The sequence below is a fragment of the Niastella sp. OAS944 genome (assembly GCA_024809215.1).
GTDB lineage: Bacteria > Bacteroidota > Bacteroidia > Chitinophagales > Chitinophagaceae > Niastella.
In genome coordinates, this window is sequence record JANUBW010000010.1 from 1 (window position 1) to 57,671 (window position 57,671).

Consider the following 57,671-nt stretch of genomic DNA (forward strand, 5'->3'; position numbering starts at 1 on the left):
TTCACCTCTTCCCATCCCGAACAGAGAAGTTAAGCCCCTCATGGCCGATGGTACTGCACAACAATGCGGGAGAGTAGGTAGCTGCCATATTTATTGCAAAAAAGCCTTTTAACTTATGTTAAGAGGCTTTTTGCTTTTTAGACCGTCTTCCACGGCAATCGTGAATCGGCAATCGGCAATGACTCGCGATATTTAAGGCCTCGCGTTCGTGAAACGGCAAACGTGAAACGTGAAATCCTGTGCTGCATCATAAGCAATAGCTGACCTCCCTAAATGCGACATCGCCCTCCAATTTTAATACTGCTGGCAATTAATCGCAAGTCGTGAACTGTGAACTGAACAACTGAATAACTAAGTTTGCTATCAGGTTTAAGCACTACTATGCATGCTGGAGAAAACAACTCACTAATGAACCTGATTCAAACAACACTACTAACAATAGCACTCTGCACCAGTCTACAATTATCTGCCCAAAAAAGAAACTGGTCAAGTTCCGCCGATAGCGCACAACAGGCCCTCACCACACAGTACTGGTCAACAGAGGAGAAATATTACAAACACAATAATGATAATAACACCGGTTTCGATTACTGGTGGAATGCTCATGCGCTCGATGTGCTGGTTGATGGCTACATCCGCACAAAAGACCCCGCTTATACTGCCCGCATGAAACAACTGCTTACAGGCATGCATAAAAAGAATGGCAACAAATGGGAGAACAATTACTACGATGATATGGAATGGCTGGCCATAGCCTGTATACGGGCTTATGAAGCCACTAAAGATGCATCATTCAAAGAACTGGCCCAGGAACTATGGACGTTGATAAAAACCGGCTGGAGCGATGTACACGGCGGCGGTATTATGTGGGCAAAAGATCATCCCAATGCAAAGAACTCCTGCGCCAACGGACCTGCCATTATCATTGCAGCACGGTTATATAAACTAAATAAGAATAGCGATGATCTTACCTGGGCAAAGAAGATCTACAACTGGCAACAGGCCACTTTAATTGATACTACCCGCGGTCTTGCATATGATCATGTTGGCAATACCAAAGAAAGCGCCATCTATACATACAACCAGGGCACCTGGCTGGGCGGTGCATTGGAACTATATACCATCACTAAAGACAAACAATATTTGCAGGCTGCCATCCGCAACGCCAATTACGTCATCAACGACACACAACGGTTCTCACCCAATGGTATTTTAAAAGGCGAAAATTCGGGCGACGGCGGTTTGTTCAAAGGTATATTCATTCGCTACTTTGTACAGCTGATTTTACATGGCAAACTCGACAGTTATACCAAAGCGTTATATCTGAAATATTTAAAAGCCAATGGCGAAAGCCTGCTCGATAAAGCCACCCTTAGGCCTGTGTATTTATTTGGAACAAACTGGGTTTCTATGCCCGCCTCGCCAAAACAAGATTGTTCAATACAATTAAGTGGCATTATGTTATTAGAGGCCCTTGCTTTATTGAATGCGAAGTAGGAGGTAGGAGGCAAGAGGTAAGAAGTGCCGGAAAATTATTAGGTTTAACATTAAAGCTCTTCATACTTCATAATTCCTACTTCTTAATTCGCAAAACTATGTTCTCAATGTTTAATATTAGCTAAACACTTAGTTTTACAGCATCAAATATGTCACATATGAAAAGGCGCTCCTTCATACAGCAGTCCACCCTGGCAGGCGCAGGCTTGTTATTAGGCAATAAATATGGATTTGCAGGTACTAACGAACCACTGCAATTCCCCGTAGTACGTACCCCGGCAGATAAAAGGAATTTTACAAGTGAAGCAGTAGAAAAAGCAATTAAAGAATTTCAGGCAAATGTTAAACAACCCGAATTAGCCTGGTTGTTTGAGAACTGTTTCCCCAATACGCTTGATACCACAGTACATCATAGCACCCAGAACGGCCGGCCCGAAACTTATGTGATCACCGGCGATATAGATGCCATGTGGCTGCGCGACAGCAGTGCCCAGGTTTGGCCTTATCTGGCGTTTATGTCGCAAGATAAACCCCTGCAGCAATTGATTGCCGGTGTTATCAATAAACAAACAGCCTGCATTCTGAAAGATCCCTATGCCAATGCTTTTTATAACGACCCGCAAAAGAAAAGCGAATGGGAGCACGATCATACCGACATGAAAGCCGGCGTACATGAGCGCAAATGGGAGATCGATTCATTGTGTTACCCAATCAGGCTGGCTTATCATTACTGGAAGCAAACAGGCGATAAGGCGCCCTTCGATGCACAATGGCAACAGGCCATCAAAACCATCTATACAGTATTTCGCGATCAGCAACGCAAGAACGGACATGGCTCTTACAAGTTCCAGCGCACCACACCACATGCAACTGATACCTTGCCTATGAGTGGTTACGGTTATCCGGTAAAACCGGTTGGACTGATCTGTTCTGCCTTCCGCCCCAGTGACGATGCAACGGTGTATTCTTTCCTGATTCCCTCTAACTTCTTTGCAGTAGTAAGCCTGCGTCAGGCAGCTGAAATGCTTACTGCCATAGCAAAGGATACAACAACCGCAGCGCAATTAACTGCACTGGCCAATGAAGTAGAGAAAGCATTACAACAATATGCCATTGTAGACCATAAAACATTTGGCAAAATATATGCGTACGAAGTGAATGGCTTTGGTAGTTATAATTTAATGGATGACGCCAACGTGCCCAGTCTGCTCGCGATGCCTTACCTCGGTTCGGCAAAAGCAACTGACCCTATTTATCGTAATACCCGGCGCTTCGTATTATCATCCGACAATCCATTCTTCTTTAAAGGAACTGCCGGCGAAGGCATTGGCGGACCGCACGTAGGTTATGATATGATTTGGCCCATGTCTATCATTATGCGTGGCCTTACCAGCACCAGCGATGAAGAAATAAAAAGCTGTATCCAACTGCTACAAAAAACACATGCCGGTACCGGTTTTATGCATGAGTCTTTTCATAAAGACGACCCGAAGAAATTTAGCCGTAGTTGGTTTGCCTGGGCAAATACCTTGTTTGGAGAGCTCCTCTGGAAGACTTATAAAGAGAAGAAACTAATGTGATAATTCGATAATGTGATAATGAATACAAATACAACTGTATTTCATTATCACATTATCATATTAGCTAATTATCACATTAACTAATGGGTGCATTCATGAAACGAATCACCATCAGGATAGCTAAACAAATTCACCAACTTCCATCTTGCTTTATACATCCCAAAGCTGGTGTTTTTGAAAACGGTAGCTCCGTTTAGATCGGTGATCACATCGGTACGCCATGTTTCACCGCCATTGCCATTGGCTTTATCAATAATGGTAGTATAACCACTGGGGCCACTGCTGATTGATTTTACCGCAGTGATATTAGCACCAGCTGAATTTTTTATAAGGGTGAATACACCTGTGTTTACATTGAACTTATACACGTGATTGCTGTTCGATAACCAAAGATCGGTAGTGCTGCCATGTACGGGGAACAGCTCATGCGCATTACCCTCGGGCATGGTGTATGTCTTTTGCAACGTAAGCACCGGACTGCCACAGCTGTTATTATAACTAAACGCTTTCAATTTATCTTTACCGGCTGCCCATAACCATTTATGCGCTTTGTCCCACACCACATTGTGCACATCTTCAAACAGTACCTTACCCCCTTGTTTGCTTTCATCATTAATATACGAGTCGGTGGTGAATATCAGTAAGTAACCGCCCGTACTGGAAGCCGTTACCACATTACCATTGGGCAGCACTTCTGCCGAATGGGTATTGCCGCCGGCATAATCGTACCAAATGGCTTTTTTGGTACTCACATTGATGATAGCCACACCGCCACCCGATGCGGTGGCCAGAATGTATTTACCGCTATAAATAGGTTTGGCTTCGCTGAGGTTCGTGAACCAGCCTTGTGCACCCGAGCGTATCATGGCATAGGAGGCCGTTGGCTTCCATTCCCAGGTAATGGCATTGCCATTGGCCACATCAACCATTACAATACGCGAATTCTTTTGGTCGCAAATGATCATTTCTTTGGCGGTAGCTTCTGTAACTGCTTCTGTAGTGATTAATTCACTGGCATCATCGTTAGAACGCTGTTCCACTTTCCGGCTGCAACCCAATGCAAATACCAGGGAAACGACCAGCGAAAAGGAAAAGATTTTTCTCATAGTTAATCGTTTATTAAATAAAATGGTTACGACTTAAAATAGTGCCAACCGGAAACAATCGCGAACTAAAGATTTACACAATCAGCATGTTGTTGTACATACAGGCTGTATATATAGTGAATTATCTAATAATAGTAAAACCACCATAACGCACAAAATCGCATCAATTTCATGCTAAATCTTTATTTTCATCACAAACTAAGCTGCTAAATGGCTACTCTTTCTTTTCGGCTAACATTATTATTGCTGTTCTCTGTACTATTTTCGGTTGCACAACCCGTTTGTTTACCCGTAGACCTTCAATGCGAATACCTGAAGAACCCATTGGGTATAGATGCTGTACACCCGCGCTTTATATGGAAGTTAAAAGACGCCCGTAAAGGCGCGGCGCAAACGGCATATCAACTTATTGTAGGCACCGATTCGCAGGCGGTTAGCAAAGGCGCCGGCGACTACTGGCAAACCAGCCAGGTAAACAGTGATGCGCAATTGGTGAATTATGAGGGCAAACAATTACAGCCTTTTACAAAATATTATTATGCGGTAAAAGTGTGGGACCATAATAAACAAGCCTCGCCATTATCTGCAGTTAATAGTTTTGAAACAGGTATGATGCACATGGGCAACTGGCAGGGAGCCTGGATCAGCGACAGTCGCGACATAACCGTAAAACCCGCCTCGTATTTTAGAAAGATATTTACAATTAATAAAAAGATCAAACGGGCCCGGGCTTATATTGCCGTGGCCGGTTTGTATGAATTATACTTCAACGGTACAAAGATCGGTAACCATCGCCTTGACCCAATGTACACGCGGTTCGACAGACGCACACTCTACCTCACCCATGATATAACCACTCAATTACGAAATGGGAAGAATGCCATTGGTGTTTTGCTGGGTAATGGCTGGTACAATCACCAGTCAACCGCCGTATGGGATTTTCATAAAGCGCCCTGGCGCAACCGCCCTGCATTTTGTATGGATGTGCGAATTACTTATGAAGATGGAAGTGTAGAAACGGTAAGCACCGGAAAAGATTGGAAAACCGCGTTAAGCCCCATTATCTTCAACAGCATTTACACAGGCGAACATTATAATGCACAACTGGAGCAACCCGGTTGGTGCACACCAGGTTTCGATGATTCAAAATGGAATACCGCCGTTTATCGTGCAGCGCCTTCTTCGAATATTGTAGCGCAGGTAATGCAACCCATTCGCGCAGTGGAAACGGTTCTCACCAAATCTGTACGGGTTTTTAACGATACCAATTATGTGTTTAACCTGGGCAGAAATATTTCAGGTGTTAGCCGCATTACGGTAAAAGCGCCTGCAGGAACGGTTATCAGGTTAAAACATGGGGAGCGGTTATTACCGAATGGGCATGTTGATCAATCGAACATTGATGTACATTACCGGCCCGTTGGTACCGATGATCCTTTTGCTACAGATATTTTTATTACCAATGGAAAAGGGGAGGAAAGTTTTTCGCCCCGGTTTAACTACAAGGGATTTCAGTATGTTGAAGTTACCAGCAGTGCGCGAATTACACTGAATAAAAACAGCCTCACCGGTTATTTCATGCACAGCGATGTACCACCGGTTGGTACATTTACCACATCGAATGCCACCATCAATAAAATATGGCAGGCAACCAATAATTCATACCTCAGTAATTTATTTGGTTATCCTACAGACTGTCCGCAACGCGAAAAGAATGGCTGGACGGGCGACGCCCATATTGCCAGCGAGACGGGTTTGTACGGTTTTGACGGGATCACCATTTATGAAAAATGGCTGGCCGATCACCAGGATGAACAAAAAAGCAATGGCGTACTGCCTTCCATCATCCCTACCGGCGGCTGGGGATACGAATGGGGCAATGGCCCCGACTGGACGAGCACCATCGCCATTATTCCCTGGAATATTTATTTGTTCTATGGCGACACTACTTTGTTATCGCGTTGTTACAATAACATAAAGCTGTATGTTGATAATATCGATCAGCAATATGCAACTGGTTTAACCATCTGGGGACTGGGCGATTGGGTGCCGGTAAGATCAAAAACACCGGTTGAGCTTACGTCATCTATCTATTATTATGTTGATGCCAGCATTCTGGCCAAAGCGGCCCATTTGCTCGGCCGCCAAAAAGATGCAGAGAAATATACCGCCCTTGCTACTAAGATCAGGAATGCCATCAATAGCAAATATCTTAATACTACAACCGGTATTTATGGCAATGGGGTTCAAACCGAATTAAGTGCACCGCTTTGCTGGGGTATAGTACCCGACTCCTTACGGTATAAAGTAGCCGCTAACCTGGCCAGCCGGGTACGGGCCGATAGCAATCATCTCGATGTAGGATTGTTAGGTACAAAGGCCATCTTAAATGCCCTGAGTGAAAATGGTTATGCCGATGTAGCGTATACTGTTGCTGCACAAAAAACTTTTCCCAGCTGGGGTTGGTGGATCGTAAATGGCGCCACTACTTTATATGAGAACTGGCCCATCGACGCCAAAAGCGACATCTCGCTTAATCATATTATGTTTGGTGAAATTGGCGCCTGGTTGTACAAAGCATTAGGTGGTATAAAACCCGACCCCGCCAAACCTGGATTTAAAAATATTCTGTTACAACCGCATTTTGTTTCGGCACTTAACCACTGCGAAACTACCCATCAATCGCCCTACGGTACTATTGTATCGTCGTGGAAAAGAATTGGGAAGAAGATTTTGTATACGGTGGTTGTGCCGGCTAATAGTACTGCCACACTTACCCTGGATGGTAAAAAAGAAAGTTTGGTGGCTGGGAAGTATACCTTTGAAATTAAAAATGAGAAATGAAAAATGAGAAATGAAAAATGTGAAATGAAAAATGTGAAATGAAAAAGGAATACAAAAAATGTATTTACTTTTTAATTCTTCATTTCTCTGTTTTTAATTTTTCATTTATGTTTTTGCATGGCATAATCCGTAGGCGTAACCCCAAACTGTTTATGAAAATTACGGGCGAAATTGCTTTGTGAGCTATAACCGGTCATAGCGGCAATTTCATACATTTTATAATCACCCGAGGCCAGCAGTTCCGCAGCTTTCTTTAAGCGCGTGATGTTGATAAGCTCAATGGGGGTAAGGTCAGAGATGGCTTTTATTTTCCGGTACAAAGTAACCCGGCTCATATTCATATGGCGCGCCAGTTGCTCCACATCCAGTTCTACCTCCTCAATATGTTCAATAATGGTTTCATGCAATGTGGTGAGGAAGCTTTCATCGGCCCTTGTATGTGCAATACTATTAATGTGAACCAACGGCGTGCGGGCGAAATATTCCCTTGTCATATTTCGGTTCGCCAGTAAACTGGCTATTTGCGCCAACAGATGTTCCTTCGAAAAAGGTTTTTCAATATAAGCGTCGGCGCCCAGCTCAAGCCCCTGTACTTTCGATTGAAGGGTATTTTTAGCTGTAAGCAGTATTACCGGTATATGTGAAAATTCTACATTTGATTTTATCAGCGAGCACAGTTCAAACCCATCCATTTCGGGCATCATTACATCGCTGATGATCAATTGTACGGCGTTTGAGCCAAGCGCATGCAGTGCTTCTTCACCATTCGATTTTTTCAGCACAGCATATTTATGTTGCAAAATCCTTTCCAGGAAGTCAAGAATTTCTTCTTCATCGTCAACTAACAGAATCAGTGGTTGGGTGCTCATTCAGTTTTTTTCTTTTTGGCAGGCGGTTGTAATGGTAATTTAAGTACAAATATGTTTAGCTCAAAGGAATTCTCTTTTACATACAACTGCCCCTGGTGCAACAGGGTAAGCGAACGCGCCAGGGTAAGGCCAATGCCCGTACCTTTTTGTTTTATATTCTCCTTTATCCGGTAAAATGGTTCAAAAATAAGCTCGCGCATGGCTATCGGGATGGATACGCCGTCGTTGGCAATCTCAAAAGTAAAATAGGGATCGTCTTTTTGCACCGGGTGCAATTGTGCCGTTATCTGTTTATCGGCATATTTCACGGCATTGCTAAACAGGTTGTACAATATTTTGTTCAGCGCATCCTCATCAACAAAGGCCACCACCGGCGAGTCGGGTAATACCAACGTGTATTGCAGGTTTCGTTTTTTAGCCTGCAGTTGAAAACTGCTATACACTTCCTGCATCAGTTCGGTAATGTTCACCTTTGTAAAATCAAGACTGAAACCCTTTGCTTCGGTTTGGCGAAAGTCAAGTATTTGCGTTACCAGCGTCATCAACCGGTTGGTGTTGCGCTCCATCATATTCACATCTTCTTTTATATCGGGCAGTTCATGTATTTTCTCCATCAGGTTTTCTACCGGCCCTTTTATAAGGGTAAGCGGTGTTCTTATTTCATGCGCCACATTGGTAAAGAATTCGAACTTGGCCTCGTAGATCTCTTTTTCTTTTTTCTCCTGCGATCGTTTGTGATAGTGTTGAATTACCAGGTACACCAGGCTTACAACTACTGCGGAATAAATTAACCACGCCCACCAGGTGTTATAAAAAGGCGGCGTAATAATAATGTGCAACAATTTTTCCTGGCTCCAGCGGCCATTGGTAGCTGCGGTCAGGCGAAAGGTGTATTGTCCCGGCGCCAGGTTGGTGAAATACACTTTGCGGTTGGTTGAAAGGTATGTCCAGTTTTTATCGAGCCCTTCCATCGTGTATTTGTATTCGGTGATCTCCGGACTGGTATAACTCAACGCGGCAAAATCAATACTGAATGATGATGCGTCGTAGGGGAGGGTAATGCTATGGGTATAAAGAATAGATTGTTTTAAAGGCGAATGGTCTTTTTCAATCAGCAGTTCTTTATTATGCACCTGAAAGCCGGTAATGTATACGGGGGGAATGATCTTGCTGCTATCAAAATCCTCAGGGCGAAATGAGATCATTCCCTTTATGCAACCAAAATACAATTTGCCGCTGGCATCTTTATATCCACTGTTGTAATTGAACTGGTCGTACAAAAGGCCATTGGCCTTTGTGTAAAGTGTCATGTGTTGCGAAACAGGATCGAGGTGTACCAGTCCTTTAGAAGTTGTGATCCACAGCTGACGGTTGTTATCTTCCACCACCTTAAATACAAAATTACTGGGCATACCGTTCTGGGTGGTATAGCGTTTTATATGTTTTCGGCTCACATCCAGCTTGCACAGTCCGCCCCCTTCGGTAGCTATCCAAATATTTTGTTTACTGTCTTCGCAAACGGCGTTAATGTCGTCTATCGATAAACTATTGGTATCGGCCGGGTTGTTCACTAACTGACCCCATCGCCTTGTTGGCGGGTCGTAATATAAAAGTCCGCGGGCGTGGGTTCCCGCCCAAATAATACCGGCATGGTCTTCTGCAATACAACTTATAAACTGACCATCGGGTGTTTCCTTCAGCCACTCAAAATTATCTGTCGATTTTTTATACAGATAAATGCCCTGGCCGCTGCCCACATATATATCACCCCGGCGGCTTTGCAGCAACGAAACAATAAAGTTATTGCGAAAGGCACAATTGGTTAATTCACTCCCATAGTGTTTTATCACTTTGCCTGTATGGCGGTCCATAATATCGAGGCCATGATCGAGTGTGCCTATCCATACTTCATTGCCAAGCACCATAAGGCCATGAATATTATGATATGCAATACCTGTTGGCGTACCCGTTGGTTTAAAATGTGTAAATGCGCCGGTACGCAGGTTCAGTTTATTTAAACCGGCATCTTCGGTGCCTATCCATAAGTTACCATCGCTGTCTTCACACATTTCGCGTACGGCATTACCACTAATGGTTTGGGTAGTACGATCGGGAAAGTATTTGGTAAAGGGCGTGAATTGTTTGGGATAATAGTTCACGCCGCCAAAAAAAGTGCCGGCCCATATGCCGCCCTCCCGGTCTTTACAAATGGTATATACCGCATTATCCGATAAAGAATACGGATCAGCAAACTGTTTCTTTAAATTGGTGAACTGCCGCGTAATGGTATTATAAATAAAAATGCCCGATTCGGAAGCAAACCAGTATTCATCATCGGTGACCTTTAAAATATCGCGCACATAAATAGTGGTTTTATCGGCGCTGTATATCAGCAGGTCCGAATAAGTGTTGGTATTGGTATTATACAATTTAATGCCCTGGCAGGTGGTGCCTACAAAGATGGCATTGTTGCCGGCCGGGTACATTTTTTTTATAAAACAGGTGGGCATTTGCGGCGAATGCTCAAACACATTAGGCCCGGTAAAAGTTTGTGTATTGGGGTCGAACCGTTTCAGGTGGCCATCTGCCGTGCCAAACCACATGTCGCCATTGGCGCTCATACAAAGCGCCGTGGAATGAATATTGGTTTCTGTCGGAAATGTAGTGAGTTTACCGGTGCTTACATTATAGCGGCATACGGTTGTTATTGAGCGGAACCAAAGCGCACCCTTGCGGTCAATTTGAAGATCGTTGATCTCGGGTAACGAAAGAACGCGCACCAGTCTTTCCTTTGCGTAATCGAAGCGGTATACGCCGTCCTGTGTGCCTACCCATAAGTTTTCTTTTTCATCGGGAAGAATACAATACACAAAATCTTTTCGCAGCCGGTTGTTGTCGTCGGTCTCAGAATTGAACAATTTGAACCGGTAACCATCAAAACGGTTCAGTCCTTCTTTGGTGCCGAACCATAAAAAGCCTTTATTGTCCTGGATGCTGCAATACACGGTGTTGTTCGACAAACCATTCTCTACCTGGTAATGCCTGAAATAATAAGGCTGGCCATTAACAGTACTAACGGAAAGCCATAGCATCAGCAATGGCAGGCAGCGCAATGATCGTAATAAGCAGTTCATTCGAAAGTAATTTACGCATGAACACAACACCAAAAAACAAAATGTAACAAATTGAACAAATTCTGAAACGCATGGAATAAAGGGAGTGCGCAGGATGAACTTATTTCATGTTTTAATAATTGCTGAAGTCATTTTTTACTAACAATTGATTGCTAAATGAAAAAGTTAACCAAACACGAACTGCGTGGCAGGTCCTGTGTAGTTATGGATTCCTGTCTGCTTACAAAACTTCTTTTATTCCTTCTGTTTAATGTCACTACTATCATGCCGGTAATGGCACAATCGGGAAATAGTATTACTGTTTCTGGTGTAGTAAAGGACAGTGTTGGTGCTGCGATAGCCAATGCTACTGTTTTAGAAAAGAGCACCAAGAATGCTGTAACCACCGATTTACAAGGCGCTTTCACAATAAAAGTATCCAGCCAGTCGGCTGTGCTTATTATTTCGTCTGTCGGCTATGTAAGCCAGGAATTACCGGTGGGTGCTCAAACAGAATTTACCGTTCAGTTAAAAAAATCACCCCTCGATCTCAGCGAAGTGGTTGTAGTAGGTTATGGTACAACGAAGAAAACGTCTGTAATTGGTTCCATTGCTTCCGTTACCGATAAAGATATCGGTATGGTGCACGGTGGTTCAACAGTAAGCTCCAGTTTGGCTGGTAAAATAACCGGGGTATCATTCCGTATGGCAGATGGCCGCCCGGGCGCCAGCGCCAACGTTCAGGTACGCAATATGGGTGAAGCCTTGTTTGTAATAGACGGTATACAACAGGATGCCGGTCAGTTCAATAATCTGGCACCGAATGATATAGAAAGTATTACCGTACTGAAAGATGCATCGGCTGCCGTTTATGGGGTACGCGCCGCCAATGGCGTAATTGTCGTTACCACCAAACGCGGTAAACTGGGCACAAAGAATACGGTGAATGTAGATGCGTATACAGGGTATCAAAACTGGTCGCGCTTTCCCGATGTGCTTACCAATAGTTACGATTATATGAAGTATCGCGCCGAAGCGGAGATCAACCGTTACGGCAGCACCACCATTACCCAGCAGGAGCTCGATAAATACAAGGCCGGCACCGAACCTGGTTACCAGAGTTTCGACTGGAAGAGTTTTATCGTAAAGAAGAATGCGCCCCTGCATTCAGCCAATGTAAATGTTACCGGCGGCAGCGATAAGATCCAATACTATTTATCGGGCACGCATTTATTTCAGAACTCCGTACTGGGGCGCGAGTATACTTTCAAACGCACCAACATACAATCGAACGTAAGCGCCAAGATCGCCAACCGGTTAAAAGTGGGGGTTAATATCAATGGCCGTATTGAAACGCGCGACAATCCCGGCGTTCCTTATGGCGATGATTACTGGCTGGCGCGTTTTGCTATTATGCGCAATACCCCGCTCGAGCGGCCGTATGCAAACGACAATCCCGCCTACCTCAACGATATCAAACACAATGAAACCAACTGGGCTTATCTGAACAAAAAGAATGCGGGTAATTATCACAACGACTGGCGTGTGCTGCAAACCAACTTTACGGCCGATTACCAGGTGCCGTTTGTAGAAGGGCTTACGCTGAGTGGTGTATATTCATATTACCTGGCCGATTATCTGCTCAATAACCACGAGTATACTTATAACACCTATACTTATAATCCAATCGATGATTCATATACTGCCACCGGCGGTAGTACCAACCCCTGGCGCGAACGTGAACAAACCAAGCAAATTAATATTACCCAGCAGTTAAAGGTGAATTACAACCGTACGTTTGGCTTGCATTCTATTGGCGCTACCTTTGTAAATGAGCGTATCAAAAATCAGCGCCTGAGTAACTGGATCCACTCAGTGCCCAGCACCAATGCGCTATCGCTTATTTATTTCAATACGGCCGATACGTATAACGACAATATCACCAATGAGGCCCGTATTGGTTACATTGGCCGGGTTACTTATAATTATGATAACAAGTATTTCTTCGAAGCATCGGCACGCCGTGATGCCTCTTACCTGTTTGCACCCGATAAACGCACAGGATATTTTCCTTCGGTGGCAGCAGGCTGGCGCATAACGGAAGAGCCATTTATACAAAAGCTCCTCGGCAACAGCAATATCTTAACTGAGTTCAAATTACGCGGTTCATACGGGGTATTGGGTGATGATGGCAAACAACTCGATCTGCCGGCATTCGCTTACGTTGAAGGGTACACCTACAACCAGGGTATAGCCATTTTGGGTGGCGTTCCCGTTGTTGGCTCAAGAGACCGCGGTGTGCCTATTACCAATATCTCCTGGTTAAAAAGCCGCATGACCGATGTAGGGTTCGACTTTAGTTTAATGAACGGAAAACTCACCGGTACCTTCGATTACTTCTATAGAAAACGCACCGGTTTGCGTGGCCGTAAATCAGATGTGCTGGTGCCTTCCGAAATAGGTTATACGCTGCCCGATGAAAATATAAACAGCGATGCACAGTTTGGTCAGGAGGGTTCACTTTCTTATAGTGGCGCTTATCGAAAATTGCGTTTCGTTGTAAGCGGTAATTTGTCTTATTCACGTCAGAAATTTCTCAACTCCTATAAACCGGTGTTCTTTAACTCCTGGGACCAATATCGTAATTCCCGCGAGCATCGCTTTACCCGTATTGATTGGGGTTATGATGTAGTAGGGCAATTCACTTCACAGGAACAGATCAACAGCTACCCGGTAAATATCGACGGACAAGGTAACCGCACCTTGCTGCCCGGTGATCTTATTTATAAAGATGTTAATGGCGATGGCAAAATTGATGAGTACGACGAACGCCCGATAGGTTATGGCAGCGGTCAGCAGCCAAATGTCAACTATGGTATCAGTATTGCGCTTATGTATGAGAATTTCGATTTCAGGGCCGACTTCTCCGGCGCCGCTGGTTATACCTGGTTTCAAAACTGGGAAACCCGCTGGGCTTTCCAAAACGATGGTAACCTGAACACCATGTTCCTCGATCGCTGGCACCGTGAAAATCCAAACGATCCAAAAAGTCAATGGATCCCCGGTAAATACCCGGCTTTACGTTTTAACGACAAAGATCACAGCAATAACACGCGCTCCTCTACCTTTTGGGCGCACAATGTAAAATACTTACGCGCACGTACGCTCGAACTGGGGTATTCGCTGCCGGCAAAACTCATCAGCCGAATTAAAATGGAAAAAGCACGGTTTTATGTAAATGCTTATAACCTGTTTTCATTCGATAATATGAAAGAGTTTTCGCTCGATCCTGAAGTGAATGATGACAACGGCTTACAGTTCCCCCAAAACAAATTCCTGAACGTAGGTGTAAACCTTACTTTTTAACCGCGCCTGAAAAACAATTACAATGAAGAAGACATTAATCAGCATATGTGCAGCAGGGTTGTTATTGACAGCCGGTTGCAAAAAAGACAGTGAATTTTTAGATGTACAATCTCCTCAGGTTCTTACCAATGAACAAGCATTCAGCGAGCCGGCGCAGGTATTGTCCATCATGGCCGACCTGTATAACCGCCAGGTTGATTTCAGTGGCCTCGATAATGGCTGGGAATCATTTGCCGACTTTAGTGAAAGTTTTCCCTCGGCCAATGGCAATACCAATATTGTACAACGCAATGAGTGGAACTTTACCGACTGGTCTATATGGGATTATAATTACATCCGGGATCTGAACTTATTTATAGAACGCGCTACGGTGGCAAAGGCATTGTCAAATGCAGACAAAACACGCTTTTTGGCGGAAGCCCGCTTTCTGCGCGCCAACTTTTATTTCGAAACGGCCAAACGCATGGGCGGCGTTCCGCTGATACTGGAGTCGCTTTTGTACAATTCCAGCGGCGATCCCTCTTACCTGCAATATCCACGGGCAAAAGAATCGGAGATCTATGATTTTGTGATCAACGAAGCAGAAGCCATAAAAGGCAGCCTGCCCATCAATGCAAATGAAAAAAGCCGCGCTACCAAAGGGGCTGTATTAGCTATGGAAGCAAGGGCGGCGTTGTATGCCGGTTCTATTGCAAAATATGGCGGTAATACACCTCAGGTGTCGTTGCCAGGGCAGGAGGTAGGCATTCCCGCTTCTATGGCCAACGGCTATTATACAAAAGCATTGAATGCTGCCAAAGAGATCATCAACGGCAGCGCCGGCACGTATTCTTTATATAATAAGAAACCCGACCTGGGTGAGAATTTCGCTTCTATCTTCCTCGATAAAAGCGGAAATACAGAAAGCATTTGGGTAGAAGATTTCAAACTAAAGAGCGGAAAAGTACATGGCTTTACTGTAGCTACTCAACCACGGTATGGCGCCGAAGAAGAAGAGGGCGGACGCATTAACCCATCGCTGAACCTGGTTGAATCGTTTGAAAAACTCGATAATACGTTTGCTCCCATTGCTGTCACCGATGCGGGAGGAAATCCTATTTATTATAACAACCTTTCAGATGTATTTGCCGGCCGCGATGCCCGGCTGTACGGAACAGTTATACTGCCCGGTTCTACTTTCAAGGACAGACGTGTCGATATTTGGGCCGGTTATAAGTTAGCCGATGGAACCATTGTTACCGGCGACGATCGTGGAGCACAAAAAAAATTACCCGGTCAAACGAACTCAACGCAGGTAGTTGGTTTCGATGGGCCGGTTAATTCAAAAGAATTTACTGCTCAGTCAGGCTTTTACCTGCGCAAATATGTTGATCCTACTCCCGGCGCCGGATCGCGCGGTACCAATAGTGAAGTGCCTTTTATTCGTTATCGCTATGCCGAGGTGTTGTTGAATGCTGCTGAAGCTGCTTTTGAATTGGGTCAGAAGGGCGATGCTGCTACTTATATGAATCAGGTACGTGCCCGCGCCGGATTAACAACGCCCCTTACAGCTGCCGACATCACTTTCGATCGTATTGTGCATGAGCGCCGTGTTGAGCTGGCATTTGAAGGACATATCTTTTATGACCTCAAACGCTGGCGCCTGGCGCATGTGGTTTGGGATGGCAATAAAATGACGCCGGCCGACCTGGTAAGTAACATTGGGGCTGCTACCAAACGCAATACACAACCTTATGGTTTATGGTCATACAAATTGTATGATCCTGCCAGTGCCAACAATGGTAAATGGTCGTTCCAGATCGTATTGCCATCGCTCGTAACCGGCAGCAACCGGTTCAGGCTGGGTAATTATTATTCGGCCATCAATAATGATATTATTGCTAATAATCCCAGGATCGTTCGTCAGCCAAATCAATAATGAATATCGAATATTGAATGTAGAATGTCGAAGTGAAGGGCAGAAATGCCGAAGAACTAAAAACTTAGAACTTAAAACTAAGAAATATGAAAATTTTCATAAGCTATATATTATTAGTAACGATAATAATCATGACTGGCTGTCGGAAAGATAACTATGACGGGCCAACAGTAAAGCTAAGCGGTCATATCGTATACAAGGGCACGCCTGTTGAAGTGGAGTATAACCAGGTGAAATTTGAATTGTACCAGGATGGTTTTGGAAAAACGGGGCCAATGGCTTCTACCTTTCAACCCGATGGATCGTATGAATTGTTACTGTTCAATGGTGACTACAAATTCATCATTCCTAACGGGCAGGGACCATTTAAATGGAAGCAAACAACAGCCGGTGCACCCGATACAACAATCATTCAGGTAAAGGGCAGCCAGGAGTTTGATATTGAAGTAACGCCGTATTATATGGTGCGCAATGTACAATTGACTGCCTCGGGTGGCAAGGTAATGGGCAAATTCAGTTTAGAAAAGATCATTACCGATGCTTCGGCCCGTGATATTGAGAATGTTAGTTTGTATATCAATAAAACACAATTTGTTTCAGGCGCCGATAATGTGGCCTCAGAATCTATCAAGGGCAGCGACATAACCGACCTGAATAATGTAAATTTAAGTGTAACAGTACCCACCGCTAACACCACGCAAGGATATGTTTTTGCCAGAATTGGAGTTAAAATAGCAGGAGTTGAGGATAGAATATTCTCTGCGGTAACCAAGATCAGCCTGTAAAGAAATTAAAAATGAAAAATTAAGAACAGGAGAAATGAAAAAGTAAATACAAATGTCGATTTGGTTTCACTTTTTCATTTCTCATTTTTCATTCTTCATTTCTCATTTACATAAATAACTATAATATATGAAGAGAGCGTCCCTTTTACTTTTTGCTGGTATAATAGGAGTGAGCACGTTTGGCCAAACCTGGAAACCTGCTGGCGACAAAATACTGACCACATTTGCGGCAAAGGTAGATCCGCAGTTACCATTACCCGAATATCCACGCCCGCAAATGGTGCGTAATACCTGGCTCAGCCTGAACGGACAGTGGCAGTATACTATTTCGCAGGCATCGGTGCAGGCTATTCCAACTACTTTTGAAGGTAAGATACTGGTGCCGTATGCCATTGAAAGCGCACTCAGCGGAGTTGGTAAAATGGTGGGTAAAGACAATGCACTTTGGTATCAGCGAAGTATAACGGTTCCGGCTATATTCAAAAACAAACGCACGCTGTTGCATTTTGGTGCGGTTGACTGGCAGTGCGATGTATTTGTAAATGGTAAAAAAGTAGGTGACCACAAAGGCGGCTACGATCCGTTCTCTATAGATATTACTACCGCATTAACTAAATCGGGCAACCAGCAAATTGCAGTACGGGTATGGGACCCCAGTGATGAAGGCCCGCAGCCACGTGGCAAACAGGTAAAAAATCCCAATGGCATTTGGTATACACCGGTAACCGGTATTTGGCAAACGGTTTGGTTAGAAGCGGTTCCGCAGAGTTATATCAGCACCATTAAACAAACGCCGGATATCGACAAAAGCGTCGTAAACGTAGCGGCCCAGGTGGAGAATGCGCAACCCGGCGATCAGGTAGTGATCGCTGCTTATAAGGGCACCGAAAAGATTGCTGAGCAAACGGTAGCGCCCGGTACCAATGTAGCATTAAGCATTCCCGGTGCAGAATTATGGTCGCCCAAAAATCCTTTTCTCTACGATCTGAAGGTATCGCTGTTGCAAAAGAATAAAAAGACCGATGATGTAAGCAGTTATTTCGCCATGCGCAAGATCTCGGTAGGGAACGACAATAACGGCATCCAACGCATGTTGCTGAACAATGAGTTTGTGTTTCAGTACGGCCCGCTCGACCAGGGATGGTGGCCCGACGGTTTATACACGGCTCCCACCGATGAAGCCCTGAAGTATGATATAGAGCAAACAAAGGCTATGGGCTTTAACATGATCCGCAAACACGTGAAGGTAGAACCAGCCCGCTGGTACAACTACTGCGATCGCTTAGGCATGTTGGTATGGCAGGATATGCCCAGCGGCGACCTCGGCAACCATTGGGAACCACGCCCCGGTGTTTACGGACGTGCTACCGATAAGAACCGTACTACCGAATCGGAAACCATTTACCGCAATGAATGGCGCGCTATTATGGAGAAGCTGCATCCTTTCCCCAGCATTGTAGTATGGGTACCATTCAATGAAGGGTGGGGACAATTCAAAACAAAAGACATTGTACAGGTAACGCAACAGCAGGACCCTTCACGCCTGGTGAACAGCGCCAGCGGCGGAAACTTTGAACCCGTTGGTCATATTGTAGATCTGCATAATTATCCCGAGCCCCTGATGCCCGATCCGGTTTTATTCGGTTCAAAACAGGTGCTTGTACTAGGTGAGTTTGGCGGTCTTGGTTTGCCCATTGAAGGACACACCTGGCAGCAAAAGAACAACTGGGGTTATCAAAGCTTTAAGAACAACGATGATCTGTTGAAGCGGTACGAAGAATTTATAAGCCATATTCCAGCATTAATTAAAAGCGGATTATCCGCTGCCGTATATACGCAAACTACCGATGTGGAAGTAGAAACGAATGGTCTTATGACCTACGATCGCAAGGTGATGAAAATGCCGGTAGAGCGGTTGCATGGTATTCATAGTAAGTTATATGATCCTAATGCGGTTGTTATTAGAAAATAGTAGCGCAATTGCCGGTTACCGGTTACCCGTTGCCGGGGCCCTGAATTTTTAAAAATCTAACTAATTACCTGTTACTTAAATACACTGTAACTGGCAACCTGTATTCCCTGGTAACTGGAAACCGGTACCCGGTAACCTGTAACTTGAAACCTGTAACATGAAACTATTTAGTTTAATACTCTTAATAACGTGCAGTTACTTTTCATTAACTGCCCAACAATTGAAACCCGGTGTTACAATAAACCAGGTTAATAAGTATTACGTAAGCAACAAACAACCACTTCGCCCGTCGGCCTTCATCAAACTTCCCGTTACCTGTTTCAAACCAAAAGGATATTTGTTGAAGTTCCTGCAACTGCAACGCGATGGGCTAATGGGTAACCTGGATAAGATCAGCGCCTGGCTGGCAAAAAATGATAATGCCTGGTTAACAAAAGATGGCAAAGGCAAATGGGGTTGGGAAGAAGTACCATACTGGTTAAAAGGCTATGCGCATATAGGTTACCTGTTGCAGGACCAGGGTATGATCAGTGAAGCAAAATTCTGGATCGAAGCCGTACTCAATAACCAGCGGACCGATGGCGATTTCGGCCCCATTGTTTTACGCAACGGCAAACGCGATCTGTGGACCAACATGCCAATGTTGTGGTGTATACAATCGTATTATGAATATTCAAACGATCCGCGCGTACTCACTTTCATGGGCAACTATTTTAAATGGCAACATGCATTGCCCGATAGTATGTTCCTTGAAGATTATTGGGAAAACAGCCGTGGCGGCGATAATATGTACAGTGTATACTGGTTGTATAACCGCACCGGTGAACCCTGGTTGCTCGACTTTGCCACGAAAATTGACCGCAATACCGCTAACTGGCGACAAAAAGACAATTTACCCAACTGGCATAATGTGAACATTGTACAGAGTTACCGCGAGCCGGCTACATATTATCAGCAAACCAACAATGCCGCTGACCTCGAAGCTACCTATAATGATTTTAAACTGGTGCGTGCTATCTATGGCCAGGTGCCCGGCGGTTTATTCGGTTCAGATGAAAATGCGCGTAAGGGATACGATGATCCGCGCCAGGCAGTGGAAACCTGTGGTATGGTTGAACAAATGACCAGCGATCAGTTCCTGTTGCAGATCACCGGCGATCCTATGTGGGCCGACAATTGCGAAGACATTGCCTTTAATACTTTTCCGGCGGCGTTCATGCCCGATTATAGAAGTCTGCGTTATCTCACCGCGCCCAATATGGTGGTGAGCGATAGTAAGAACCATGCGCCCGGTATTGCCAACGAAGGACCGTTCCTGATGATGAACCCATTCAGCAGTCGTTGTTGTCAGCACAACCATGGAGCCGGCTGGCCTTATTTTGTTGATAACAGTTGGATGGCCACGCCCGATAATGGATTGGTAGCGCAGCTATATACTGCAGGCGATGTAACAGCCAAAGCAGGCGATGGAACAGAAGTTACTTTACAAACCGAAACGCATTATCCATTTGAGGATGTAATAGATATTACCGTAAAAACGCCGCACGCAGTAAGCTTCCCGCTATATTTACGAATTCCTGCCTGGTGTACAAAAGCGTCGATAACCGTAAATGGTAAACCAATTGCGACTAAAACGACAGCAGGGACCTATGTACAGCTGCCGGGCAATTGGAAGAACGGCGATAAAATAAAACTTACCTTGCCCATGCAATTGAAATTGCGTCAATGGGAAAAGAACAAAAACAGTGTAAGTGTTAATTATGGGCCGCTCACGTTTTCGTTACTAATAAAAGAAGATTACAAACGGCGCGATAGTAAAGAAACGGCTATCTGGGATTCACGCTGGCAGGAGAATGCCGATGTAACGGCCTGGCCATCGTATGAGATCTTTCCCGCATCGACATGGAATTATGGATTGCAGGTTGATGCCAACAATTTAACCAAATCATTTACCATAAAAAAGAAACCCTGGCCAAAGGGCGATGATCCGTTCACCAATGCCAACGCTCCCATTGAACTTATTGCCACCGGCAAACAGATTCCCAACTGGACCATCGATCAGTTTGGTTTGTGTGGTGTGTTACCGCAAAGCCCGGTTGCGGTGGAAGGTGGGCCGGTTAAACTTACTTTAGTTCCTATGGGTGGAGCACGATTACGAATAAGTGCTTTTCCAGTCGTTAAATGAGAAATGAAAAATGAAGAATGAGAAATGAAGAAGTTAATACAAATACAAATGTCGAATATCGAATGCTGAACATAGAATGTCGAAGCGATAAACAGAAATAAACGTTAAGTCCGGATAAGTATCATCTTTCCGGACTTTTTTTATTAAGCTATTAATAGCGAGTCACAACAATAAAGAACTAAGAACTGAGAACTAAGAACTGATTTTGAAGCAAACAGCGATCATCTTTTGTCCATCATTCGGATAAACTACACGTAATCCTTCAGGAAGTTGTTCCCATTCCAACTTCTTCTCACTTCCCAACAACGTAACAGCACTTATCTTGTTTTCAAGCGACTTTGCATTCAACCCCAACGACGAAATGTTTAACACTTCACCCGGTTTGGGCACGGTGAGGCAGAAGGCGTACACTTCACCATTCTTACCACGGGTAAAACGAAAGTCTTTTGTACTAAAGGTAAAGTCTGCATGACGTTTACCGAGTTTGCCACCAGGGAAGATCTTCATCTTTTCATCACCTTCACCAAACTTTTTCCAGGCATGACTGCCATAAATGCCTTCGCCGTTTATTTTCATCCAGGCGCCAAGGTCTTTTAACATGGCGGCGCTGCCACTATCCATAGCACCTTCGGGCGTAAGCGAAACGCACAGGGTGAGGTTGCCATCGCGACTTACATGTTCAAGCAGGGCATGTATAATGGCGCCGGCATCGTAATAAAAACCGGGTTCGTAGAACCAGTCGCCCACAGCCATATCGGCCATCCATAACTGATCGGTTTTAATATCTTTAGGATAACTGCCTTCAAAGGTTCTACCCGCACCACGATTGGTAGGCAGAAATTTAATGATGCTTACTTTATCGAATGGTTTATTCTTACGGGTGAGCGCCTGGTTGTAGAAATGTGCTACTACGCGGGCGCCTGCATCGCATTTGAAACCACTGCCGCTTTTAGCGCCGCTGAACGGTTGTGTGCTGTTGCCATCGGTATAAATAAAATCGGGGTCGTAATTGTCAATCACATCTTCCATACGCATAGCCCATTGCGTGGCATACCATTTGGCATAGTTGAGGTTGTTGCCGAAGATACCTTTATAACCATGCGCAATGTGATAGATCTTAAAGGGTTTTCCGTTGCTGTCAATGGTATTATAATGAAGAGGGGTGGTATACAGTCGTTTGGGATCGAGGCCCTGCCACCATTTGCCTTTGCCATCGGCAAGGGTAAGATTGCCATCGTAAGGAACGCCGGGTTTGGGGCCGCCGGCGCTGTCGCTGCCAAAAGCGGTTTGATACCACCACCAGGTATATTCATGATGAAAGGCAACGCCAAAACCCATGTTGTGTTTTTTGAGTTCTGTTTTCCAGCGGGCTAAAAAATCAATCTTAGGCCCAACGTTAACAGAGTTCCAGGGCTGATACTTTGAGTTCCATAAGTCGTAATTGTCGTGGTGAACGCCTACCACCAGCGCATAGCGAAAGCCTGCATCATAGTATGCCTGCACCAGTTTGGCCGGGTCCCATTGAGAAGGGTTCCATTGGTGCAGCACATCTTTATAACCCACTTCACTCGGATGGCCAAACGCTGCCAGATGATTTTTATAAGCTTCCTGCCCCGGTTCATATAAACGGCGTGCATACCAGTCGCCACTTTTACCGGCAGCTTGCGGTCCCCAGTGAATAAAGATGCCGAATTTTGCATCGCGCCACCAGGCCGGTTCGCCGGGATAGTTTTTATCAATAGATTGCCAGGTAGGTTCAAACGGACCTTTAGCCATGGGAAAATCCATTTTTACTTCGGGAAAACTATCTATGTTGGTAATAAAACCCAGGTGTTTGGTTTCTTTCACTGGCATGGGCGGTAACTGGTAGCCGGTGGTCTTTTTCTGAGCAGTACTGGCATTGCTTATTAACAATGCAAGAAGGGACGGCAACAATAATCCTTTTTTCACACTCATCTCCATGGCGCTTTAATCGTTATTTGATGGTTGGAAATTACGGCCTATGTAGAGTGGGGTTGTCCTGTACTGTCCTGTAATTTTTCTGCTTATGAAATTCTGATAGTGGTTGTTTCTGTTGTAGAACTTTCGTATTCTACTGGGAAGGTAACAAATTGAAGATTTAAATTGATTATATTGTTATAAGGGATCACCATGGCCTCTCCTTCTATAGGAAATGCGTTGCCTGCTTCCTCACTCAGGTAATTACCCTTATCATTAGTGGCCATTTTTTTAAATTCCCGTTTAGAGGTTTTCGATAGATAAATGCGATCCAGTTTTTCTCCTTCACATACGAAATCAATTAGAAAGCCTGAATAGATCATCGTGCCAGAGTTGGTGTTGACCAGTGCATCTACAAATACTACATCGAATGGAGCAGGAGTTTCACCGTTCGCAAATTCATCTACTTTATAACCATTAAATAAATACCACCAATAATTATATAAACGCAAAAGCTCAGCATATGCATGCCAGCCCAAATTCTTTACCAGCAATCGTATTGTTCTTCCTAAAAAAATAGCAATGAGGACCATTACCGCATTGTATAAAACAAATTGCTGAAATAAATGCCTGAAGATTGTGTTATTAGTAAGTGTTCCAAATGATTTAAGATCTCCGCCAATGAGCAGGGCAATCAGGTCGAACCTTATCTCTTTTTCTACAAATAAAAAGGCGAAAGCGTGAAGCAGGGTTGAAATAACTGCAGATAGCATTAAACCTTCAAGTAACCCAATCTTAGGACCGGATTTAGGGAATTTACCTAACGTAAAAGCAAGGTAAAAAGCAATTGGCGGTAATAAAAGTAGAAAGATAATTACCGCACTTAAAGCGATATTCATCTTTTACTCATTGCGGCTATTTCCTTTTCGGTAAGTGCAGATGCCGTTTTGATCAAATATTTCTTACCCTCAACTTCTACCCAGACACCAACTGTCGCAGCTTCATGTGCTCTTTCTGACAATGCTCTTGCAATAGCAGAGGAGACCGCCTTGTTTCGAAGAATTTCTCTTCCCCTTTTTGAAATGTTCACATTAGTCATGTAATAAAAGTACAATATATTATTCAATTTTCATCTCCATTTCACTTGATTATCATCAATTTAAATCAGTTGCGCTAGTTTGCTGTCCGCATATGAGGAGTATAGGCTACCTCTTTCATTATCAGTGTTTTTTACTGCCAAAAAAACTCAATAAAAAGCAAATGCCGGCTACCAGGCATAGCGATACAATATTATATTTGTGCAAATGCAATATTCACTATGAGAGACATACGCCCCTGGCAAACATTTCTTTTTGTATTCTTCCTTACTTTACTGGCCACACCCACCTTCGCCAAAACCATCGTCGTAAAATTTATTGGCGGTTTTCAAAAAGCGGTAAATGAAGCTGAAGCCGGCGACACCGTGCTGGTAACAAACGGACAGTATACCACCGGCACCGATATTTTGGTAACTAAAGCCGGAACGGCCGATAAGCCTATTGTTATTATGGCGCAAACGGCCGGGCAGGTTGAGTTGACCGGACTGGGTGGTATCAGTCTCGCCACTGGCGCCAAATACGTCATCGTAACCGGATTTAAGTTTACATGTTCTTCCTCACGCAATCGCTCAACTGCCGGAACCAGCTTTTGCCGCTGGACGCGCAATATTTTCGAAAACGAAGGCGCAGGGGAGGACCTTACCATTGCCGGCAGCGATCATGAAATAGATCATAATACGTTCCAGAATAAAAAAGCCATGGGCCGTTACCTCGCCATTAGGGGCGAAGGCAAACAGATTGCCGAGCGCCTGCATATACACCACAACTATTTTTATAATTTCGAATTTCAGGGTGGCGCAAACGGCGCTGAAGCATTCCAGTTTGGACTGAGCGGTTTCAGCATGTCGAAAAGCAACAGCATTGTTGAATACAATTTGTTTGAAGAATGCCATGGTGAGAACGAACTGATCTCTGTAAAGGCATCGGGCATTACGTTGCGGTATAATACCATTCGCAATTGCAAGGCGCAGTTCACACTGCGGCATGGTAACTTCTGCGAAGTGTATGGCAACTATTTTCACAATACACCAGGGCTGCGCATCTTTGGAGACGATCACCTGGTATACAGCAATTATTTTGAAGTATGTGCCATGGGCATCAATATTGGTAATGGCGATGGCGAAGTAGCAGATGGTGCAGATCTGAAATGTCACGACCGGCCCGACCGCGTGCTCATCGCATTCAATACACTCAGCAATTGTAAAAGTAATATCGCAATGACACCACGCGATAAAGGAATGGGTGCAACGAATATTACCATTGCCCACAATATTGTTAAGGGTGGTGGTCCTGCAGCTGTTATTAGCGGACCGTACCCCGGCGCTGTATGGGCTGGCAATTTCATCTTCAATACCGAAAGCAAAGGCGATATGCCCGATGCGACATTTGCGACAACCGATCCCAAGCTAGGCCGCGATGCCAGTCAGGCCATCCATTTATTGAAGGGCAGTCCGGCCATCGATGCGGTACCTGCGCCAAAAGGAAAGAAGGCGGTTGATCCGTTTGCAATAATAAAAGTAGACATGGATGGACAGCCGAGAACGGCGCCCTACGATGCAGGAGCCGATGAGGTAAGCGCTGCACCTGCTACAGCCAGGTTGCTGAATCCTGTAGATGTTGGGGTAGAAAGCAAGTAGTAATTGAAAAATTAGATAGTAGACCCAAGCCCCGCAAGGGCTTTTTTATTTTATATAGAAAATAGCATTAGTCGTCGAAAGCATTTTCAAGGGCCTGTTTTTTCTGCCGATCGATCTTTTTCTGCATGCGGTAGGCGGCTCTAAAGAACAGCAATGCAATTACCAGCCATAATTGTTGTGTAATTAAATTGTTATTGGCATTCTGAATATCTGATGGTGTAACCCTTTTTACTACAGTAAATATCATATAGATGCCGCCTATATAGAAAAACATGGCCAGTGCTCCCAGTATGATATAGAGATGCTTACGGGTTTTCATTTGTATGAGGCTTTTGAAAAAGATGGCTGTATTTTATTGTAAGTAACGAAAAAAACAGGAATATAGCTGTTAATCGTTAAAAGCATTCACCAGGGCCTCACGGTTTTTGCGGTTGATCTTCTTTTGAACGCGGTAAACGCCAATAAAGAAAAGCAGGCCTATTAATAACAACACCTGGAAGCCGATAAACCAGGCTATTTTATCATTGATGGTTAACTTTTTGCTTGAAGCTACCCTGGTTACGTCGTCAAGGTCTGAAAGGGTTACAATAATATCAAGTGAGATGCATAATAAAGCTAATACGAGATATATGTTCTTGCGAATTTTCATTAAAGGCGTTTAGGGTTTCGGATGTAAGAAACGAAAAATTAATGATGCCTGCCTTTATAATCTTCGCGGGTGCGCACATCTTCATATACCTGGTCGCTGATAAAGTATTGATGTACCTGCCATACTTTCAGTTTGGCATAGCGGGCAAATTCCTTTATAGTTACGAAGGGAAAATCTGTTTTGTAAGATTGCTGTTTTATTGTTTGTATAACTTCACGCGCCTCTGGTGTGCTGAGGTGGAGAATGTCTTTTATTTCTTCAAGCGTGATATCGAGGCGGGGACGGAATGGTTTTCTTCTATAGAAATGTTTTGTGGCATCAGGGACCTGCCATGGACGCGCCTTGCGCGGCGGAGGTTTTATTCCCCATGCCTTTTTGTATTCGGCGAGGTTCTCAGGTGTCCGTTGTCTTCTTTCTGTTCTGCGACTCATGGCCATTAGGTTTAAAATGGTTACTAATGCACCAGTCAATTTACGATTTAATTTGGGGATGAGAATATTTTTTGATTAAAGTCATATCATTGGTCTTTTAATAAAGAAACGAGGCTGCCCTGGTGCAGCCTCGTTGTATATAACTTTCGGCAGCAATTTACCATTCACCAATCAACTATTTCAAAGATCTTTTTGTTTAGCGGTTGAGCGTAATCGATACTTGCCGATTATCAGCTTTCCCGTATAAATGCTATCTGCCACCTGTTTACCATCGGCAGTTATAAAGCTCAGCCAAGTGTGTACGGCTCGTCCGCGGAACTCAGCAACGGGAAGCTGTGCTTTGCGGGCGGTACGTGGCGGCCCCATAGTGGTAAAGATGCATTTGTTCAGGGCTTCGCAATATGCCACCAGAACGGCTTTGTCTGTGGCATAGTCTTTTGGTATAAGGTCGTTTTCCCATTTAAACAAAATCGTATCACCTACCGGCTTTGCCGCAGCCCTGTCCGTATTGAACCGGTTGCCACTTGCCACCAGTATTTTGCTGTAATTGATCACCATGTTTGGTGGATTTCCTGAGATCCAATTCAGCACATGCCGCATGGCGCATTTGTGGAATGACATTTTTTCGCACGTAAACCTGTAGGTGATATAAAGCAAAGGGTTGAGCGCTTTTACAAACGCAACTGCTTTCAACAGCTTTTCCTTTTGCATCAGCGGCTTTTCTTTCGGCATTGTTGTTTTACCGGTAATAGTCACCAGGGTATAAGAAGCATTGCCTATCATGCGTTTTTTTACAGAACGGGCTGAACGGATCCTTTGATTCTTTTGGCCGGCTGTGCGGCCGTTGTTTTTGATTGTCATGATTGAACGATTTTAAAGAATGAATAATTGGGTTAAAGAATGTCCTGCAGGAAAGCATTGAACCATATCGGTGGTGCCGTTGCTTTTGTTGCCGGCAGGCAGTAAGCATTAAGTATTATGCAGTTGCTGCAGGACATTCGAAAGCGGGTATGGATGCGTGTGTTATTACGTGATGGTTACAACACCCGTGTATTTACTGGGCGATGTTTGTTTGCCATCGGCAGAAATAAACGCCAGCCATGTGTGCACTTCCTGGCCTTTGAAACGTGCTACGGCAAGGGAAGCGGTACCTGTGCTGCGGTCAGCACCTTTTAGCGTGAACAAGCATTGATCCATTGCTTCGCAGTACACAACCAATAAGGCTTTGTCGTTGGCGGCAATTTCAGGGTCAGCTTCATATGACCAGGTAAAAACTACCTGGCCGGCTTCTACTTTAACGGCTTCATTGCTTTCGCCATGCAATCTGCCCCGGCTTACCAGCACCTTCGGATAGTCGATGCGGTAATTGGGTGAATCGCCAGTGATCGCATAATTCAGCACGTCCCGTACACCTGCATTGTAGCCCGACATTCTAACAGCATAACTTTTGTAACCGGCGGTTAGCACTTTTTTTACCGCTACTGCAAATTTTACTGCCAGTGCCATTTTTGCCTGCTGCTCCTGCTGGGCAGTGGTGGCAGGTTTGCTACTTGGTTTTGGAAGACTGCGTACTACAGCAATGTCATTCCATTCGCTAATAACTACATCGTTTACGGTTCCGGATATTGATCCTATTGAACCTCTTTTTTTAATACGTCCCATGATAATTGGGTTTTAATTGTTAAGAAATAAAAAAACTAACGGAACCGGAGCTGTGTGTAACCGGTTTAACACTTGTTCCGATTTCCACAACAAACATACAGCGGCTTAAAATGACCAATCCTGCAATTGCCTGGAATACCTTGTTTTAACCTGTTTAAACCTGTTTATACCTTGTTTCACCTTGAATTATCCCTTTTTGACGTTTTTGTCGTGATATTATCAAGGGCTTAAAGATGACAGCACTGGTTGATCTTCGTTTTTGGTTCGTTCTTTGGCTACCTTTTGGCTACCTGTTTACTACCCAAATACTACCCATGTACCAGGGAAAAACAATTATTTTACTACCCTTTTACTACCCCCTGTCATTGGGAAAGGGGTAGCAAATAGCTAGCAAAAGGGTAGTGTTTAAGCAGTATATAGGTAGGGAATGGGTTAACCAGGAACGAAGCCAGAACGAAGCAAGATTAACGGTATACAAAAAAAATCACCACAAGGTTGTGGTGATCGTTACAGGAGAGATTGTAAGTCGTAAATTCAAAACCTTGGTTCATCTGTTGTCTCATCATACATGTGCGCAAGCGCTTTTCTTACATCATCTTCATCAACATGATGGGCCTGGCAAAAAAGCCTTATCGACATAAATCGTTGTTTGGGAAGGTTATGCTCTTCCCGGGCTTCCTTGAACATTTCTCGTGCAGTGTCGATGTGAAGGCCTAAAATTTGTGCCGCTTCGAAAGGCCGTATAACGGTGCGCCAATTTTTAAATGCAGGGCTGCACATGGGTTCGCCAAGCGGATTATTTATATGCCAAATTCTTAACCGATTTTTAAGGATCTCAAAATTTTCCATGATCCCGTTTTGCAGATTTTCTTTAATATCATTCAGCTTGCGTGGCGGCCCCTCGTGTATGTCAACAGTTGTGTTGATCGCAGTTTTTCCATTTTTTACAGGAGGTAATGGGCCATGTGTTTTCTGTGAAGCAAGGAATACCTGGATAAACATTTCGTCGATATTCATGTGGTCGCAAAAGTCAAACGATCTAACTTCCCAGCTTTCATCTTTACCGAGTTTTTTTCGCACGTTGTTTAAATGTATTTCGGCCTCAAGGTCGTCGCAGTTCATAATAGCAACTACATCTTCCTTTGTAAGGGTTAACGTAAGTTGTTGCGTAGGGTAGAAGTGGGTAATAACGTTGTATTGATTACACTTTTCAAACTCCATTAAACGTTTTATACGCTTAATTTCAATACGTTCATTTTCTGATAACATAGTTTACAACATTTATAAATTTAGCAGGTGGTTATGTTGGGCTACGCTTATGCAAATTAAACAACAGGCGCCTTAGCCTTAAAAAGCTCCGATACTACCTGGTCTACATTACAAATAAAAACATTGTCGTAGTTTTTAAATTGTTTGAACCCGCATCGTTGCCAGAATGCGTTTAATTTCCATTGAGCTTTTTCGGGGTCTTTTTCCAGGTTGTCGAGCTCTATGCCCATTCGGGGGTATAAGGAATTGGGATCGAGCTGTGCAGGCTCGTTATGTGCAATAACAATATACCCGCACATACCTTTCATTTGCTCAATAAAACCTTTCAAAACCTCTTCGCCTAACCCCTTATTTCTAAAGTAGGCAGAAATACCAAAATGAATAAGCAACACAATGTTGAAGTTGGAAGCGGCTCCTATTTCATCAATAGTTTCCTGGCTAATTTTTGTATAGTCAAGGTCGAATAATGCCTGGCTATGGGCTTGCATGGAGAGAAACGGTACGTCGGTCATGTCAATACCGTGCACCATAGCCAAGCTTTGATTATAGGTAGCCCAGGTAATGGCCCCAATTTTGGAACCTTCATCTTCTTCATCGTTTATATCGTCATCAGTCTCAGCTGTCCAATACATTATAGAAGCAAAGGTGTGTGGACACAGATCACCCCAATACCCCTTTACACCAATGGGCATTGTTACGTCGTACTTGAGATACAGTTCGTACATACAATAAGAAATTAAAAGATGATTGAAAGCTGTTTGTTGCCAGCTAATCAGGGAAACCATTTACCAAACTCAGGAGTATCAATTGCAGGAGTATTAAAGATAAGAAAAATGATGTATGATGGGAAAAATGCAATTGTCTTTGTTTTGTATTTATTAATAGTAATGTGCTTGATATACACTTTCTCTAACTATATCTTTGACGGCAACCACTTTCATCTGATTCATGAAAAAAATAATTCAAACCCTGGCCCTGCTGCTGTGTTTGCAGATAGTAAAAGCTGAAACTCCCGTCTGGCGGATAAAGCTAACTATAGAGCAAAAAGATGGTACAAAAACAGTGGATTATATTTCGTTTATAGAAGGGGGTATTTCCAAAGATTCGTTGAAGAATACCCGCTATTTGATCAGCCGGTTCGACAGGCTGGATGCACAACAGCAGGATAATAATATCTCGCTTTTTACTACCCGAATTGCCTACAAATACAGATCAATTTGCGACCAACGCACCACTTCCGATGTGCCGTACATTAATGAGGTAAGTGTACCAACAAAACTGATAAAGAAGATAACGGTACAAAGTATTTCAGAGGAAATGAACTATACCGAAATCATCAATAACCTAACAAGCACCGATACTGCATGGATGGTTACAAAACCCGTTAAAACAGTAAGTGCCAAAGGCGATATGTGTTCGTATGAATTGTATTTTCACGGGAATAACGATGAGCTGGCGAAACTTCTGGTGCAATTAAAAGTGCAATCCAAAAAAGTAGAGGAAAGCGGCGATTCCAGCAAGGTAGAAGCCATAATAAAAAAGATCACCCGCTTTAAAGTTGTGGTGATCCGGAACTGGACTTGTTAGTGCATTGCTACGAAACAGAAGTGCGCACAGCCTTACTGTAATCCGGCACTGCCTGCTCAACGTTGCAAATGAAAACATTGTCGTAATCTTTAAATAATTTGAATCCACATCGTTGCCAGAAGGCGTTTAATTTATACTGTGCTTTTTCTGGATCTTTTTCCAGACTATCAAGCTCAGTGACTGGCTTTGCATATTCATAATCAGGATCACTAAGTCTTCCGAATTGCATAGGCTCGTTGCGTAGAATAATAATATAGCCGCATTTGCCTTTCATTTGCTCGATGAAATTTATCAAAACCTCTTTGCCTATACCCTTATTTCTCCAGGCGGATGAAATAAAAAAATCAATAAGTATTACAATATTGGAATTGCTGGCGGCGCCTATTTGTTTGATGGTTTCCCGGGTGATATGGGCGTAATCAAGCTCAAGTAATATCGGGAAATCGAATTGTAAATAAATGTCGGGTACATGGGTCATGTTGATACCGTTCGCGATTGCTAACTCCTGTTTATAGATGATCCAGGCAAGGTTGCCAATCTTTGTACCTTCATTTTGATCGGCTTCTTCTTTTTCGGGGCAATACATTATATCGGTAAAGTTATGTTCGTGCAGTTCGCCCCAATATCGAGGACCACTAATACCAATGATGAATGTTTGCGTGTGTTTGAGATAGACTTCGTGCGCCATACAATAAATAATGTATCACGTGATTGAAAGGTGTTAGTTGCCAGCAAATCAGGGAGGCCGTTACCAAACTCAGGAGTATCAATTGCAGGAGGATTAAAGGTAGGTAAAAACGAGAATTGGAAAAATATTAGTTGGAGTCATTTTCAGAAAAGATAGAGTCAATGGCTTCAGCCCGGTCTTTGGATATGGCAAAATATTCGCTTGCTTTTTCAGTGTTTCCAGATCGCTGATGAGCAAGGCCCAGGTAGTAATTGATCGTCCACGTACCCGGATCTATCTTCTCTGCCTGTTCAAGATACTTCAGTGCTTCTGACAGATCGTTTTTAAGCATATAATAAATGCCCAGATGGCGCCAGGTATACGAATTGTTATCGTTTAATTCCATGGCCCTTTGCAGATCGGGATATGCAATATCTACCTCGCCCAACAGTAAAAGACAAATAGCCCCTGTTGTTGTATGGATGGTCCCAATTGGGCGATTTAGAAATGGCCTTATTGAATGCATCGATGGCAGCACGATATTGTTTTGTTTGAATATATGCATAGCCAACAATGTTCAGCAAATAATCATCATTGGCATCTTTATTTAATAAAGTGTTGGCAGTTTCTATTATAAAGTCGAAGTTTTTCTCTTTCCATGCTTTGTAGATATTTGTATGGTCAAGAAATTGTTGTTCGCTTTTTTGAATATGCGCCTTTGTTAAAAGGGTATCGTTTGTAGTAATTAAGTAGTTATAATCCTGTTTAAAAAGTTCCCTGGTATTGCCATTCAAATGAGCAATAACTTTAGCAGGGTCATATTCGGTAATATAACAAAGAAGTGCATTGGCGTAGCTGATCATTGGAATGGGCAGATAGCCAAGACTCAGTTCACCGTCGTTTGTTAAACAGGTATTGGCGATAAGAACACCAAATCCGAAATAAATACAGGTGAGATCGGTTAATGGTTCCATATGGGGAGCGTGCCTGGAAATATATTCCCCACCTATCAGTTTAACATGAGCGAGTTCATGGGTTAAAATGGCTGTGGTTAGATGGTGATATTTAAGATACGATTGCTCTATATGGATTAGAAATGTTTTTTGGGTGCCCTCGAATTTATGTTGATAGGTACGGGCAGGCCCTTCATAGCCCTTATCGGGCATAAAGAACGAATACCATTTTTGGGCTGGACGATCGTTGAAGATGTTAAGAACAACAGATGCAGGATCGATGTCCCAGCGTTTGCACAGGTTTTCCAGTATGCCTTGCAGTTGATTGTTGGCGGCTGACTTACCACTGGAGGCTGTTTTTTGTTTTGGAAGTATAAAAGGAAGCTCTTTAGCTACTGCAAATGAAAAAGGATCTTATTAGCCAGTCGACGTTTTCTTCGATCCACTGTTTATCATCAGGCGTTACGGTTGGTTGCAGAGGGCGTTTTCTTTTGAATAAAGGGAGCATGGTAGGGGGGTGGGGTTATCTTTTATGAGATTTATTCTCTTATGCGTTAAATTTACTCAACAGCTTTGATACAGGAACCTCCAGGCCTTTTGCCAGCTTTACCAATGTGGTGAAGTTGAAGTTCTTTCTACCATTCTCTATTTTTGAGAGGGTACCTTCGTTTATGCCCGTACGAACTTCAAGGTCCAGAAGAGTAAGTTTCTTTTCCTGCCTGAGTTGTTTTAGAATTGCTCCAAATTGTTCCAGTTCTTGTTTATTATCGTCTGTCATTAGGCGTTTAAGATGCGGCAATTATTTAAAATAAAACTTGGCAGATACAGTGGTTTGGGTATAAATACCTATTGCTTATTATTAGTAGCATTCTTTAGTTATTCCCATTAAAAATTATGGATTGTAATTGGGCGACCTATGTGCGCCGGGCAGGGCTTTGTCTGGTAGTAAACTAATCTACTTTTTCGCACTATTAAACTACTTGTATGAAAACGTACAATAACCATCCCATTTATTATAACGAGCCAATTCGGCTGAACGAAGAACAAACGAAGAACCCTGACCTGGTCTTTGATGAGTTTTTTCAATGCTATCATTTAAATGAGGTACGCCAAACTATGTGGCAGTGGTTGGTGACTGTAGTTTCTGGTGCAGACAGTGCATCAAAAGACCCACACGAACGAAATAATGATATGTTTTTCTATGAACAAATTGAAATGCTTGTAGAAGGCGTTTGGGTATTGCAACGGAAAGGTGGGCAGATGCGTGTAAGCGATACAAATGTTTCAGACACGTGTATTGGTAATACTAAAGATGCTAATAGTAGCCGGTTCAGCAAACCCATGCGGCTTGTTGAGAAAGCACATTCGCATCCCGAGGAAGTTATAAAGGAAGCGTTTTCAGAAGTGAGCTGGAGAGACCTTTATGAATATTTATTACCCACCTGGTTGCGGGTGGCTGTGGTGAGTAGTGAAAGTCCGTACAGTGATGGTGATGGCCGGGAGGTGCTGTATGCGTTTTATGATCAGTTGCTGGCGTTTGTTGAAGCGTTGTATATTATTTATGAGGCGCCTGAAGGGCATAATCCCAATTGTTTAAGTGAGGAACAGCTTGCTGATCCCAGGCGGGTGGTTTCCGCTTTCTTTCAACAGTTCACTATTGAATACATCCGCCGGGAGCTGCATGATTTTCTGGATGCTGCGTTGGGGTATGATGGTGTGTATCCTAATGGGTTTACGCCCTGGCAGGCGTGGATGGTGTATGGTCAGGTGGTTTGTTTGGTGGAGGGGGCGTGGAGGACCAGGTGTTGTTAGTGTTGACAGCTGAATACAAATAATAACTAAAGTTGAATGAAAAATAAAGTCTTTTCTTGATGAACGTCAATTTATATAAACTACCTCTCTACATAATTTTTTATAGAAAATGCTCTACATACTTTTGCAGGCTTCATATGTTGTAGTATGAGTAATCTTTATCACAGATATGATATTACCGAAACCTCCGACGAGGTATCAACTAACTTTTTATTCTTTAGCAAAGGAGGAAATGAAGAGGAGGAGGTGCCAAAGATTATTCAATTTACCTATATCAGGGATTATAAGAATACCCCTGTTTATAATCTTGGCTTCGGAGATTTTGATATGAATACCGGTTTTATAAACGATGAGGCAATGTCCGATAACGGGGATGTTTACCGAGTTTTTAATACTGTGTTGAGTACTGTGCCGTTTTTTTTTGAAAAGTATCCTAACGCAGCATTATTAGTTAGGGGTAGTGATGGACGGACTGAATACGAATTTAACTGCAAGCAAAATTGCAAAAGAAAATGTATTGACTTGTGTCATAATTTTAATAGGAGGATGAGGCTTTACTGTAATTATGTGTCAAGAAAGCACGGCCTTTTAAGAGTTGATTATCAATTTCTTGGAGGCTATGCTAACGATATAGGATGGTTTGACTTTACAGAGTTTGATCCTGGTAGCCTATATGAGTGTATAATAGTTTCAGGAAAAAGTTTAAATTTGATTTATGAAGCAAGATGAAACAAAATCTAATGAACTCGTGAAAGTCTCGAAAGCGAGCTTAATTGCTTTGATTGCTTCGCAGATAAAAGGAAAGATTCTGTTTCCTAAAAAGGTTGAAGAGGCAAAGAGAATTCTTGATCATGCACGGTTTGTAAAAAAGTAAAATTTATCGTTAAATAAATTAGGGGTGCTCATAGAGCACTTTTTTTATTTTGTTAACTTAATTCCTCCTTTAGGGTATTGAAAAATTGACCTGAATCATATAGTTTAAAGTCTTCTGTATAAATAATTCTTCATAATTTGAAGCGTTAATACCCAACCATATTTATAAGCAACCATAAGATTGCTTGACGCATTCCTCCCCAGGCAGTTATATTAGGCTCCTGATATTTATCATATATCACATTGTAAGATGCGAGACAGAGCTGCTATCGATACTATAAAAGGCTATTTCTATCAATTCGACTACTCAATATTTCAAATGTTAAACTTACAGCGCGAAAATGATACCATTACTATTGAAGGAATAGAAGATGTTGATTTGGAAACAGCCAGCGAAGCTACAGCAATTCAGTGCAAGTACTATTCTAAAACTGAGTATAATCATTCAGTAATAGCTGAGCCCATTAGGCACATGTTAGATCATTTTGCAGAGGTTAAAAAAGGGAAAAAGCCGAAAATTAATTATAAGATACGTGGGTGTTATAAATCAGGACAGAATAAACTGAACTTGCCGTTGACCGTTAAAGACCTAAAGGATAACTTTTTAATTTATAGAAAACAGAATACAAAACATGAACACCATTCCGAATTAGGATTGGATGATTTGGCGTTGTCAGAGTTTATTTCGTGCTTAGAAGTAGATGTTAATGCTAAGGATTTTGATATGCAGTTCCAGGATTTAATTAAATCAATTGTAAGAATTTTTAAGTGTTCAAATTTCTCTGCCGAATACTTTTATTATAATAATGCATTGAGGGTGGTAAAAGATTTGGCTGTACAGCCTATTGTTGATTGCCGTAAAATATCAAAAAAGGATTTTTTCAACCGAATCAATACAAAGAAGATCCTATTTAATGAATGGTTTATAAGTATAAAAGGAGAGAAACTATATTTTCAAAGTCTAAGAAAAGAATATTTTTCAGTATTAAATATATCCTCTTTTGAAAGGTTTTTTCTTTTGGAAATTGATTCTACAACTTATTCTCGTAGCGAACTGAAACATTTACTTTTTTCAATTTCAAGGAAATGGTCCAAGCTGTCAGCAAGGGAGCCGAAGCCGTTTTGTCCTTATGTTTATATGCATGGTATTAGTACAGTTGAGTTATTTGAGCTAAAAAAAGAATTGATAAGCGAAGATTTTTTGTTTTGGGATGGGTTTGATTTCGAGGGAGCGAAATTTAATCCAAAATCAATTGTGCGAAGGGCAGATAATAACAACAAGATCAAACTTAAAATAATTAACTCAATTGATTTTATAAGTTTAATTGTTCAGGAAATTTCATTCACTAAAGAAATTTATCAATTCTACCTGAAAGATAGTTTTTTTTCATGTACCAATTCTGCTATAAAACATATTCAAATTCAGGTAAGCGATTTGAGTAAAATTAACAACATAATATAAATGATCACAGAAAATATAAATGCCCAGGTAATTGCAGTTTTTCCTGATAAAATCAAGATTGTTGTTGATAATCTTGAGGATTTTAGAATTGCAGAAGAATCTTTAAAAGTAGGTTCGTACCTGAAAATTGAAGATAATGAAAATGCAATGTTAATAGCTGTAATAGAAAATTTTCAGATTTCTGTTACTGCTACAGGTGAAAGGGCGCATATAATTGAAGCTTTTCCTTTAGGAATACTCAGAGGCGATCACTTTGAAAGAGGAGGAGATTCGTTAGCAATTCCTCCCAAAGAAGTTAAGCCTGCCAGCATTGAGGATATAAGAATGATATATGAGAGTTCAGTTAAACAAGATGAAAAATTTTGTTTTTCACGCCTTTCCTCAAACAATTCTGTTCAAGTACCTGTAAATGGAAATAAATTTTTTAATAAGCATATTGCTGTTGTCGGGTCAACAGGTTCTGGCAAATCCCATACACTTTCTGCTATTATTCAACGCGCTATTTCTGAAAAAAGTGGAGATTTTGCTTTAAATAATTCTCATGTCATAATATTTGATATTCACTCTGAGTATAAGTCAGCTTTTCCTGAAGCAAATTATATTGATACATCAAGGCTGGCCCTTCCTTATTGGTTGTTAAATAGTGAAGAGTTGGAAGAGTTTTTTATTGATACAGAATCTAATGACCATAATCAACGTTATGTGTTTAAGGAAGCTGTAGTAATGGAAAGAAAAAGCAGTTTTAAAGGAGATAACAAGGCTAAAGCCAAAATAAATTACGATTCGCCGCTCTTTTTTGATATTAATAAAGTTCTTGAGTTTGCCATCAATAAGAATGATGAAGTTATTGATACAGGAGAAGAATATAAATCAGGAGATAGAAAGGGACAGACTAAAACAGTTCAGGGTAGCCTATATGGAAAGCTTACAAATTTTGTAAATAGATTAGAAAATAAGCTTAATGATAGTCGATTACATTTCTTATTAGGCGAACAATCTAAGAAAATAACGTTTGAAGAGACATTGGAAAGTCTTTTAGGCTCTGCTAAAAAGCCGTCGAACATAACTATAATAGACTTAAGCGGTGTTCCTTTTGAGGTTTTGAGCATCACAGTATCTCTGATTTCAAGGCTAGTCTTCGAGTATGGTTATTATTATAAACGATTAAGATTTACAAATAATCCAAATGAGAGAATAAATAACGATATTCCTGTGTTGCTTGTTTATGAAGAAGCTCATAAATATGTGCCTAATAGCGATCTGCTAAAGTACCGTTCTTCTAAAAAATCTATTGAACGAATTGCAAAAGAAGGGAGAAAATATGGAGTGACATTGTTGTTGGCAAGCCAAAGGCCTTCGGAAATTTCGGAAACTATATTTTCTCAGTGTAATAATTTTATTGCGATGCGGCTTACCAATCCTGTGGACCAGGGATATGTAAAAAGGTTGCTACCTGATACATTAGGAAGTCTTATCGACGAACTGACGGCGTTCAAACAAGGTGAAGCTTTGTTGGTGGGTGAGTCAATTATTCTACCTTCAATTGTGCAAATAGAAAAATGTAGTCCAGAACCATCTTCAAACGACATTCCTTTTTGGCAATTGTGGAAGGAAGAATGGAAGGTGCTTGATATTAAGAAATTAAAGGAAGAGTGGACTAAATGATGATTTATGAACGGAATCTTGTAATAAAGGTGCTCCATTGGAGTGCCTTTCCCTTTTAAGGGAGAAAGCTGTTAGCCATTAAATAATTAAATCGGAACGAGTTCAACTATTTGATTAAATTTTTCTATATCCTCTTTATAAAGTGCAATTGGAATTTCTTTTTGTTTCAGATGGTAACATGTTTTGAATCTATGTCTTCCATCTGCGAAGCATAAAGTACTTTGCTTAAAATTTTCAATAGCAACTGTAGGAGGGTCAGTAAATAAATTATTTTCCCATCTTCCAAGGATCCTTGCCACTCTTTGATCATTTAGTGTGTGTCCTATAAATAAAGGTTCTACCAAAACTTCACGGAAATCTAAATATTTTAGAATGCAGCTAATTTCAACTAAAAAAAATGAGAATTCGTCATTTTCGGGTCGTAATGATATATCGAAAATATGATTTGAGTTTATTCCACAAGCCCAATTGGGAGTAATATGTTCTAGATTTGAAATGAATTTAGATTGATATTTTTTTATTAATATTTCTGGCTCAATTGATTCAATTCTAAGCTTATTCATGCATGTTTTTGGGTAAACAATATAAATCAAATTTTAACAGATTTAAGCGAGTTTAAATTGTCCCTATTTTATTGATTATTGTCAATGATAAGGTGACCTGATCTGCTTATGTGTTATAGTGCCTCCTAATGCTGACTATATTTATCAACATATTAAAGGTTTACTTTTAAAATCCTTTAGTCATTTCTAATGGTAATCTGTTTCCATTATAAGGACATACACATATCTCTAATGCTCTGCTCTCTATCTAACGCCAATTTTGCTTATCAAAACCGCAAAAACTGGCTTAATTTTGCTTTTTACCAACAATCAAGTATTTTGGCTGCTGGTATGAGTAGTGTTACTCCGCCTGGTATAATTATTTAAGTTTATCTATTACCTTATCTCCTTGTCCACAGTTTCCAATAGATTTTAGATTCATTTATATTTTCATCCACGATCGATGCCCTGCTTGCCGGTTTATGCCGAGTTAGCAGGTTATGTTTTTGGGTGAAACCCGATCATGGTACGAAGGCTCTGAACTTCCGCAAAGCGGAAAACATAAAGTAAGTTGTACAACCAATTGAGATTCCCGAACCAAACGCAACTTACTACTAGTGGCAACATCTTGACGATAGTCAGGGTGCTTGGCAGAGCCGTATTGTGTACCGACCCTTCCAAACGCTGAAAGTGTAATTCTTGAACAAACACAAACAACGGCGTTCCCGATGAAGCAACTGACTGACGAAACACTTATTGAATTTAGCCAAGGCAGTCCACAGGCCTTTCAGGCTATCTTTGATAGTTTCAGAATGAGGATCTTTTATTTCGTAAAGAAACTGATAGATGATGTTCCCACGGCTGAAGAAATTACCTCCGATACATTTGTAAAGCTTCATCGGCTCCACGACAAATTCAATACCTATAATAATATACAGGCCTTTTTATTTATCACCGCTCGTAATGCCTCGCTCGATTATCTAAAATATCGTCAACGGCAGCGTGAGCATTTTACCGATCTGCATGAAGAGGACGTGCCCGAGATCCCAATGTTTGCTGAAACTGATGTTCATGCAGACGTTCTTCGCCATATTTATGAAGAAATAGAAAGACTCCCTGAACGTAGCAGAAATATTTTTAAGCTCTATTATATCGAGGACCTGTCCTTAAATGAAATCGCCGATAGATTAGGCATCAGCAGGCAAACAGTTGCAAATCAAAAACATACAGCCTTAAAGACATTGAAAATGAAGTTACTCGACAGGCCCGGATTGCTGCTGTTGCTGCTGTTTTTAGTGGGGGTAAAGAAATATTAAAGAAATAATTATCCCCCAATGTAAATTTTTTATTAATTCTTATAGTATGTTTTCCGATGTGCGTCGTTTCTAAATTATACTCCATTAAACCTGCTGACTTCTCCGGTCAACTCATCAGCCGGAACGCCAGAAAATGTCCTGCCAACGATTCTTGCACTAATCAACACCATTTTACCTAATGCCTCTTAATAATAATATAGCCGATTTGATCATAAAGCACTTGCAGGAAACGATCACTGCAGAAGAATCAATAACCCTTGAACAATGGCTTGCTGCCAGTGAAGAAAACAGGTCGAAGTTTGACCGTATCGCAAATGAAAAAACTTTAAGAGAGGATCTTCTCTCGTTTATTGAAAGCGATCAGCGAATTAAAGAGCGCGTATATGCGAAATTACCGGAAGTGCAGGATGCATTAATAGTAACGCCCAAAAGAAACTATATGAGGTGGTTATCCGTAGCGGCCGCAGTACTGGTAGTTGGAGGAGCAGGTATCTGGATGTTGCGATCGAAGGAAGCTTCAACAACAAAAGGCACAGAGCAACAAGTGCCGATGGCTACAACCATTCCGGCTGGCGGAAACAAAGCTACATTGACGTTAGCCGATGGAACAGTAATAGATCTTGACAAGGCTGGGAACGGGACCATTGCCACTGAAGGAAAAACAAAAGTGAATAAGAAAGAAGATGGGCAGTTAGAATATAAATCCACAACTAGTACACGACAGTCGTCAATTACGTATAACTTATTAAGTACACCACGTGGCGGACAGTACCAATTGATCTTGCCAGATGGAAGTAAAGTGTGGTTGAATGCTGCGAGTTCGATAAAGTATCCGACAGCTTTCAGCGATAATGAAAGAATTGTTGAAATCACTGGTGAAGCCTATTTCGAGATTGCAAATGTTATTAATAAAGCGGAAAATGAAAAAGTTCCTTTTGTAGTAAAAGCGAATGAAATTGAAGTAGAGGTGCTCGGTACGCATTTTAATATGAATGTTTATAGTGATGAAGATGCAGTAAGAACAACTTTGCTGGAAGGTAGAGTGAAATTAAAATTGAACGGAACAGATACTTATTCAATATTACAGCCTGGCCAGCAAGCTACCTGGAATAAGAAATCAGACGAAATAAAAAAGTTCAGGGACGTAGATGTGGAAGAAGTAGTTGCCTGGAAGAATGGATACTTCCAATTCAGTAATTCAGATATAAAAGCTGTAATGCGGCAATTGGAACGATGGTACGATGTAAAGGTTGAATATCATGGAACATTGCCTGACAAAGAGTTTGTAGGAACCCTTCCCCGCAGCCTGGATCTATCTAAAGTACTGATGCTTCTTGAAAAACAAAATGTGCATTTTAAGATAGACGGTAGAAAAATAATTGTTTCACCCTGATAAATACTTGTTGGCTATGAACAAGAAATACATGAGACTATGCCTCCTACTTTCTGTGTTTTTAAGTATGGCTTTTACCAGCCGTGATCAAAAGAATGAAAACCCTGTTCGATTTGATTACCAGGTCAAAAAACTCTCAGGAAACATTTATGAAGTTAAGATCATTGCAAGTATTGACGAACCATGGCATATTTACTCCCAATTCACACCAACAGAAGGGCCATCGCTGCCTACGCAAATCAGTTTTGTAAAAAATCCTTTAATTGAAGTTGTCGGAAAGCCCGAAGAAAAGGGGAAGCTTATCACGAAGCATGAAGAAATTCTTGACGTGAATCTTAAATATTTTGTAAACAAGGTTGAATTTGTACAAAAAATTAAATTGAAAGCTCCTGTTAAAACAAATCTTATGGGAAGCATTGAGTATATGGCATGTACAAATGAACGCTGTCTTTCGCCAACAACAGAGAAATTTAAGCTGGGGCTTAATGAATAAAAAAGTTCACAGAAAATAGTTCAATAAAACCACGTGATCGGTTAGTATTGGTATGTGTTAGTGCATTAGCATAATCCATCACATGAAATGGTTAATGATCGCTGCCTATCAGATTCATCTTTAGTTATCTTCAGTCCACTAGCAGTGGATGTTCTTGCCATACAAGCCAAATCCTGCTAATCATTAAACCGCCACCAAAACGGTTAAAAAACCGGAGTGTTAGAGCCACCCCGGTTACAGGTTAACCATCCAACTAACGGCGTAAGCCATTTTTTTAATTAACCTCCAATTTAAAGGTATGCAAGATTTTGCTACTGGCAAAGCTGCATTAGGCAGGGCTTTGCACCAACTAATTCGCTTTTTTGAGAAAAACTGTAAAGCAGTACGTGTTATGAAGATCACGGGAATTTTATTATTAGCCGCCTGTCTTCAAGTAAGTGCAAGGGGGCTTACGCAAACGGTAACCATTTCGGTGAAAGATGCGCCGTTGATTACTGTACTTCAGGAAATTAAAAAGCAAACAGGTTACATGTTTTTTGCCGACAACAAGCAATTGCAAAAGGCAAAAAAAGTTTCTTTCACCGCAAACAATCTTCCTTTGCTGCAGGTGCTTGATTTGTGTTTTAAGGATCAGCCATTAACCTACCATATTATTGATAAAGTGATCAACGTTGTTGCAAAGTATGAAAGCGAAATCAGAGAGAGGAGGCTCTCTGATTTGAATAGCATAGACGTAAAAGGACGTGTTACAAACGAAACAGGATCACCTGTAGCAGCTGCATCGGTCAGTGTCAAGGGCAGTAATAGGGGAACCGTGACGGATGAAAACGGCGAGTTTTCACTTAATGGAATAGGAGAAGACGCCATACTCATCATAAGCGGCGTTAATATAACGCTTACAGAAATTAAAGTAAATGGACTCAAAAATTTGGTAATTAATGTAAAAAGTTCTGTGTCCCCTTTAGAGGAAACGGTAATCAAGGGTTACTATACTACAACAAAAAAACTAAATACTGGTAACGTTTCTGTTGTAAAAGGATCAGATATTCAAAAACAACCAATCTCGAACCCTGTTTTAGCTCTTGAAGGTTTAGTCCCTGGATTATACATTAGACAAGGTAATGGCCTACCCGGTGGTCAAGTAAATGATATTATCCTTCGTGGTAAAAACACCTTAAGATCTGATGGAAATACACCGCTTTTTATCATTGATGGTGTGCCATTTCCAAATACGTCAGTATCCACTTTGGCGAACATTTATGGTGCAGCGGGGGCTTTAAGCCCTTTTAATACTATTCCCAACGATGATATTGAAAGCATTCAAATTTTAAAGGACGCGGATGCCACGGCGATTTATGGATCAAGGGGAGCAAATGGAGTAATATTGATCACAACTAAAAAAGGGAAAACTGGTAAAACGAGAATAAATTTAAATGCTTATCATGGGGTTGGGGCTATTACGAAAAAACTCAAACTGCTAAACACACAACAGTATTTGCAATTAAGGAGAGAGGCATTTAATAATGATGGTGTGATACCTAATTCAACAAATGCCCGCGATTTATTATTATGGGATACGACGCGATATACAGATTGGCAAAACATTTTTTTAGGGGAAACAGCAAAACAATACAATTTGCAGGGTGGTATATCAGGCGGAAGTGAAAATACTCAATTTCTTATATCGGGTGGATATAAAAAACAAACTACTGTACTCCCTGGAAATTTTTTCGATCAAATTATTTCATTTCATTCAAATTTAACTCACACTTCTACAGATAAGAAATTACGCATTGACGTAGTAGCTAGCTTTGCCAACAATTTAAATATAATGCCAGTAGATGATCCGTCAAAATACAGTATGCTGGCTCCTAATGCACCGGCGATTAATAAGGAGAACGGAGAACTTAATTGGGAAAATAATTCATGGAATAATCCGTTTGCCTCACTTCAACGAAAGTCGGAGTCAAATTCTAACAATTTAATCGGGAATCTAACCATTGACTATAAACTTATTAAAGGATTGTCTTTTAAATCTTCGTTGGGTTATAACTGGCTAAATTATGTAATCTATAATTTAAATCCTAGTACATCTTTTAATCCAGCAACAGCAACGACCTTGTCAAGGTCATCAGCAAACGTAAATAGCAATATAAAAACCTGGATAATAGAACCACAATTAAATTATGCCTTAAAGGCAGGACGTAATTCGCTACAAGCTGTTTTAGGAACGACCTTTCAAGAAGCGCTCCAATATCACTCACGTGTAGAGGCAAATGGTTTCACCAGCGATGCTTTACTTAGAGATCTCTCAGCGGCATCGACAAAAAACATAGCATACGTTGGTAACTCTCAGTATCATCTTAATAAATTTTACGGGAGAATTGGGTATGATTTTGATCAGAAGTATATATTAAACTTTACGGGAAGCAGGGAGGGAAGCAGCCGGTTCGGATCGAGAAATAGATTTGGGAATTTTGGAGCAATAGGTGTTGCATATGTCTTTACAAATGAAAAAAATATCCAGAAGTCGTTACCATTTTTAAGTTTTGGGAAGATAAGGGCTAGTTTTGGTACAACTGGAAACGACCAAATTCCAGATTATCAATACTTCGATACTTACACAAGTAATACGATATCCTACCAGAATTTGGCAGGGCTTGTGCCTACAAATCTAAGCAACCCTAATTTGCAGTGGGAAGTCTTAAGGAAGGCTGAGTTAGGTATTGATCTGAACTTTTTTCGGGAAAAAATTCAGCTTTCAGTAAGTTATTTTAAGAATAGGACCGGAAATCAACTCGTGACTTATACATTGCCATATACAACGGGCTTTTCGGGGATTACATCAAATCTGCCCGCAGTAATTGAAAATACCGGATTGGAAGTTAGTTTGAATACGATTAATATTAGAGGTAAGGACTTTTCATGGGAAAGTAATATAAACATTACCGTTCCAAGAAATAAATTAGTTGAATTTCCAAATTTGAGTAACTCCACTTATAAAACCACTTATTCAATTGACAGGTCTCTTGATGTGAGGTATACTTATCATTACACGGGACTTGATCCCGCAACCGGACTTTACAGTATTGAGGATTTAAATTCGGATGGTGTTATTAACTCTGCAGCTGACAGAACTTTTACAAAAGAGATTAGACAAAACTATTTTGGCGGCATACAAAATGAAATATCATATAAAGGGATTGTTTTGGATTTTTTAGTTCAATTTGTTGATAAATATGCTGCCAATCTTTATGCAAATCTAGAAATGCCTGGTGCATTTAATTCTCAGATTTTAACAAATCAGCCAATTGACGTATTAGATAGATGGACAAAGTCAGGAGATGAGACAGTTTTTCCAAAAGCGTCGCAAAACTTTTCCGCATCGCCCTATACTTCATGGGCAAATGCAAAGGCTAGTGATAAAAATTTTGACAGAATGTATTATGTTAGGCTTAGAACAATAACGCTTAGCTATCAATTACCCCGACTTAAGAATGTTATTAAAGCTAGGATTTATTTGGCAGGACAGAATTTGTTAACATTTACAAATTACAAAGGAGGTGATCCGGAAACTACAAGCTTTGGTTCAGTTCCGCCTATAAAGATATTAACAGGAGGAATTCAAATAACTCTTTAACAAACATCATTATGGCAAGTTTTAATAATTACATCAGCTTCTTAATCCTGGGAACTCTTTCAGTGTTTTTTACATCATGTAAAAAATTTGTTGAGGTAGAGCCTCCGATAAGTAGAATGGTCACACAAACTGTGTTTGAAAATGCAGCTTCGGCTACAGCCGCGCAAACAGCCATATATACGCAGATGGAAAGGAATACTGAGAGCTATAACATTGCATCATACACTGGATTCTTAGGAGATGAATTGATGAGTTGGTCTACAAATGCTGATATGATTCAACACTATACCAATTCGATTACGTCTCAAAATCCGTATTCCACGAGGTTATGGAAAAATGCTTACTATTACATATACCAGGCAAATTCAATAATAGAGGGGGTGAATGATAGTAAAATAGATACCGTAGTTTCAAAGCAGTTATTAGGAGAAGCAAAATTCATCAGGGCTTACTGGCATTTTTATCTCACAAATCTCTTTGGTGATATTCCAATCGTTATATCTACTGATTATAACGTGAATATGGGGATTTTCAGGTCTAGCCAATCAGAAGTCTACCGCCAGATTAAAGGTGACTTAACAGATGCGAAAAATCTACTAAGCTCTGATTATCTTAATGAGACTAGTACAATTACGACAATGGAAAGGACGCGTCCAACCAAATGGGCCGCTTCAGCTTTATTAGCTAGAGCGTATTTATACTCAGGTGATTATGATAATGCAATACTAGAATCTGATGCAATAATCGCTAAAACAGATATGTACAGTTTGAAAAGTGATTTAAATGATGTTTTTCTAAAGAATAGCACAGAAGCTATTTGGCAAATTCAAATTCCTCTTCCAACAACAATCAATACAGCAGATGGTGCAAACTTTATATTGAGGAGTACTCCAGGCCTTGGACTTCTTAATAATTCGACAATAAGTACACCATTAAAAAATGCTTTTGAAATAAACGATAAAAGAAAGTCCAATTGGACCCATGATACAACTATTTCAGGAAAGACTTACACTTATCCCTATAAATACAAAGTTTATACAGGAAGCATAATAACAGAGTACTCCATGATCTTAAGGCTGGCAGAGCTATTTCTCATTCGGTCAGAAGCACAAGCGGAAAAAAATAACATCTCAAATGCCGTTGCTGATCTTAATAAAATAAGAAATCGGGCTGGACTTCCTGATTATTCAGGACTTATGGACAAGGATTCGGTTTTGGATGCAATATATCATGAAAGACGAGTAGAGCTATTTACTGAGTGGGGACATAGGTGGTTAGATTTAATCCGTACTAATACAATTGATAAAGTTATGAATTCTGCGGCTCCGGCAAAAGGAGGAACTTGGAGTCACTACAAAGCCTTGTATCCAATACCTCAATCTGAAATATTAATCAATTCTAACCTTAAACAAAATGAAGGTTATCAATAATCCATGTAAATTTTTACTTGATGAAAACAGTTCTTGCCATAGTTCTAATATCCTCTTTGTCAAGTCAGACTGTTGGTCAGTATTTAGAGAAGAACATAATTGATGGAAAGCCGACTGTTAATAAATTGAAAGTTTTCGGCTGTAATTTTAATCCCTCCACTGCTGTCAATCAATTGGAAATGTGGGCATGAGCTTAGTGAGGGTTTATTTACATGACTTGGCTTATAAGCAAGATGCAAAAGGTTTTTTGAAAAGATTAGATCTTTTCCTAGCAATTGCCGGTCGCTATCACATACAAACCTTATTTGTTCTTTTTGCTTCGTGCTGGGATCCATTTCATTTCATTGGCCAACAGCCAATGCCGGTATCTTTTCGCCATAATTTACATTGGGTACAAAGCCCGAGTATTGCTCTTGAGGATACTGCCCAGTATCAACGATTGAGGAACTATGTAATAGCGTAATTTCCAAGTTCAAAAATGATAAGCGAATTTTTAGATGGGATATATGGAACGAGCCGGACTTTATAAATGAAGACAGCTATCTGAAAGAAGAACTGCCTCGAAAAGGGGATTATATTCTGCCCCTGCTGAAAAAAGCATTTCAATGGGCAAAGAGTTCTAATCCATCTCAGCCAGTGACGTATGGGCTATAGTAGGGGAATTGGTCGCACTCAGACAGTTTAAAACCAATAAAAAGATTCAGGTGGGAAATTCTGATATTATAACTTTTCATTGTTACCAGAACGCAAAGCAGTTAGAAAAAATGATCAAAGATCTTCTTCGATTTGGCAAGCCTGTTATTTGTACTGAATACTTGGCCAGGACAGTCGGGAGCACATTGGAAGACTGCCTTCCTGTGTTTATCAAGTATAAAATTGGTGCTGTCAATTGGGAGCTTGTTTCCGGCAAAACACAGACTATTTATCCTTGGGATAGTTGGCAGAAAGAATAAATTATAGAACACCGGTATGGAATTATGATATTTTTAGAAGTGACGGAACTCCTTGTAATGAGGATGAACTTCATATATTAAGAAAGTAATACAAAATCAATAAGACTTTAATGAATTCTCGCGTCAATTTGGTGAAGTGTTTAAGATTGATAATAATTGTATCTCTTTGTATACAGAATGTCAATGCTCAGATTAATTACAAAACGTCTGATACTATTTTAATAGGTCAAGCTTTTCCAAAACACATATTTAAGGACATAGATAATTATAATAAATCGCTATTGTCATTAGAAGAGCTGCGTGGAAAATGGATAATACTGGATTTCTGGAATGAACTATGTGCTGCATGTATAAATAGTTTCCCTGAAGTGCAATCCATTCATGATAAGTATTCTGATGATGTAAAGATCATATCGGTAGCATTTAACGGAACTATGGGGCATTCACATTCATCTGAAAAATCAATTAAAAGGATGTTTGGTAAACTAAAATCGAAGTATGACTTTACATTCACAATTGCATACGATTCTATTTTATACAGGATATTTAATGTTCCCTGTATTATTATTGTTGATCCGATTGGATGCGTACGATTTATAACAACTTCAATTGACGCTAAGGATATTCCTCACATCATAAAGCAGGATTTTTCCAAACTTACATTATTTGAGGGACTCAAAAATGTTGGGAAATCTCCTGATATTAATAGACTGTTATTTTCCGATTCAAACCAGATGTATTTTAAATCTTTTTCACACTGGGTTAAAGGATATGCAATAACACCCCTGTATTTATTAAAAGACACTACTCTTATTGATTCTTTTGAAATGAATGGGTTTACATTGGCTGATTTTTATCGTTTGGCATATACTGGAATTTTAGATTGGGATAATGGCAGAGATCCATATTACTCTTCGTTTAGTTACTATCCATTATTACGTATGAAAGATTCCTCTTTTTTTGATGAAAACAAAAAATATTGTTTCTTATTGAAACTACCTAAAAGGGTGTCGTTTAAGGTTATCCTTGAATTGCTGCGAAATTCCTTAAACGAAACATTTGGATATAAAGTAGCTACAGAGAAATTATTACAACCTTATTGGAGTGTTAGTTTAATCGATTCGTCTTTTAAAGAAAAACTAAATACGAAAGGTGGTCCTATGATAAATTTAGGAAAGGGAAAATACCAGGGATTTGAATATAAAAATGTTCCGGTCAGTTTCTTAACGACTGCTCTATGGTCAAATTATTCATTAAGAAATAGAAAACAAATAGGGCGTCCCCCTGGCCCCGGTAGACCTTTTATTGATGAAACTGGACTTGGTAATATTGATTTAAGTATTGATGCTTATACTGCAGATTTTAAAGAGTTTAGGAAAGCTTTATTAGAAAAAGGCATAGTGATAAGAGAAAAATTGAAGTATATGAATTCTCTTATAATCGAAGAGTAAACTGTAATCGTTTTTCAAATTGAAAAAGGCATATCTAAGGTGAGACCTTAAATATGCCTTTCAAAATATTAGTTCTTCAATGACTTATACTGAGTATCAAAAATATAAGCTTGAAGACCTGTGCCAACTCCTGGAACATCAATCAAACATCCTGTACCAAGTTCTGGGCAAGGACGATCGGTATTTTGGTAAAATTCGATCTGATGAGTGCCTGGGTTGTAGTAATAAATGTTCTCAGTTACTTTAACTTTAGTAAAAGCGGCTGCAGCTGCAGCTACACCCACTAAGGCAATAGCTAAGAAAATTCTAACCTTTTTCATAAAAAATGTGTTTTAAAATTTATTGCTTACTCTTTTAAGGGTTTTCGGCATTTCCCCTTGCTGCTTGTCAAGCGTAGCAGCGCAACGCTTACCGTGGTAGCTAATCACGATTGTTTGTTGCAACAAGTTATTTTTTGTCTTATTAATTAGATAATAAGTATTTGTTTTTGCTTTCTCGTGGTAATTTATTTATCCATTTATTTAGTATGATACCGAACAGGGCAATTAATGTAAGGATTATATTAAACCACAGATGTTGCGTCCAGCTCATTTGCCTAATAAATCCGCCGCAGGTGCAGTGCTTTTCTTCATTGTTGAATGCCAGTATATAGATAACGTAAAGTGAAAATAATGACATCAAAATGAATGAACCGTACAATCCTATTTTTCTAAACTTAGGTATGAGCAAGAACGTGGATACCACCAATTCGATTAGCGGAGTGCTTACCGCCATTACCATAGAATAATTTTTTAGTAGTGGATCACGAGCTAGGTCAAATTCAAAAGTTTTAAAGGTCAATATCTTGGCCAGTGCTGTATAGGTAAACAACAGGAAAAATAGACAGGCAATTGCTTCAACTATGAAATTCTTTTTCATTGTTATTACTTAATATTTCTTAACTATGGGTTAGTGCGGGTGCTGCTTTCTCGTCTTTTGATGTGGACAGGAGTTGTTTGTCTGGCCATTTTTATTAGGTAATCACCCTGCAAAGCAGTAAGTGAATAACAAACAATAAAAAGAAACATTTGATAGCGAAGTACAATGGGAGATGCCAGGATACTGAAGAAAGCATTCATAAGCCATAATCCAATTATTAAAAAAGTTATTTGCTTAAATATTTTATTATTTTTACTTGGTATGTAAAACATCAAAAAGCCTACAACGCCAATGAAAAATGCTACATTGACTATTCCGTATATCTGAGGAACGTGTTTTAAAACACTAACTTCCTTATTATACGCTATGACTTTCTGGCTTTTGTATCCAAACCATCTGGTGGCCAATTGCCCTACGCTATCGCTTTTCATATTGTATTGGCCTAAAAACTCGGCAGGCGGTACGAGAAAATTAATTGTGTTAGGCAGGAGAAAGTATTTGGCAAAAGCCGCAGGATTTTTTTTTATTAGATACCGGCCATATTCTGCATACAGCGGCGCTAGTAGAGATTTCCTTTTGAAATACGTGGTTGTTGTATCCCTCTGGTAAACCCGCTCCATATATTCCAGTAAAGGCCCATTCCACAGGTAATAAATGCCCAAGGTACTGTCGGGTCTTTTATTCAATCTGTTCAAAGAATCAAGGTGATTCCTTACAATGGCATGAAGGCCTCTGAATTCGTCAGGTACCGGATCGTTGTCTTGTGCTATGCGACTGTATGCAAAAAGGGCATTACTTGCCTGTTGCCAGCCGCCAAAAGTTGAGAATTGCTTGAGCCCTATCAATTCTTTGTATTTATTACTAGTGTGCCACATAAACAAGCCGATAAGCGCCACTGCTAGTACAGTACCCGCCAGCTTCGCCGGCCAACGCAGTCGTGAAGCTATCAGCACGCCACAGCCAATAAAAGGGTAATAAAGAGCATTGTATCTTAAAATAAATGCGATGAGCAATAGGCCGGCCTGCGCCCATATCATATAAGGTTTAGGTTTATAAAGAAGCCATATTAACTGCACAATCCATAACAGGCTTACAGCAGTAAAGACAGCGTCCGCTGAAACATAATTGCTTGCAGCAATAAAAACAGGATTCAGAACAAAAAAGCCTAGTAGGACATATTTCACAATTTTTCCAGGCTGTATTATATAAAGCAGCGTAAAGACAAAAAGGAAAATAGCTGCTTGCAAAAAAAGATATTGAAATAAAACCAATGGAAAATCTGATTGGGCGAAGGCGCTGAAAATGCGCAGAAACTTCGAGTATCCCACAGGCCAAAAGTTGATTGCATAATTATTCCAGGCTGCCTCGATGTACGAATAGGAGTCGGGCATGAAGTTGGCAAAAGGGTACAGCGTTTTGAAAACAGCAAACTGTACAAGTATCAGTGTCCATGCTATGCAAAACGCCCATTTATTGGCTTTGTTCCGGCTAAAAAAATTAAAAAATGTTGGGGCCGGCCGCAGTGCTGTCACCTGTGCATGATATTCTGATACAACTTGCGCCTTCCCCTTAGACAATAGTTTTGTTTCTTCATGATACTCCTGCTCCGTATTAATCTCCCAAATATTCTCCTTACTTGTAATTCCAGCGGCAATGTTATCCACCGAAACCATTGCCGTAAGCATACTGTGGTCCGCATTATTATACTTATGCATCCCATTTCTACCTACGAGGAACAGGTTGGCAAATTGGTCGGTAAAGGCTCTGATCTTGTCAAACTGGTTGTAGGTGCCGAAGTAGGCGGGGTAGGTTTTTTCTACCCGGTGAACGGTGCTGTCGAGCACGTGTTGTACCTGGGCGAGGCCCATCTTTTCTAATTCGGCTACAGCGGTACGTTTAATTTCTTCGTCTGTAAGGCGCCAGAAATCATCGCCTTCGTTGCAGAAGTATTCCATGCCTATCCAAACTGTGCCGGGTTTGTTCACCATATATGGGCTCCAGTTATTGAACAGTTGCAGGCGCCCCACTTTTACATCTCGTTCCTGTATATAGATCCAGGTATCCTGTAGGTCGAGCGTTTGATTATCTGCTGTGGATAGTTTCTCTAATAAAACACCAACCGTAATAAAATCCCGGTATTGTAAACCGGCAGCTATTTCTTTTACATCGGTAGGTACTGTGCCTTTCATGCCGGCTATCAATTCCTGCACGGGCATGGTGCTGAAGAAATAGTCGCCCTCGAGTGTAGTTGTTTCGCCGGTTAGGGAACTAACAGCAACAATGCTTTTTACTTTGTCATCTTCCAACTCGATGCTTTTTACATTCTGGTGCATCAGGATGGTGCCGCCCAATACTTCTATCTGCCGTGCTACTTCTTCCCATAATTGACCGGGGCCTAGTGCCGGGTACAGGAACTGTTCTATCAAACTTGTTTCTGTATCTTTCTGTGAAATATCGCCGCTCGCTTTTTTCTTTTTCTTCATCATCATCTGCGCCGCATGCTGTATGGCTTTGCTTATGCTTACACCTTTTATTCTTTGTGCGCCCCATTCGGCTGAGATCTCATTACAGGGTACGCCCCATACCTTTTCTGTGTAGTCTTTAAAGAATAACAAATACAATTCTCGTCCAAAACGGTTGATCAGAAAATCTTCCAGACTTTTTTCAGGTTTCCGCGGTACTAATTGTGCAAACAAATATGATAATAGAATACGGATCGTTCTTAATAAACCCAGTTTGCGTAATGTGTCAATTGATAATTGAATGGGATAGTTAAAGAATTTCCGTAAAAAATATATGCGCGATAGGCGTTTACGCAACAGCATTACAAGCCCGGGATTAGTGGCTTCGCCTGTTACTTGTGATGCGCTGTTATTAATTTTACGTTCTTTATTTTGATAGTTGATGGTAACGCTTTCTTCACTCGTTTTCTCAAGCGGCATAATATTCAACCACCAGTTCATTACCCGGTCGCTTTTTGAAAAGAAACGGTGGCCGCCAATATCCATCCGATTCCCTTTATATTTTATGGTTTTAGAGATACCACCTATATCACCAGACTTTTCTAATATAATGGGCTTTATGTCGGTTCTTTTCAATAACTCATATGCAGCGGTCAATCCTGCGGGGCCGGCCCCTATTATTATGGCTTGCTTTCCCATTTTGTATCGTTTTAAATAGAGATGTGGTAAATAAATGAGCGTGTATCTCTAATTAAGTGTGAGCGAATGTATCTGTGTTGAATGCCTGAGGAGCAGGATGCGGCGTGGATGGCCGTCCGTAAGTCTTTGAGCCGCATACCACATCATATTCCTGGTAAGCATCCCGTTCCAGCAGGTAATCGCCGGTTGCCTGGGCTATACCTGTGTGGTTGGCCGCACCCTTTCCCTGGTTTACATCGTGCTATATAGTTGATAAAGTTAGTAGCCTCTATATTGTGCATACAAATCCTGTTTGTGATTGGTTAATCAATTCACATTCGTACCGCATGGCAATACAGTTCCCATTGCCAATGCAACATGGTCAGTTAAATCAGGCTTTAAAAGGTCGTGCTAGTTTTGGGCTATGTTAATGTTGTGTAATATGCCTGGGCGGAAGGTTATGCCAGGCGGATTTGCCTTGTAGATAGTGTGCAAAATCATAACGGATAAAGTTTTAAATGATCAATGTAGCCGGTAAGTACTTGAGAAGGTTGGAGTGTTTTACGCTACAACCATTCATTCATTTTGTGTTATCGTTGAATCCATATGCAAGATACACTGTGAAAAGTAGCGATTTGGTATAATTGTGTAGCGATTCGGTATTTTCTTTCGCTACAATATACATCATTATACGCTTTCGTAACGGTAATTGCTGAATGAATTAGTGCTCTTGCTATTTCTCCACTCTGATGGCGTTTGTCCTGTCAGCTTTTTGAACTGGATGTAAAAGTTGCTTTTATCAAGCCCTACTTTGTCTGCAATAAATCCAATGGTGCGGTCGGTGCTTTCTAACATTTCTTTAGCTTTTTCTATTCGCAGTTTGGTAATGTACGAATGCACATTATCGTTTGAAACTGCTTTGAAGGCAAATTTCAACTTAAACTTGTTCATCCCAAACTTGTGAACGAGGTAATCGTAATCGTAATGTTCCTGGTAATGTGTTTCTAAAAATTGTTTGATCTCAAGTGCCTTGTTAAGGTCTTCATTCTTTAGGCGCATGGTGATAAGGTTTCCTGATGAGAAAATAATACAGCTCCCTTGTCTAATAGAAGGGTAGGGCTGCACAGTAACAGATCGTGTACGGAATGTTAAAGATTTTCGTCGGGGAAAAGGGGTTTCATTATGTATGGATAGGTGCCCTTAGGTGCGCTCAATTGTAACTTACGCCATTTTGATGGCGCCATGCCGGTATACCTTTTATACATCTTGCTAAATGGCTCGGTGGTGTCGTAGCCACAGGCCCAGGCTATTTCGTATATGCGTAGTTTGTTTTGGAGTAACAGTATGATGCCTTCATGGGCGCGGTGTTCCATCATAAACTCATACGGTGTGAACATTTGCGATTCCTTAAAGAGCACATTCAGTTTTTTCGGACTCATACCAACCCGGCGAGCCAGCCGGTTGAGCGAAAATGGTTTGTTAAAATCAACTTCAATAATTTCCTTGGCCTTTATTATTTTCTTCCGGTCGGCGGCTGTGCTTTTGTACTTTTTCATAATATAGGTTAAGGCATGTGAAATGATGTAGTTATTATGTTATACTTTCGCTAGTGGTAACCGTTAGAATTACTGCTGTTGGTAGATCAGTCGCTTTCTGTTTTGTAAATGTAGAGAACAATACAAATGCTCTTCAATATTTATATTAGCTTTATGTATTTTCCTGTAAATTAAGTATGTGCATTTTTGAATTTTGCCAAAAAGACGAAACTCGCATTACACCGGCACCGGATGGACAACTTCACCATTTCTCAAAATATGATCATTCAATGAAACATAGGCCAGGCAACAGTTTGGCGTAACAACAAACCGCCGGCCAGCCTTTACTGTTTTTTGAAATTTATTTTACGGCAGCTGGTATTTCTGGAAAAAATCCCAGATCAGGTCAGTAGCGTCAAACGCTTTCCAGCGAAAAGGTATTGCTGTCGTTATAATTTGGCGGCAGGTTAAGTAAATAAGAACGTGCATAACCATCTACCTGTATATAAAATAGCTGGCATGCAATTTTCCGTATTTTAAAACTTATACATCCTATGTATCATGAAGATCGCTACCTATAACGTCAATGGCATCAATGGCCGGCTGGCCGTTCTGCTCCGCTGGCTAAAAGAGGCCAAGCCCGATGTGGTTTGCCTGCAGGAGCTAAAGTCGCCTAGTGAGCGCTTCCTTCTACAGCAAATTGAGGCGGTTGGGTACCAGGCCATTTGGCACGGACAAAAATCGTGGAATGGCGTGGCTATTCTTTCCCGCTCCTTACCCATACAGGAAGTGCGGCGACAACTGCCCGGCGACCCTAAAGATGAACATAGCCGCTACCTTGAAGCCGTTGTTGGGCAAATGGTAATTGCCTGCGTATACTGCCCTAACGGAAACCCGTACCCAGGCAGTAAGTTCGATTATAAACTGAAATGGTATAAACGTTTATCGGCCCATGCAAAAGCATTATTGAAACATGATGTGCCAGTAGCATTGGTGGGCGATTTTAATGTAATGCCTACCGAACTGGATGTGTACAAACCCGAAAAATATATAAACGATGCGCTGTTTAGAAAAGAGGTGCGGGCCGCATACGCCCGTTTGCTGAAGTTGGGTTATACAGATGCAATACGAACACTTCATCCCAATGAAGTCATCTATACATTTTGGGATTACTTGCGATTTGCCTGGCAACGGAACGCCGGCCTCAGGCTCGATCATTTTCTATTAAACAGTCATCTTGCAAAACGGTTGCGCAAAGGCGGTGTTGATAAACACGTTCGAGGTTGGGAAAAAGCAAGCGATCATGCGCCGGCGTGGATTGAACTAAAGAAATCACTAAAATAATTGAGTATGGCAACAACAGTCAATGATCAATATGGCAACCCTGTTATCAGGCATAAGTATACGGCTGACCCCGCAGCCATTGTACACAATGGCACAGTGTATTTATATACGGGGCACGATGAACCGCCGGCTGGCGTAGAAGATTATGCAATGAACGACTGGCTTTGCTTTTCCTCCAAAGACATGGTTAACTGGAAGGAACACCCGGTACCATTGCGCGCAACTGATTTTGCCTGGGCAAGCGGCGATGCCTATGCGTCGCAGGTGATTGAGCGAAATGGAAAGTTCTATTGGTATGTAGCGGTATCGCATGGCGCCATTGCCGGCAAGGCCATTGGTGTGGCCGTGGCTTCTACACCTGAAGGTCCTTTTACAGATGCCATTGGAAAGGCCCTGATCACCAATGAGACCATTGGCATACCTGGCGAAAACAAGATCAACCTCGACCCTACGGTGCTTATTGATGATGACAACCAGGCTTATTTATTTTGGGGCAACTCACAGTGTTATTATGTAAAGCTTAAGGAAAATATGATTGAATTGGATGGGCCCATTCAAAAAGTATCATTACCTGAATTT

The 57,671-nt window shown here is 41.3% G+C and carries 46 protein-coding genes and 1 rRNA gene (1 of these 47 running past the window's edge); 24 read left to right on the top strand and 23 right to left on the bottom strand.

Annotated features, from left to right (window positions below; translation table 11 throughout):
• The 3 genes from rrf to GGD38_RS30040 form a co-directional block, all read left to right on the top strand.
• Window positions 1-90, top strand: a 5S ribosomal RNA gene (rrf, locus tag GGD38_RS30030); the annotation flags it as partial.
• Between the two features lie 318 nt (window positions 91-408).
• The gene (locus tag GGD38_RS30035) at window positions 409-1,497 is read left to right on the top strand and encodes a glycoside hydrolase family 76 protein (protein ID WP_375303548.1); all 1,089 of its coding nucleotides are present in this window, start codon (window positions 409-411) and stop codon (window positions 1,495-1,497) included.
• Between the two features lie 158 nt (window positions 1,498-1,655).
• Window positions 1,656-3,077, top strand: a complete 1,422-nt coding sequence (locus tag GGD38_RS30040) for a glycoside hydrolase family 125 protein (RefSeq protein WP_375303547.1) — start codon at window positions 1,656-1,658, stop codon at window positions 3,075-3,077.
• Window positions 3,078-3,157: 80 nt separating this feature from the next.
• On the opposite strand, the gene GGD38_RS30045 is transcribed toward GGD38_RS30040, so the two are convergent.
• Window positions 3,158-4,183 carry a DUF6528 family protein gene (locus GGD38_RS30045; protein ID WP_375303546.1) on the bottom strand — a complete coding sequence of 342 codons (1,026 nt, stop codon included), beginning with the start codon at window positions 4,181-4,183 and terminating at the stop codon, window positions 3,158-3,160.
• 210 nt (window positions 4,184-4,393) lie between these two features.
• Between GGD38_RS30045 and GGD38_RS30050 the strand changes: the two genes are divergently transcribed.
• The gene (locus GGD38_RS30050; RefSeq protein WP_375303545.1) at window positions 4,394-7,027 is read left to right on the top strand and encodes a glycoside hydrolase family 78 protein; all 2,634 of its coding nucleotides are present in this window, start codon (window positions 4,394-4,396) and stop codon (window positions 7,025-7,027) included.
• Window positions 7,028-7,128: 101 nt separating this feature from the next.
• Here GGD38_RS30050 and GGD38_RS30055 read toward each other — a convergent pair whose 3' ends face one another.
• On the bottom strand, window positions 7,129-7,896 hold the full coding sequence (locus tag GGD38_RS30055; RefSeq protein ID WP_375303544.1) for a response regulator: 768 nt from the start codon (window positions 7,894-7,896) through the stop codon (window positions 7,129-7,131).
• The gene (locus GGD38_RS30060) at window positions 7,893-11,030 is read right to left on the bottom strand and encodes a two-component regulator propeller domain-containing protein (RefSeq protein WP_375303543.1); all 3,138 of its coding nucleotides are present in this window, start codon (window positions 11,028-11,030) and stop codon (window positions 7,893-7,895) included. The genes GGD38_RS30055 and GGD38_RS30060 overlap by 4 nt, the downstream gene beginning before the upstream one ends.
• A 156-nt stretch (window positions 11,031-11,186) precedes the next feature.
• Between GGD38_RS30060 and GGD38_RS30065 the strand changes: the two genes are divergently transcribed.
• The 5 genes from GGD38_RS30065 (at window position 11,187) to GGD38_RS30085 (ending at window position 21,235) form a co-directional block, all read left to right on the top strand.
• On the top strand, window positions 11,187-14,375 hold the full coding sequence (locus GGD38_RS30065) for a SusC/RagA family TonB-linked outer membrane protein (RefSeq protein WP_375303542.1): 3,189 nt from the start codon (window positions 11,187-11,189) through the stop codon (window positions 14,373-14,375).
• Window positions 14,376-14,397: 22 nt separating this feature from the next.
• The gene (locus GGD38_RS30070) at window positions 14,398-16,293 is read left to right on the top strand and encodes a RagB/SusD family nutrient uptake outer membrane protein (protein WP_375303541.1); all 1,896 of its coding nucleotides are present in this window, start codon (window positions 14,398-14,400) and stop codon (window positions 16,291-16,293) included.
• An 86-nt stretch (window positions 16,294-16,379) separates the two neighbouring features.
• Window positions 16,380-17,078 carry a DUF3823 domain-containing protein gene (locus tag GGD38_RS30075; RefSeq protein WP_375303540.1) on the top strand — a complete coding sequence of 233 codons (699 nt, stop codon included), beginning with the start codon at window positions 16,380-16,382 and terminating at the stop codon, window positions 17,076-17,078.
• A gap of 127 nt (window positions 17,079-17,205) precedes the next feature.
• A complete protein-coding gene (locus tag GGD38_RS30080; RefSeq protein ID WP_375303539.1) occupies window positions 17,206-19,050 on the top strand; it encodes a glycoside hydrolase family 2 protein in 1,845 nt (614 codons plus the stop codon).
• Window positions 19,051-19,207: 157 nt separating this feature from the next.
• Window positions 19,208-21,235 carry a beta-L-arabinofuranosidase domain-containing protein gene (locus tag GGD38_RS30085; RefSeq protein ID WP_375303538.1) on the top strand — a complete coding sequence of 676 codons (2,028 nt, stop codon included), beginning with the start codon at window positions 19,208-19,210 and terminating at the stop codon, window positions 21,233-21,235.
• A 192-nt stretch (window positions 21,236-21,427) separates the two neighbouring features.
• Here the strand turns inward: GGD38_RS30085 and GGD38_RS30090 are convergent, their stop codons facing one another.
• The 3 genes from GGD38_RS30090 to GGD38_RS30100 form a co-directional block, all read right to left on the bottom strand.
• Window positions 21,428-23,191: an alpha-L-fucosidase gene (locus GGD38_RS30090; protein WP_375303922.1), complete on the bottom strand. Its 1,764-nt coding sequence runs from the start codon at window positions 23,189-23,191 to the stop codon at window positions 21,428-21,430.
• Between the two features lie 89 nt (window positions 23,192-23,280).
• Window positions 23,281-24,072, bottom strand: a complete 792-nt coding sequence (locus GGD38_RS30095; protein ID WP_375303536.1) for a hypothetical protein — start codon at window positions 24,070-24,072, stop codon at window positions 23,281-23,283.
• Complete coding sequence (locus tag GGD38_RS30100; protein ID WP_375303535.1) at window positions 24,069-24,272, bottom strand: hypothetical protein; 204 nt, start codon at window positions 24,270-24,272, stop codon at window positions 24,069-24,071. Before GGD38_RS30100 ends, GGD38_RS30095 begins: the two co-directional genes overlap by 4 nt.
• 219 nt (window positions 24,273-24,491) lie before the next feature.
• On the opposite strand from GGD38_RS30100, the gene GGD38_RS30105 reads away from it, so the two are divergent.
• On the top strand, window positions 24,492-25,907 hold the full coding sequence (locus tag GGD38_RS30105) for a polysaccharide lyase 6 family protein (RefSeq protein WP_375303534.1): 1,416 nt from the start codon (window positions 24,492-24,494) through the stop codon (window positions 25,905-25,907).
• A 67-nt stretch (window positions 25,908-25,974) separates the two neighbouring features.
• Here the strand turns inward: GGD38_RS30105 and GGD38_RS30110 are convergent, their stop codons facing one another.
• The 7 genes from GGD38_RS30110 to GGD38_RS30140 all read right to left on the bottom strand — a co-directional run bounded on the left by GGD38_RS30110 (window position 25,975) and on the right by GGD38_RS30140 (window position 30,643).
• Window positions 25,975-26,226 (bottom strand): hypothetical protein, encoded by a 252-nt coding sequence (locus GGD38_RS30110; RefSeq protein ID WP_375303533.1) that lies wholly within the window; start codon window positions 26,224-26,226, stop codon window positions 25,975-25,977.
• 69 nt (window positions 26,227-26,295) lie between these two features.
• A complete protein-coding gene (locus tag GGD38_RS30115; protein WP_375303532.1) occupies window positions 26,296-26,556 on the bottom strand; it encodes a hypothetical protein in 261 nt (86 codons plus the stop codon).
• Between the two features lie 38 nt (window positions 26,557-26,594).
• Window positions 26,595-26,987 (bottom strand): hypothetical protein, encoded by a 393-nt coding sequence (locus GGD38_RS30120; RefSeq protein WP_375303531.1) that lies wholly within the window; start codon window positions 26,985-26,987, stop codon window positions 26,595-26,597.
• Between the two features lie 180 nt (window positions 26,988-27,167).
• Entirely contained in the window at window positions 27,168-27,848 is a 681-nt protein-coding gene (locus tag GGD38_RS30125) for a DUF6266 family protein (RefSeq protein WP_375303530.1), read from the bottom strand.
• 165 nt (window positions 27,849-28,013) lie between these two features.
• Window positions 28,014-28,649 carry a DUF6266 family protein gene (locus GGD38_RS30130; protein ID WP_375303529.1) on the bottom strand — a complete coding sequence of 212 codons (636 nt, stop codon included), beginning with the start codon at window positions 28,647-28,649 and terminating at the stop codon, window positions 28,014-28,016.
• Window positions 28,650-29,183: 534 nt separating this feature from the next.
• Window positions 29,184-29,918 (bottom strand): hypothetical protein, encoded by a 735-nt coding sequence (locus tag GGD38_RS30135; RefSeq protein ID WP_375303528.1) that lies wholly within the window; start codon window positions 29,916-29,918, stop codon window positions 29,184-29,186.
• A 56-nt stretch (window positions 29,919-29,974) separates the two neighbouring features.
• Window positions 29,975-30,643, bottom strand: a complete 669-nt coding sequence (locus GGD38_RS30140; RefSeq protein ID WP_375303527.1) for a hypothetical protein — start codon at window positions 30,641-30,643, stop codon at window positions 29,975-29,977.
• Between the two features lie 223 nt (window positions 30,644-30,866).
• On the opposite strand from GGD38_RS30140, the gene GGD38_RS30145 reads away from it, so the two are divergent.
• On the top strand, window positions 30,867-31,505 hold the full coding sequence (locus GGD38_RS30145; protein WP_375303526.1) for a hypothetical protein: 639 nt from the start codon (window positions 30,867-30,869) through the stop codon (window positions 31,503-31,505).
• Between the two features lie 7 nt (window positions 31,506-31,512).
• Here GGD38_RS30145 and GGD38_RS30150 read toward each other — a convergent pair whose 3' ends face one another.
• The 4 genes from GGD38_RS30150 to GGD38_RS30165 all read right to left on the bottom strand — a co-directional run bounded on the left by GGD38_RS30150 (window position 31,513) and on the right by GGD38_RS30165 (window position 33,903).
• Entirely contained in the window at window positions 31,513-32,193 is a 681-nt protein-coding gene (locus GGD38_RS30150; RefSeq protein WP_375303525.1) for a GNAT family N-acetyltransferase, read from the bottom strand.
• 127 nt (window positions 32,194-32,320) lie between these two features.
• Complete coding sequence (locus tag GGD38_RS30155; RefSeq protein WP_375303524.1) at window positions 32,321-32,578, bottom strand: tetratricopeptide repeat protein; 258 nt, start codon at window positions 32,576-32,578, stop codon at window positions 32,321-32,323.
• A complete protein-coding gene (locus tag GGD38_RS30160; RefSeq protein WP_375303923.1) occupies window positions 32,562-33,146 on the bottom strand; it encodes a tetratricopeptide repeat protein in 585 nt (194 codons plus the stop codon). The genes GGD38_RS30155 and GGD38_RS30160 overlap by 17 nt, the downstream gene beginning before the upstream one ends.
• A 526-nt stretch (window positions 33,147-33,672) precedes the next feature.
• Window positions 33,673-33,903, bottom strand: coding sequence for a helix-turn-helix domain-containing protein (locus tag GGD38_RS30165; RefSeq protein WP_375303522.1), 231 nt, complete (start codon window positions 33,901-33,903; stop codon window positions 33,673-33,675).
• 206 nt (window positions 33,904-34,109) lie between these two features.
• Between GGD38_RS30165 and GGD38_RS30170 the strand changes: the two genes are divergently transcribed.
• The 5 genes from GGD38_RS30170 to GGD38_RS30190 all read left to right on the top strand — a co-directional run bounded on the left by GGD38_RS30170 (window position 34,110) and on the right by GGD38_RS30190 (window position 38,937).
• Window positions 34,110-34,937, top strand: coding sequence for a hypothetical protein (locus GGD38_RS30170; RefSeq protein WP_375303521.1), 828 nt, complete (start codon window positions 34,110-34,112; stop codon window positions 34,935-34,937).
• Window positions 34,938-35,084: 147 nt separating this feature from the next.
• The gene (locus GGD38_RS30175) at window positions 35,085-35,666 is read left to right on the top strand and encodes a hypothetical protein (protein ID WP_375303520.1); all 582 of its coding nucleotides are present in this window, start codon (window positions 35,085-35,087) and stop codon (window positions 35,664-35,666) included.
• The gene (locus GGD38_RS30180; RefSeq protein ID WP_375303519.1) at window positions 35,653-35,811 is read left to right on the top strand and encodes a hypothetical protein; all 159 of its coding nucleotides are present in this window, start codon (window positions 35,653-35,655) and stop codon (window positions 35,809-35,811) included. Before GGD38_RS30175 ends, GGD38_RS30180 begins: the two co-directional genes overlap by 14 nt.
• A 249-nt stretch (window positions 35,812-36,060) precedes the next feature.
• On the top strand, window positions 36,061-37,272 hold the full coding sequence (locus tag GGD38_RS30185; protein WP_375303518.1) for a DUF4297 family anti-phage-associated protein: 1,212 nt from the start codon (window positions 36,061-36,063) through the stop codon (window positions 37,270-37,272).
• Entirely contained in the window at window positions 37,273-38,937 is a 1,665-nt protein-coding gene (locus tag GGD38_RS30190; RefSeq protein ID WP_375303517.1) for an ATP-binding protein, read from the top strand.
• A gap of 86 nt (window positions 38,938-39,023) precedes the next feature.
• Here the strand turns inward: GGD38_RS30190 and GGD38_RS30195 are convergent, their stop codons facing one another.
• Window positions 39,024-39,500 carry a hypothetical protein gene (locus tag GGD38_RS30195; protein ID WP_375303516.1) on the bottom strand — a complete coding sequence of 159 codons (477 nt, stop codon included), beginning with the start codon at window positions 39,498-39,500 and terminating at the stop codon, window positions 39,024-39,026.
• A 707-nt stretch (window positions 39,501-40,207) separates the two neighbouring features.
• Between GGD38_RS30195 and GGD38_RS30200 the strand changes: the two genes are divergently transcribed.
• From GGD38_RS30200 to GGD38_RS30225, 6 genes are all read left to right on the top strand, one after another.
• Window positions 40,208-40,795, top strand: coding sequence for an RNA polymerase sigma factor (locus GGD38_RS30200; RefSeq protein ID WP_375303515.1), 588 nt, complete (start codon window positions 40,208-40,210; stop codon window positions 40,793-40,795).
• A gap of 205 nt (window positions 40,796-41,000) precedes the next feature.
• Window positions 41,001-42,188: a FecR domain-containing protein gene (locus GGD38_RS30205; RefSeq protein WP_375303514.1), complete on the top strand. Its 1,188-nt coding sequence runs from the start codon at window positions 41,001-41,003 to the stop codon at window positions 42,186-42,188.
• A 16-nt stretch (window positions 42,189-42,204) separates the two neighbouring features.
• The gene (locus tag GGD38_RS30210; protein WP_375303513.1) at window positions 42,205-42,681 is read left to right on the top strand and encodes a hypothetical protein; all 477 of its coding nucleotides are present in this window, start codon (window positions 42,205-42,207) and stop codon (window positions 42,679-42,681) included.
• Window positions 42,682-42,979: 298 nt separating this feature from the next.
• Window positions 42,980-46,321 carry a SusC/RagA family TonB-linked outer membrane protein gene (locus GGD38_RS30215; RefSeq protein ID WP_375303512.1) on the top strand — a complete coding sequence of 1,114 codons (3,342 nt, stop codon included), beginning with the start codon at window positions 42,980-42,982 and terminating at the stop codon, window positions 46,319-46,321.
• A gap of 11 nt (window positions 46,322-46,332) precedes the next feature.
• The gene (locus tag GGD38_RS30220; protein ID WP_375303511.1) at window positions 46,333-47,751 is read left to right on the top strand and encodes a RagB/SusD family nutrient uptake outer membrane protein; all 1,419 of its coding nucleotides are present in this window, start codon (window positions 46,333-46,335) and stop codon (window positions 47,749-47,751) included.
• A 1,063-nt stretch (window positions 47,752-48,814) separates the two neighbouring features.
• Window positions 48,815-50,155 (top strand): TlpA family protein disulfide reductase, encoded by a 1,341-nt coding sequence (locus GGD38_RS30225; RefSeq protein ID WP_375303510.1) that lies wholly within the window; start codon window positions 48,815-48,817, stop codon window positions 50,153-50,155.
• A 68-nt stretch (window positions 50,156-50,223) separates the two neighbouring features.
• Here GGD38_RS30225 and GGD38_RS30230 read toward each other — a convergent pair whose 3' ends face one another.
• From GGD38_RS30230 to GGD38_RS30250, 5 genes are all read right to left on the bottom strand, one after another.
• Complete coding sequence (locus GGD38_RS30230) at window positions 50,224-50,475, bottom strand: hypothetical protein (protein ID WP_375303509.1); 252 nt, start codon at window positions 50,473-50,475, stop codon at window positions 50,224-50,226.
• Window positions 50,476-50,617: 142 nt separating this feature from the next.
• Window positions 50,618-51,073: a MauE/DoxX family redox-associated membrane protein gene (locus GGD38_RS30235; RefSeq protein ID WP_375303508.1), complete on the bottom strand. Its 456-nt coding sequence runs from the start codon at window positions 51,071-51,073 to the stop codon at window positions 50,618-50,620.
• Between the two features lie 23 nt (window positions 51,074-51,096).
• The gene (locus GGD38_RS30240; RefSeq protein WP_375303507.1) at window positions 51,097-54,234 is read right to left on the bottom strand and encodes an NAD(P)/FAD-dependent oxidoreductase; all 3,138 of its coding nucleotides are present in this window, start codon (window positions 54,232-54,234) and stop codon (window positions 51,097-51,099) included.
• Window positions 54,235-54,900: 666 nt separating this feature from the next.
• Window positions 54,901-55,272: a helix-turn-helix domain-containing protein gene (locus GGD38_RS30245; protein WP_375303506.1), complete on the bottom strand. Its 372-nt coding sequence runs from the start codon at window positions 55,270-55,272 to the stop codon at window positions 54,901-54,903.
• A gap of 89 nt (window positions 55,273-55,361) precedes the next feature.
• A complete protein-coding gene (locus GGD38_RS30250; RefSeq protein WP_375303505.1) occupies window positions 55,362-55,769 on the bottom strand; it encodes a helix-turn-helix domain-containing protein in 408 nt (135 codons plus the stop codon).
• 540 nt (window positions 55,770-56,309) lie between these two features.
• Between GGD38_RS30250 and xth the strand changes: the two genes are divergently transcribed.
• A complete protein-coding gene (xth, locus tag GGD38_RS30255; protein WP_375303504.1) occupies window positions 56,310-57,092 on the top strand; it encodes an exodeoxyribonuclease III in 783 nt (260 codons plus the stop codon).
• A 6-nt stretch (window positions 57,093-57,098) separates the two neighbouring features.
• Window positions 57,099-57,671: the 5' portion of a glycoside hydrolase family 43 protein gene (locus GGD38_RS30260; RefSeq protein ID WP_375303503.1), read on the top strand. 369 nt of this gene lie beyond the right edge of the window; 573 of the gene's 942 nt are visible here — the first part of the coding sequence; it begins with the start codon at window positions 57,099-57,101; its stop codon lies beyond the right edge, outside the window.

Coding starts and splice junctions, on each gene's coding strand:
- GGD38_RS30250 (WP_375303505.1), bottom strand. CDS start 55,769: ATGAAAAAGTACAAAAGCACAGCCGCCGACCGGAAGAAAATAATAAAG.
- GGD38_RS30045 (WP_375303546.1), bottom strand. CDS start 4,183: ATGAGAAAAATCTTTTCCTTTTCGCTGGTCGTTTCCCTGGTATTTGCA.
- GGD38_RS30080 (WP_375303539.1), top strand. CDS start 17,206: ATGAAGAGAGCGTCCCTTTTACTTTTTGCTGGTATAATAGGAGTGAGC.
- GGD38_RS30180 (WP_375303519.1), top strand. CDS start 35,653: ATGAAGCAAGATGAAACAAAATCTAATGAACTCGTGAAAGTCTCGAAA.
- GGD38_RS30220 (WP_375303511.1), top strand. CDS start 46,333: ATGGCAAGTTTTAATAATTACATCAGCTTCTTAATCCTGGGAACTCTT.
- GGD38_RS30215 (WP_375303512.1), top strand. CDS start 42,980: ATGCAAGATTTTGCTACTGGCAAAGCTGCATTAGGCAGGGCTTTGCAC.
- GGD38_RS30145 (WP_375303526.1), top strand. CDS start 30,867: ATGAAAAAAATAATTCAAACCCTGGCCCTGCTGCTGTGTTTGCAGATA.
- GGD38_RS30150 (WP_375303525.1), bottom strand. CDS start 32,193: ATGGCGCACGAAGTCTATCTCAAACACACGCAAACATTCATCATTGGT.
- GGD38_RS30200 (WP_375303515.1), top strand. CDS start 40,208: ATGAAGCAACTGACTGACGAAACACTTATTGAATTTAGCCAAGGCAGT.
- GGD38_RS30155 (WP_375303524.1), bottom strand. CDS start 32,578: ATGGAATTAAACGATAACAATTCGTATACCTGGCGCCATCTGGGCATT.
- GGD38_RS30050 (WP_375303545.1), top strand. CDS start 4,394: ATGGCTACTCTTTCTTTTCGGCTAACATTATTATTGCTGTTCTCTGTA.
- GGD38_RS30185 (WP_375303518.1), top strand. CDS start 36,061: ATGCGAGACAGAGCTGCTATCGATACTATAAAAGGCTATTTCTATCAA.
- GGD38_RS30085 (WP_375303538.1), top strand. CDS start 19,208: ATGAAACTATTTAGTTTAATACTCTTAATAACGTGCAGTTACTTTTCA.
- GGD38_RS30160 (WP_375303923.1), bottom strand. CDS start 33,146: ATGGAACCATTAACCGATCTCACCTGTATTTATTTCGGATTTGGTGTT.
- GGD38_RS30040 (WP_375303547.1), top strand. CDS start 1,656: ATGAAAAGGCGCTCCTTCATACAGCAGTCCACCCTGGCAGGCGCAGGC.
- GGD38_RS30235 (WP_375303508.1), bottom strand. CDS start 51,073: ATGAAAAAGAATTTCATAGTTGAAGCAATTGCCTGTCTATTTTTCCTG.
- GGD38_RS30095 (WP_375303536.1), bottom strand. CDS start 24,072: ATGAATATCGCTTTAAGTGCGGTAATTATCTTTCTACTTTTATTACCG.
- GGD38_RS30065 (WP_375303542.1), top strand. CDS start 11,187: ATGAAAAAGTTAACCAAACACGAACTGCGTGGCAGGTCCTGTGTAGTT.
- GGD38_RS30165 (WP_375303522.1), bottom strand. CDS start 33,903: ATGACAGACGATAATAAACAAGAACTGGAACAATTTGGAGCAATTCTA.
- GGD38_RS30225 (WP_375303510.1), top strand. CDS start 48,815: ATGAATTCTCGCGTCAATTTGGTGAAGTGTTTAAGATTGATAATAATT.
- GGD38_RS30055 (WP_375303544.1), bottom strand. CDS start 7,896: ATGAGCACCCAACCACTGATTCTGTTAGTTGACGATGAAGAAGAAATT.
- GGD38_RS30120 (WP_375303531.1), bottom strand. CDS start 26,987: ATGAGTCGCAGAACAGAAAGAAGACAACGGACACCTGAGAACCTCGCC.
- GGD38_RS30075 (WP_375303540.1), top strand. CDS start 16,380: ATGAAAATTTTCATAAGCTATATATTATTAGTAACGATAATAATCATG.
- GGD38_RS30140 (WP_375303527.1), bottom strand. CDS start 30,643: ATGTACGAACTGTATCTCAAGTACGACGTAACAATGCCCATTGGTGTA.
- xth (WP_375303504.1), top strand. CDS start 56,310: ATGAAGATCGCTACCTATAACGTCAATGGCATCAATGGCCGGCTGGCC.
- GGD38_RS30110 (WP_375303533.1), bottom strand. CDS start 26,226: ATGAAAACCCGTAAGCATCTCTATATCATACTGGGAGCACTGGCCATG.
- GGD38_RS30135 (WP_375303528.1), bottom strand. CDS start 29,918: ATGTTATCAGAAAATGAACGTATTGAAATTAAGCGTATAAAACGTTTA.
- GGD38_RS30195 (WP_375303516.1), bottom strand. CDS start 39,500: ATGAATAAGCTTAGAATTGAATCAATTGAGCCAGAAATATTAATAAAA.
- GGD38_RS30060 (WP_375303543.1), bottom strand. CDS start 11,030: ATGAACTGCTTATTACGATCATTGCGCTGCCTGCCATTGCTGATGCTA.
- GGD38_RS30090 (WP_375303922.1), bottom strand. CDS start 23,191: ATGAGTGTGAAAAAAGGATTATTGTTGCCGTCCCTTCTTGCATTGTTA.
- GGD38_RS30240 (WP_375303507.1), bottom strand. CDS start 54,234: ATGGGAAAGCAAGCCATAATAATAGGGGCCGGCCCCGCAGGATTGACC.
- GGD38_RS30100 (WP_375303535.1), bottom strand. CDS start 24,272: ATGACTAATGTGAACATTTCAAAAAGGGGAAGAGAAATTCTTCGAAAC.
- GGD38_RS30175 (WP_375303520.1), top strand. CDS start 35,085: ATGAGTAATCTTTATCACAGATATGATATTACCGAAACCTCCGACGAG.
- GGD38_RS30125 (WP_375303530.1), bottom strand. CDS start 27,848: ATGACAATCAAAAACAACGGCCGCACAGCCGGCCAAAAGAATCAAAGG.
- GGD38_RS30170 (WP_375303521.1), top strand. CDS start 34,110: ATGAAAACGTACAATAACCATCCCATTTATTATAACGAGCCAATTCGG.
- GGD38_RS30115 (WP_375303532.1), bottom strand. CDS start 26,556: ATGAAAATTCGCAAGAACATATATCTCGTATTAGCTTTATTATGCATC.
- GGD38_RS30130 (WP_375303529.1), bottom strand. CDS start 28,649: ATGGGACGTATTAAAAAAAGAGGTTCAATAGGATCAATATCCGGAACC.
- GGD38_RS30035 (WP_375303548.1), top strand. CDS start 409: ATGAACCTGATTCAAACAACACTACTAACAATAGCACTCTGCACCAGT.
- GGD38_RS30210 (WP_375303513.1), top strand. CDS start 42,205: ATGAACAAGAAATACATGAGACTATGCCTCCTACTTTCTGTGTTTTTA.
- GGD38_RS30070 (WP_375303541.1), top strand. CDS start 14,398: ATGAAGAAGACATTAATCAGCATATGTGCAGCAGGGTTGTTATTGACA.
- GGD38_RS30230 (WP_375303509.1), bottom strand. CDS start 50,475: ATGAAAAAGGTTAGAATTTTCTTAGCTATTGCCTTAGTGGGTGTAGCT.
- GGD38_RS30105 (WP_375303534.1), top strand. CDS start 24,492: ATGAGAGACATACGCCCCTGGCAAACATTTCTTTTTGTATTCTTCCTT.
- GGD38_RS30190 (WP_375303517.1), top strand. CDS start 37,273: ATGATCACAGAAAATATAAATGCCCAGGTAATTGCAGTTTTTCCTGAT.
- GGD38_RS30245 (WP_375303506.1), bottom strand. CDS start 55,272: ATGCGCCTAAAGAATGAAGACCTTAACAAGGCACTTGAGATCAAACAA.